Below are 44199 nucleotides of genomic sequence, written 5' to 3'. Positions count from 1 at the left end.
CCGGCGTTTCCGACACCCTCCTGCCCGAGCGACTGACCCGTCACACGCTGGTGTTCTTCGGGCCGTTGATCGCGTTGGCGTTCGCCTTGCTGGCGGCAAGGCTGTTCTGGTTCGGATGGCGTTGAGGCGCATTCAGTACAGCAGGTAATCGCGTCGCTCTTCGACCCAGGCCTGTTCGTCCGGGCGGGTCAGGGCGTCCAGGTCGCCGGGTGTGGCGGCCGGGTCGTCGACCCATTCACGCAAGGCGGGGCCGCCGTTGATCACGTCGATGGCCAGCTTGCCGACCTCGTACTCGTAGGCGAAGTCGCGCCACAGCGGATAATCGGGGTGCAGGCGGCGGATCGCTTTGAACGCAAGCGTCTGCAGCCGCCAAGGCCGGAACGCCTGGTGGTCGTAGGCGGGCCCTTCCGTGTGGATCTGCACGCCGCTGCACAGCTTGCCGATATGCTTGTGGAAGGTGGGTTCGAACCAGCAGTCCCGCAGAATGCAGCCCTTCAGCCATTCGGGCGCCAACGCCTGCATCTCGGCGATCACCGCGCGCGCGTCGATGTCGGGGGCGCCGAACAGCTCCAGCGGCCGGGTCGTGCCGCGGCCTTCCGAAAGCGTCACGCCCTCGACCATCACTGTGCCGGCGTAGGCGCGCGCCATCCACAGGTTCGGGGCGTTGGGGCTGGGATTGACCCAGGCGCGCTCGCCCAGCGGCCAACCGAAGCCCGGGCCTTCGTCGGGTTTCCAGCCCTGCATCTCGATCACCCGGTACTCGACGTCGAGCTTCAGGGTCTTGATGAACCAGTGGCCGAGTTCGCCGAGCGTCAGGCCGTGGCGCATCGGCATGGGGCCGGCTCCGACGAAGCTCTCCCAGCCCGGGCGGAGCGTCAGACCCTCGACTGGCCGGCCGGCGGGGTTCGGACGGTCCAGCACCCACACCGCCTTGCCGGACGCCGCGGCGGCCTCGAGCACGTCACGCAGCGTAGTGAGGAAGGTGTAGATGCGGCAACCCAGATCCTGGAGGTCGACCAGCAGGACGTCGAAGCTCTGCATCATCGCTTCGGTCGGCTTGCGGACCTCGCCGTACAGGCTGAACACCGGCACGCCGTGCACCGGATCGTTGAAGTCGGGCGACTCCATCATGTTGTCCTGCTTGTCGCCGCGCAGGCCGTGCTGGGGCCCGAAGGCGGCGGAGAGTTTCAGGTCGCCGCAGGCGGCGAGCGCATCCAGCGAATGCTGCAAGCCCTGGCTCACCGAGGCCGGATGGGCCAGCAAGGCGACGCGGCGGCCTGCGAGCGGCGCGCGCAGTTCGGGTTCGGCGAGAAGCCGGTCCAGGCCGAATTTCATGACTACTCCGTTGGCGTGAGGTCGAGGGCGAAGCCGTCGGCGTGGTGGAAGTCGGGCCGCCCGGGAGGATGGGTCGCCGCCCAGTAGGAGATGCGCCCGCCGACCTCTTCGATCACCGCCGACAGCCCGATCCGCCAGATAGCGGTCGGCGGCAGGTCGCGGACACCGCCAAGATCCACAGCGACACTGAGCGTGAAACCGTCGGCGGCGGGGAGCATGATAACGCTCGGCGGCTCGATATCGGCCGGGGCCATGCCCTGGCGATAGCCGTCGAACCGATAGGCCGCCCATTGCGTCGACGGCGCGAAGTTGAACTCGTGGTAGGCTTCACCCGTCGGCGAATGCACGAACGCCTCCAAGCAGGTATGCCGCCAGAGTTCGTCGGTTCGCCGGGGCTCGGTCGGGCGTGGCAGCAGCAACGCGGCAGGCTCCGCGCGCACGCAGTATTCGAGCGTCAGCACGCCCCCGTCGGATCGCGCAGTGTGCGCTTCGATCTGCGTGACCGCCGTGCACGGCGAATCGGGATGACGCTTCAGATCCACTTTCATCAGGCCATCGTAGCCGCGTCGGCGGCTGGCGCCACGTTGCGGCGCGCGCTCTGCTTTCAGGCCAACAAGGTCTCGTGCATGTGGAGGCATGGCCAGAGCATTAGCCAGGGAAGCAACACGCGCAAACGATGATATATCAGGCTATGCCTGAGGTAATCTAGGTCATTGCACATGGATCACGCCCAATTGCCTCTCAACGCACTGCGGGCGTTCGAGGCCTCGGCGCGGCTGCTCAGCTTCACCGAGGCCGCGCGGGAGCTGTTCGTCACCCAGGCGGCGGTCAGTCATCAGGTGAAGGGGCTGGAGGCGCGCCTGGGCGTGTCGCTATTCACCCGGCTGCCGCGCGGGCTGGTGCTGACCGATGAGGGCCAGGCGCTGCTGCCGACGTTGAGCGACGCGTTCGAACGGATCGGCCGCGCCCTGCAGCGTTTCGAGGGTGGCGCCATGCGCGAAGTCCTGACCATCGGCGTGGTCGGCACCTTCGCCGTGCGCTGGCTGATGCCCAGGCTGCCGGCGTTCCGCGAGGCGCACCCGCTGATCGACCTGCGCCTGCAGACCCACAACAACAAGGTCGATCTGGCCGCCGAAGGGCTCGACCTGGCGATCCGGTTCGGCGACGGCGTCTGGCCAGGGCTGGTCGCGCAGGAGATTCTCACGGCCCCGCTCACGCCGCTCTGCGCGCCGTCGATCGCCTCGCGCCTGCAGGCGCCGCGTGACCTGATCAGCGTGCCGCTGCTGCGCTCCTACCGCCGCGAGGAGTGGCCGTCCTGGTTCAAGGCCGCGGGCGTGGAGCCCCCGACGCTCTCAGGTCCGGTGTTCGATTCCCTCAGCCTGATGGTGCAGGCCGCGCTGCTGGGCGCGGGCGTGGCGCTGGCGCCCGTGGCGATGTTCAGCCGCGAGCTCTACGCGCGCCAGCTCGTGCAGCCGTTCGCCATCAGCGTCGACACCGGCGGCTACTGGCTGACCCGCTTGCGGGTGCGTGCGCCCTCAGCGGCGATGCAGGCGTTCGCCGACTGGTGCGCCGAGCCGGCCTTCGCCGAGGCGGACTAAGACCAGCTAAAGGTCCAGGTGCAGGAACTGGTTGAAGTCGCCGGGTCCGTAGTCGGGATAGTCGGCGAAGGATTCGCCCGGCGTGAAGCCTCGCTTGGCGTACAGCGTGAGCGCCGCTTCGAAGGCGGCGCCACGCCCGGTCTCCAGGCTGAGGCGGCGATAGCCGCGCCGCCGCGCCTCGGCGATGATGTGGTCGAGGAGGGCGGCCGCCGCGCCCTGGCGCAGGTGCGCCGGGTCGGTGCGCATGGATTTGATCTCGCCGCCGCCGTCCGCCAACGCCTTCAGCGCAGCTATCCCCATCAGCGCCCCACCACGCCAGGCGCTCCAGACGGTGATGTCCGGCGACTCGAGGCCGGATCGGTCGAGGGCGAACGAATCGCCCGGCGTCGAATCGGCCTGCATGCCTGCCAGATGCAGCGCGATCAGAGCGCGGACGGCCTCGCCCGACAGGTTGTCCTCGCGGATGTCGATCATCGCGCTAGGCGATGATGTCGGGGGTGAGCTGGTCCTGGATGCGGGCGATCTCGTCCTTGAGAGAGAGCTTCTTGCGCTTCAGCCGCCCGATCACCAGCAGGTCGGGAAGCGGTATGGCCGACAGCGACTGGGCGGCCGCGTCGAGATCGGCGTGTTCCTGCATCAGCAGCACCAGGCGGGCGCGGGCCACGCGCTCGACTTCGTCCAGCGCCGCGTCGTCTTCAACGAGCTCGGGCCGGCGGTGGGCGCGTTCGACCGGCGCGCGTGACGACTCGATGGACAGCAGCGCACCGTCCAGCGCCGCGGCCAGGCGCGCCAGCTCCGGCTCAGGCGGCACCGCGCCCCAGGCCAGCGAAGCGGCTTTCAGCGCCGTCAGCGTATGTCCCTCGGCGCCGGCGGCCTCGGTCAGCAGTTCGAGGCTTTCAAGCAGGGCCTGCTCGGCGCGCAGTTCGGCGGCGGCGATCGCCTCGCGCGCCGCCAGCTGAGCGCCTGCGTCGATGCCCGGCGAAGGATCCCTGGCGGCCCGGCGCGCCGTGCGCAGCGGCGCGACCACGGTGTGCTCCCACGCCCGGACGGCTTCGGCGGCGTGCGTCAGGACCGGCGCGTCGACGGGCCCCGCCCATGCCGCCCACAACAGCAGCGACACGTTCTGGCCGTGCGAATCCTGCAGACGCAGGCAGTGTTCTGACACCCCCGGCCGCGCATAGGCGCCCTGCGCCCAGACCCACAGGCCGCTCATCGCATCACGCTCACTGGAACACCCTTCACAGGTCTCCTGCCGCCAGACCGTGACCGTCCCAGCGTTTGACGCGGTTCCAGTCGAGCCCGAAATGGTCCAACGCCCGCCCGACGGATTGGTCGATCACCTCGTCGAGCGATTGCGGGCGAGTATAGAACGCCGGCATGGGCGGGGCGATCACCGCGCCCATCTCGGCGAGCTGGGTCATGGTGCGCAGATGGCCCACATGCAGAGGCGTCTCGCGGATCATCAGCACCAGCGGACGGCGCTCCTTCAGGGTCACGTCGGCCGCCCGCGTCAGCAGCGAAGAGGTCACGCCGGTGGCGATCTCGCTCATGGTGCGCACCGAACACGGTGCGACCACCATGCCGAGCGTCTTGAACGATCCCGAGGCGACGGCGGCGCCCACATCGCCTGGTCGATAGGCGACGTCGGCGAGGCCCTGGATCTGCGAAAGCGTCACCTGGGTTTCCTGGGCCAGCGTCATCGCGGCCGCCCGACTCACAATCAAGTGAGATTCCAGACCTAGCTCGCTGCAGGCGTCGAGAACACGCAGTCCATAGACCGCGCCGCTGGCCCCGGAGATGCCCAAAACCAGTCTAGGGCGCTCGTTCTGTGTCATCCGCTGGCGCCCCTGCGCACGATTTCAAGGCGCCGTCGTAGCTTCGCCGGCTGCAACCATATGTGATCTGACACCAATGCCCAGCGGGTGTTCACTTCCCGACGTTCCGTAACTCAAGGAGACCTGCATCATGGCCGTTGAGGCTCGTATCCGTGAACTTGGCTCTCGACACGAAACTCTCGAGCGAGCCATCCAGGACGAGATTAGGCGACCCGCCGCCGACGACCTCAGACTCGCGGAAATGAAGCGCAAGAAGCTCAAGCTGAAGGAAGAGATGGAGTCTCTTCGCAGCAGCCTGAACTAGAGCGCATCACCGCACGCGAGGCCGATCAGGCCTCCGTCGAATCCTCGTCTTCGAAGACGTTCGCGTCTTCGGAGACGCCGGTTTCGGAGGCCGGCCGCAGGGTCGGGCCTTCCGGTTCCGTAACGCCGCGCTTGGCGTCTTCCTTGGCGCGCTTGTCAGCCGCCTTGCGGACCACCGCATCCAGCTCCATCTGCGTCGCCAGACCCAGGGTCACAGGATCCACCGGCTTGATCGCGCCCGAGTTCCAGTGACTGCGATTCCGCACCTGGTCGATGGTGGCCTTGGTGGTGCCGAGGATGCGCGCGACCTGGCTGTCGGGCACTTCCGGGTGGTTGCGCAGGAACCAGGCGATGGCGTCCGGGCGATCCTGGCGGCGCGACACGGGCGTGTAGCGCGGCGCCTTCTTCACCGGCTTCAACAACTCGGCGTGACGGCTCTTCTGAGCCTTCATGCGGTACTTCGAATCGTTCTGCGCGGCGTCCAGCTCTTCGCGGTTCAACTGGCCATTGGCGATCGGGTCGGCGCCGCGGATGTCGCGCGCCACTTCGCCGTCGGCGATGCCGCGCACTTCGAGCGGATGCAGGCCGCAGAAGTCGGCGATCTGGTCGAACGTCAGCGAGGTGTTGTCCACCAGCCAGACGGCGGTCGCCTTGGGCATGAGGATGTCGGTCATGCGTTTATGCTCGCTGCCAAAATGAAGGCGCCCGGCCTTTCGGCCGGGCGATGGGGTGTTCAGAGCGTCATATAGGCCCGTTCAGGCCCCAAGAAAACGACAATCGGCGATCCCGCCGATCCTCCTTGCGAAGCGGGGGAGGTGGATTTCGCCGCAGGGCGAGGAGCGGGCGCTCAGCCCAGCGCGCGGTGGTCGACGATCTTCAGGCCGTAACCGGTGAAGCCCGGCATCTGCGGCGCGGTGTTGGTCAGCAGGATCATGTCGCGCACGCCCAGATCCAGCAGGATTTGCGAGCCGATGCCATAGTCGCGCACGATGTTGGCGGTGACGTTGGGCTCGATGGTGGACTGGCCGTACCGCTCGGATAGCGACGCCGGATTGGGGTCGCGGATGAAGATCGCCACGCCCGCGCCGTCGTAGTCGGCGATCGCCTGCAGCGCCTTGGGCACGTAATCGTGACGGGCGTCGACGTGGCCCAGCATGTCGGCGGCGAAGTCGACCATGTGTACGCGCACCAGGGTCGCGCGGTTGGGTTCGATGCGCCCGCGGCTCAGCACCACGTGCTCGGTGCGGTCCAGTACGTTGCGGTAGATCAGCATCCGGAAACGGCCGGCGTAGGTCGACTCGAAGGGCGTCTCCAGCACCCGCTCCACCTGGCGTTCGGTGCGGCGGCGATAGGCGATCAAGTCGGCGATGGTGCCGATCTTCAGGCCATGGAGTTGGGCGAAGGCGACCAGATCCGGCAGCCGCGCCATCGAGCCGTCGTCCTTCATGATCTCGCAGATCACGCCGGCGGGGTTCAGGCCGGCCATGCGGGAGATGTCGACCGCGGCCTCGGTATGTCCGGCGCGCACGAGCACGCCCCCGTCTCGGGCGACCAGCGGGAAGACGTGGCCAGGCGAGACGATTTCGTCGGGCCCTTTGGTCGGGTCGATGGCGACGGCGACGGTGTGCGCGCGGTCATGGGCGGAGATGCCGGTGGTGACCCCGTCGCGGGCCTCGATCGAGACCGTGAAGGCGGTGCCGTGGCCCGACTGATTGTCATGCGCCATCGGCGGCAGGCGTAGCTGGCGGGCGCGCTCGGCGGGGATCGACAGGCAGATCAGGCCGCGCGCGTGACGGGCCATGAAGTTAATCTGCTCCGGCGTCGCGAACTGCGCGGGGATGATCACATCGCCTTCGTTCTCGCGGTCCTCGGCGTCCACCAGGATGTAGGGGCGGCCGTTGCGGGCGTCTTCGATGATGTCCTCGATCGGCGAGATCGCGGAACTGAGCGAGTCCTCCGCTCGGACGGGTGAGGCGGAGTCGGTGACGAGTTGGGGGCGCTTCATGAGCCGGCTCTCGGGATGGACAGGTCGCCCATCAATAGCACGAGGGGGCAGGAGACAAGCGACCAGTCTGGGAGCGCGGTCCTATTCAGCCCGCTGCGGCGCGGTCGCTCTCAGCACGGGCGCCATCCTTGCAAAGCGCATCCTGCAGCGCCGCCACCAGCGCGCGGGGCGAGAGGGGCTTGCCGACATGGCCGTTCATCCCGGCGGCGCGGTAGGACTCGACCTGGGCCGGCAGGGAGTTGGCGGTCATCGCCACGATTGGCGTGTGCGCGGCTGGTCCGTCCAGGCGGCGGATCGCGCGCGCCGCATCGACGCCGTCCATCACGGGCATCTGGATGTCCATGAAGATCAGATCGAAATTCTGTCGGCGGGCGGCCTCGACACCCTCGCGGCCGTCGTCGGCGGTCTCCACGGAGGCCCCCAGGTTTTCGAGCATCTTGGTGGCGATCAGTCGGTTGGTCGGATTGTCCTCGATCACCAGTACGCGCGCGCCGTCCAGCCAGAGGCCGCTCGGGGCGACGGTCTCGTCCGGAGCAGCCGCGCGTGGCGCCGGCACGCGCAGACGGAACGTGGAGCCGCGCCCGACCTGGCTCTCGAAGGTGATCTCGCCGCCCATCAGAAGCAGCAGCCGCTGGGTGATCGCCAGACCCAGGCCGGACCCGCCGTGGCGTCGCGTGGGCGAGCTGTCGGCCTGGCTAAAGCCTCCGAACAGCGCGTCCTGCGCGGCCGGGGTGATGCCAACGCCAGTGTCCTCGATCTCGATCTTCAATTCCTGAGAGTCGTCGACGCCGCTGACCATGACCCGGACCTCGATCCAGCCCGCGTCGGTGAACTTCACTGCATTGCCGACAGTGTTGAACAGGATCTGGCGCAGGCGCACCGGGTCGCCGACGAACCAGACCTCGCTGTCGGATTTGACGAGGCGCAGGCTCAACCCCTTGGCGCGGGCTTGCGGCGCCAGAAGGTGCGTGACGCTGTCCAGCACCGCGTTCAATTCGACCGGTTCGCGCACGATGTGCATTTCGCCGGCTTCCATGCGGGCGAAGTCGATCAGGTCGTTGAGCACCTCCGTCAACATGCCGCCGCACGCCAGCGCGTCGCCCAGCAATCTGCGGCCGTCGCTCGACAGGGTCTCAGCCTTGAGCAGGTGCAGGATGCCCAGCACGCCGTTCATCGGGGTGCGGATCTCGTGGCTGATGTTGGCGATGAAGTGCGCCTTGGCCTGATGCGCGGCCTGGGCGGCCTGCTCGGCCAGCACCGCCGCGGTGATGTCGCGCATGGCGACGACCACCGTTTGGTCGGCGAGGCGTTTGAGGTGCGCGCGCACCCAAAGCCATTGGTCGCCGCGCGCTCTCAGGCGGAATTCGAAGCTGCCTTCGCCGTGTTCGCGGACCACGCGGCGGCGCTCCTGGGCCAGCTCACGTTCGTCAGGGTGATGAAAGTCGGTGGCAGGCTGGCCCACCGTCTCGTCCTGCGACCAACCTGTAGCGGCGACCCACGCGGGGTTGACCCCGGCAATGCGTCCGTCACGAATGATCAGGAACAGGTCGAGTCCGTTCGCGAAGAACCAGTTCGCGGCCTCGATGTCCTGGATCGGACGCGCCGTCATGGCTAAGCGACTTTCGTGATGCTTCCCGGTGATGGAGGCAACCTCACCTGGGAATGTGAATTTTCGATTGAATTACGTCATCGCACAATCGCGGGTGGCGCCGCATTTAACGGTGAAGCTTGGAGAAATCGGCGATGAACGACGTCACGGCGCTTGGCTTTTCGAAGGACCGGCTGCGCCGACTCGATGAGTTCATGCAGTCGCGCTACGTGGCCTCTGGTCGCTTTCCCGGCGTCCAGGTGCTGATCGCACGCGGCGGCGAGATCGCCCATTCCAGCGTCCTTGGCCTTCGCGACGTCGAACGCGGCCTACCGGTCGAGGACGACACGATCTTCCGCATCTACTCGATGACCAAGCCGGTCACGAGCCTGGCCTTCATGATGCTGGTCGAGGAGGGGCTGGTCGCGCTGGATGATCCGGTGGCCAAGTTCATCCCGCAGTGGCGCGATCTGCAGGTCTTCGCGGCGGGCGGGCCCGTGGCCTTCCGCACCCGCCCGACAGCACGCCCGATGCAGATCGTCGACCTGCTGCGCCATACCTCCGGCCTCACCTACGGCATCCAGAACCGCACCAACCTGGACGCCGCCTACCGGGGCCTGCACCTGGCCGAGCTGGGCTATGACGACACCCTGGACGACATGATCGAGGCGCTGGCGGCGCTGCCGCTGGAATTCTCGCCGGGCGAGGCCTGGAACTACTCCGTGGCCACCGATGTGCTCGGCTATCTGGTGGGCAAGATATCCGGCGTGCCCTTTGACCAGTTCCTGCAGCGCAGGATCTTCGATCCGCTGGGGATGGTGGACACCGGCTTCCACGTGCCCGCCGACAAGGCCTCGCGGTTCGCCGCCTGCTACAGCGCCACGCCTGAGGGCGGACTGGCTTTGCAGGACGATCCCGTGACCAGCCCGTACCTCAAGCCTGCGACGCTGTTGTCCGGCGGCGGCGGCCTGGTGTCGACCAGCGCCGACTATCTGCGGTTCTGCCGGATGCTGGCGCGGGGCGGGGAACTGGACGGCGCGCGGCTGGTCGCGCCGATGACCCTGGCGCTGATGCGTGCGAACCACTTGCCCGGCGGGCGCGACCTGGCGGAGATGTCGCAGTCGCTGTTCTCCGAGGCGACCAACGCCGGCATGGGGTTCGGCCTGGGTTTCGCCGTGGTGGAGCATCCGGCGCGCACGCTGATCCCCTGCAGCGTCGGCGAATACTTCTGGGGCGGCGCGGCCAGCACCGCCTTCTGGATCGATCCCGTCGAGGACCTCATCGTCATCCAGATGACCCAGGTGCTGCCGTCCAGCGCCTATCCCATCCGGCGCGAACTCAGGACCCTGGTCTATTCGGCGATGATGGAGCGTCGCGGCTGACCAACGCCTCAGCGGCTTCTTCAGCGGCCTCAGTCTCCTCGAAGCCGATCGGCGGGCTTAGTCCTGTGTCGGGGAGCGAGCCGCGCGGGCGGGTGTCCATCATCCGCGCCTTGCGCCAGCCGCCCCAGCGATAATAGGCGAGCGCGAAGACGCAGGTGGCGATGCCGCCCAGCGGAAACGCCATCCACACCGCGTCCGCGCCCAGGCGAGACTGCAGCAGGACCGCGAAGGGGATGCGCACGCCCCATAGGGCCAGCGCCATGGCCACGAGCGGCGGCCACACAGCGCCTGTGGCGCGCGCCGTTCCGGCCAGCACGAAGGCGATCCCGAACGGGATGAAGCCCCACAGCGCATAGCTGTTGATATGCATGGCGATCGGCAGCGACGGGCTGGCGCCCGGCAGGAACAGCCGCAGCACGTAGGGCTCGACCGCATAGATCAGCAGCACCGGCGTGGCGGTGAGCAGGATGGCGTAGGCCGAGCCGATCAGCGCCGCGCGCTCCACCCGGTCCATGCGGTTCGCGCCGACGTTCTGGGCGGCCATCGAGGAGACCGCGCCGCTCATCGCCAGCGCCGGCATCTGCACATAGGTCCAAAGCTGCGCGGCCGCGCCGTAGGCCGCCGCGGTGTGGGACCCATAGCGGTTGACGAAGCTCATCATGCTGACCGCGGCCAGGGAGGTGACCATCATCTGCAGCGCCATCGGCATGCCCTTCAGCACCAGCGCCTTGACGATGATGAAGTCGGGCTTCAGCAGCCCCCACTCCGACGGGCGCAGCACCAGGATGCTGTTGGTGCGGTAGAGGTGGATCAGGATCATCGCCAGGGTTGTGGTCTGGGCGATCAGGGTGGAGGTCGCGGACCCCGCTATCCCCATGCGCGGAAACGGCCCGATCCCCATGATCAGCAGCGGGTTCAGGACGATGTCGAGGCCGACGCTGAGCAGGGAGAAATAGAACGGCGTGCGCGAATCTCCCGTCGCCCGCTGGGCCATCATCAGGAACGAGAAGAAGTACATGAACGGCATCGCCGAGAAGATCACCCGCAGGTAGATGATCGCGTTCTCGCGGGCGTCGGCGGGCGTGCCCATCAGGGTCAGGATGGCCGGCGTCAGCAGCGCGCCGGACGCCCCGATCACCAGCGACAGCAGGATGAAGAACGCGGTGGCGGTGCCGACGACCCGCTTGGCGGCGACGGGATCGCCAGCCCCGATCGCCTGGCCGATCAGTATGTTCGCGGCCATGGTCGCGCCGAACGCCGCGCCCAGCATCAGGAAGAAGATCTGGTTGGCGTTGGACGTCGCGGTCAGCGCCGCCTCGCCCAGCGAGTGGCTGACCCAGATGGCGTTGGCGGACCCGTTCAGCGACTGCAGCACGTTGGAGCCCAGCAACGGGAGGGCGAACAGGATCAGGGTCTTGCCGATCGGCCCGCTGGTCAGGTCGCGGCCAGGACGTCGGCCCGGCGGGGCCGGACGCGCTTGGGCCGGCGCGGCGGGTTCTGTCATCGGCGGTTTGCGGATCTTGGCTGAAGGCGCTTGGCGCGGCCGGAACCGCGCAAGGATAGGGTGTGGCCGAGGCCCGCTCAAGCTGCGTGGCGGTGATGGCGCACGGGTGCAGCGCCTTGAGCGCGCCTCGTTTCGCTGTATGAGGCTAGATTCATGCGCAGAACCTCGCGGCGCCTTCGCCGCCCATGCTTCCGGATCACCGAATGAAACTCCTGGTCACCGGAGGCGCGGGCTTCATCGGCTCGGCTGTGGTGCGTCGCGCAGTCGCCCAGGGGATCGAGGTGGTGAACCTCGACGCCCTGACCTATTCGGCCAACCTCGCGAACGTCGCCAGCGTCGCCGACAGCCCGCTCTACGCCTTCGAGCACGTGAACATCTGCGACGCGCAGGCGGTGCGTGAGGTGTTCGCTCGCCATCGTCCCGACGCGGTGATGCACCTGGCCGCAGAATCGCACAACGACCGGGCCATCGAAGACCCGCTGAGCTTCGTGCAGACCAACGTCATCGGCACCGGCGTTCTGCTGGAAGCCGCCCGGGAACACTGGCGCGCCCTGCCGAAGGCCGGGCAGGCGGCGTTCCGCTTCCACCACGTCTCCACCGATGAAGTGTTCGGCGCGCTGGGCGAGGACGGGGCGTTCAGCGAGACGACGCCCTACGATCCCAACTCGCCCTATTCGGCCAGCAAGGCCTCCGCCGACCACCTGGTGCGCGCCTGGTCGCGGACCTTCGGCCTGCCGGTGGTGATCACCAACTGCTCGAACAACTACGGCCCGTACCAATTCCCCGAAAAGCTGATCCCGACGGTGATCTCCCGCGCGCTCGAGGGGAAGACCATCCCCGTCTATGGCAAGGGGCTGCAGGTGCGCGACTGGCTGCATGTCGACGACCACGCCGAAGCGCTGCTGCTGGTGCTGGAAAAGGGTCGCCTGGGCGAGACCTATGCGATCGGCGGCGACGCCACCAAGCCGAACATCGAGCTGGTCAACATCCTCTGCGCGCACCTCGACGCTCTTGCGCCGGCCAACGGCCCGCACGCCGACAAGATCGCCTTTGTCACCGACCGGCCCGGTCATGACTTCCGCTACGCCATCGACGCGTCCAAGCTGCGCAACGAACTGGGATGGCGGCCCCGAATCGCCCTCGGCGACGGGTTGGAGGACACGGTGCGCTGGTACGTCGAGAACCGTGACTGGTGGCAGGCGATCCGCGACCGCGGCTTCGAGAGCGAGCGCCAGGGCCTGGTGAAGGCATGACCTTGCGCGCCCTGCAGTTCGGCGCGTCCGGCCAACTGGCGCGTGAGCTGTGCGACCGCGCCGGCGAGAGGGTGGAGATCAAGGCGCTGTCGCGCGCCGACGTCGACCTGATGGACACTGCCGCCGTCGCACGCGCCATCGGCGCGGAGCCCGTGCTCGACCTGGTGATCAACGCCGCCGCCTACACCGCTGTCGACAAGGCCGAAGACGAGCCGGACCTGGCCTACGCGATCAACGCCTGGGCGCCGGCGGCGATGGCGAAGGCCTGCGCTGAGCGCGGCGCGGCGCTGGTGCATATCTCCACCGACATGGTGTTCTCGGGCGCGAAGGCCGCTGCCTACGTCGAAACCGACGCTCCGGCGCCGCTGCACGTTTACGGGGCCTCGAAGCTGGCCGGCGAGCAGGCGGTGCTGGCGGCCTGCGACCGCGCAGTCGTGTTGCGGGTGTCGTGGCTGTTCTCGGCCTACGGGCAGAACTTCCTGCAGGCGATGCTGAGGCTCGCCCAGTCGCAACCGCGCCTGCGGGTGGTCGCCGACCAGCGGGCCCGGCCAACCGCCAGCGGCGACCTCGCCGCCTTCATCCTGGATCAGGCCCCCAGGCTGGCCGCCGCGCCGGCCGGCGCCAAGGAATGGGGCTTGCTGCATTTCACCAACGCCGGCGTGACGACCCGTCACGAGATGGCCCAGGCGATCTTCGCGCTCGCCTGGCCTGACCGGCCCCCGCCCGAGATCGAGCCGATCGCCACCCGTGACTTCCCGACGCCCGCCCGCCGTGCGCTCAACGCCGAGTTGGACTGCTCGCGGCTGGCGCAGGTGTTCGGCGTCACCCCCAGGCCCTGGCGCGACGCGCTGGGCGAAGCCATCGCCGCGCTCGCCGCCGCGCAGGATCGGAAAGTCGCATGAGGCGAGGCATCGTCCTGGCCGGGGGCTCCGGCACCCGGCTACATCCGCTGACGCTGGCGGTCTCCAAGCAACTGCTGCCGATCTACGACAAACCGATGATCTACTATCCACTGTCGGTGCTGCTGCTGGCTGGCGTGCGCGAGATCCTGATCATCACCACGCCGGAGGACCAGGCTGGCTTCAAGCGCCTGTTGGGCGACGGCTCGCAGCTTGGCGTGCGTTTCGAATACATCGTCCAGGCCAAGCCCGACGGCCTGGCCCAGGCGTACATCCTGGGCGAGGAGTTCGTCGGCGGCGAACCCAGCGTGATGATCCTGGGCGACAACATCTTCTTCGGTCAGAACTTCGGCCAACTCCTGCGCAAGGCCGACGAAAGGGCGGCCGGCGCCACGGTCTTCGGCTATCCGGTCACCGATCCGGAGCGCTACGGGGTGATCGAGCTCGCGCCCGACGGCCGAGTGCTGGGCATCGAGGAGAAGCCGGTCCAGCCGAAATCCAACTACGCGGTAACCGGCCTGTATTTCTACGACGGCCGCGCCAGCGAACTGGCGAAGACGCTCAAGCCCTCCGAGCGGGGCGAACTGGAGATCACCGCGCTCAACGCCCGCTATCTCGAGGACGACGCCCTGCATGTGGAACTGCTCGGGCGCGGCTTCGCCTGGCTGGATACCGGCACCCACGACAGCCTGATCCAGGCGGGGGAGCTGATCCGCACGCTGGAGCAGCGCCAGGGCCTGCGCATCGGTTGTCTTGAAGAGGTGGCGTTTCGCATGGGGTGGATAAACCGCGAGCAGCTTGCCGACCTGGGCCGCGCTCAAGCCAAGAGCGAATACGGGCAGTATCTGCGAGATCTGGCCGCCAGGCCTATCGGCCAAGACGAGCCGGCGGAGTAGTTCAGCCGGCCTCTGCGCCCGGGGGCAGGGTGCCCAGCACCGCAACCAGCGCCAGCACCGCCCCTCCCAGCGCCTGTTCAGTCCAGATGTGGGTGCGCAGGCGCGTGAACATCTTCTCGTCGCTCGCGCCGTCCGGGCGCAACAGGCGAGGGCTGATCCAGAAGCGGTTGGCCGCGGCCAGGGCCAGCATCGCCAGGAAGGCGCCGATCTTCACGGTCAGCACCTGCCCGTATTGCGTCGTCAACATCGCCTCGACCGATCCCACCAGCAGCCAGCTGTTGAACACCCCCGACACCAGCAGGGCCGCCACCGCCGCGTAGCCCATGCCGGAGAAGCGGTGGACCATGCGGGCGAGCGCCGCGGCCTGGCCCGTATCGGCGGCGCGGGTCATGGCCAGCGCCGCCAGCGGGATCAGCCCGCCCAGCCAGGCGCCCGCGCCCAGCAGGTGGGCCGCATCGCTGGCCATGTGCAACAGCCCCAACGCGCCCTGCTTGGCCTGGGTATGGCCGGTCAGCGCGATACTGGCCAGAAGGACCGCCGAAAGGATCGCCGGCAGCCGCTCGCCCCGTCGCAGCAGGATCTCGCCGAGGACGCCGCCGGTCAGGATCAGCCGCGCGGCCCAGGCGTGACCGAAGTCGGTGTCGACGATTACCGTCCACAGGGTCTCAGGGTCCCAAACGCCGGCGATGTCCCCGCTCATCTGGGCGGCGACCGCGGCCAGCCACAGCAGGCCGGTGACCAGGGCTATCGCTGCCGCCGGAGCCAGCATCGCGCGGATGCGCGCCTCGGCGGCCGGCGGCCGCCAGGCCTCGCGCCGGAAGGCATAGATCGGGAAAACCGCCGCGCCGAACAGCGCGATCACCGCCAGATAATGCAGCAGACGCGCGACGACGACGAGGGTCTCGACCATCTAGCGGACCGTGAAGCGGTAGTGGCCCTTCATGCGGTGCGTGTCGGCGGACACGCAGAACCATTCCACGTCGTAAGGACCAGGCGCGAGCTTGGCCTTCACCGGCACGATCAGCACGGATTTGTCGGCGCCGGCTTTCGGCTTGCCGACCGCGACCTTCTTGCCCGCGCCGTTCTTCAGCGTCAGGCCGGAGAACTTGGTCACCACCTCCTCCGAGAAAGTGATGCGGATCTCGGCTGGCGGAGCGGACATGCCGTCCACGGCAGGGGCGGCCGATTCCAGATAGGCGTGAGCCTCTGCGGCGCCCGCAAGCGACGATGCGGCGAGGGTAAGCAGAACGGCGGCGAGCTTGGGCGACATGACGCACTCCTTGTGGGGAACGAGGTTTGCGAGACCCCTCGTGCACACAACCTACTCGCGCCAGGAAAGGTTGAGAACCGCCACGCTGACGGTTGCGGCGCCTTTGTTGCTCGTTGTTCGTCGGGCGCGGGTTTCGCGTCCCGCGACGGGACAGGTCCGGGGGCTTTGGGCCGGATCGGCCCCGCCGCGAACAGTCAAGGAGCATGGCCATGGCCAAGTTCGATATGTACGCGGAGAACTACACTTCGCCGGTTCGGCGCCCGCCGACGCGCGACCTCGTCCGTGGCAAGCGCCCGATCGCGCCGTTCGTCCTGGGCGTGGCGCTGTGGACGCTGCTAGCGACATTCGTCGGCTACGTGGTGCTGGCCCTCTAGGGTCCGCTAACGCTTTCGCGGCCAGACCAGATTTCGACTGCGCTGCGCGGCGCCCAACCGCGAATAAGTCGATGGCGGCGTGCGCTGGAAGATGATGTTCAGCATCTGATCCCCGTCCAGGTCCTCAGACGGGGGTTCGCCGAAGACCTCGATCCACAGGCTCCTGGCCTCTTGCTGAATTCGTTCAGTCCTGGACACGATCGCTACCCATGACGTGCCAACCCTGGCAGACGTCCTACGTTCCCACGTTCCTGTTAATTAACCCTGATGTCGGCGCGATCGCGTTCGACGGCGCTAGCGCAAACGAAAGCCCCGGCCTCTGAGGAGGCCGGGGCGATCTTTTGGGGGCGGCCCACAAGTCGGGGGGGCGTCTGAGCCGCCACACTTCATCAACGAGCGTGATTCAGCCGGGTTCCAGACGTTCGCGCAGTTTTCGGCGATTATTTACGCACCCACGCGCCGTCGGGTGTGCGGTAGTATTCGCCCGGTTGGAGCTTCAGCGTCACCACCTGTTGGAAGGTGGCGGCGCCCGCGGCCTGCGGGGTCACGCCGTTGCGCGCCGCGGCCTCACGATAGAGCTGGGCGCGGCCGGCGTTGATCTCGTCGACCGCGGCTTTCACGGCGGCGTCGGAGGAGCCGCGAACGAAGCCAAGATAGCCGTCGGACTGTTCGCCAACCGCGCCTTGAGCCTTCGCCTGGTCGACCACGGCCTTGGCCTGGCCGGTCTGTCCGGCCGCCGCGGTGACCAGCAGCATCGCGCCGGCCGCCCCGGCGATCGCCGCCATAAGATTACGCCGCCTCATGATGATGTCCTTCAGAACAGGTTCGGATTCTTCTGGATCAGCGCCTTGACGTCCTCGTCGAGGCGCAGCCGTACGTCGGCGTCCAGCTTGGCGTAGATGGTGATCGGTTTAACATCCACATGAACGGTGGGCGCGCAGGCCCCCGCCAACAGGGTCAGGCCCAGGGCGGCGCAGGCGGAAACGCCCTTCGTGCGACTGATCATGGGGTCGTGGTCTCCGATGGCCCTGGCGCCGTATTGGCGGGTGCAGGCTGAACGGCGGCTGAACCGCGTAGCTGCTGATAGCCCGCATAGTCGCCCAGCAACTGGTCCAGGTTCAAGGACGTGTCCAGAGTCAGGTCCACTTTGGTGCCGGACGGCAGCGGCAGCTCGCGTTCAAGGAACTTGTTGCGGATCAGGTCGGCGGCGGAGATCCGGATCTCCTGATGGGTCGGCGGCTGGTGCTCGCCCTTGACCCGCAGCACCACGCCTATGCGGCCCTGCGGCAGGCTGTCGATGCGCGCACTGAGCTCGGTGAAAGTCAGGTGTTCCATGGCCTGGTAGGCGAAGTCGGTGAAGGCGTTGGGGGCGGGTGCGTCCGGTGCGTCCGGTGCGGCCTGGGTCGTCGCCGCGACGCCGGTCAGCGCCTCGCGCTTCAGCGACAGCTTGCCGGGCTCGATGGCGTGCAGCTCGCCCTGCGAGATGCGGAAGCCTTCCTGGATCACCGTGAACGGGATGCGCCCGTCCACCTTGGCCTGCAGGTCCATGCGGTCGGCGAAGGGCGACGCCTCGACCAGGTCGGACAACTGCACGTCCTTGAGGCTCAGCGTCCCGCCCCAGGGCGCGCCGGGCTTGAGCGGCAGCGTGAAGGCTTCGGCGCTGATGACGCCGCCGGCCAGGTTCGCCGTCGCGCCGTCGACCCGCAGCGCTTCCGGCGTCAGGGCGAAGCCCACGCGCAGGTCCGTCAAGCCGCTGGCGGCCGCGATGCGCTGGACGCTGAGCGCCTGGCCAGGCGGTGTCTCCAACGGCGCGAGGCTGGAGAAGGTGATGTCGCCGGACAGCCCGGTGACCGGGCCGGCTGGGCTCTGGAAGTCCAGTTCGTCGATCTCCAGGAAGCCCTGACTGGCCGTACCCGCGGTCGTCCAGTCGAAGCCGCCAGAGAAGTGCGCCCGCCCGCGAGCGGGTGAGCCGATCGCCGACGCCAGGGGCGACAACTCGGCCGGTTGCAGCCCGCCCTCGGCGAACACCAGGTCGGCGGCGTCGAGCACCACGCGGCCCACGCCCTGCGACACGTCATGGCGGAGCTCCGCGACGCCCAGGTCGCGGTTCGCCCCGTCGGCGAGGGTCAGCTTGGCGCTCCAGATGTCGCCTGCGACCCCGGCCACACCCGCGGCGCGCAGGGGGCTGAAGCGACGCACCGAGGCCAGGTCCGTGATCCGGGCGCCGCGCACATCGAAACGGCCGCGCATGACGCCTTTGGCGATCCCAAAGCCGAGCGGTCCGGCGGCGTCTTCAAAGCTCGCTTCCAGGAACGGTGCGCGGGCGCGCAGGGCGCGCACCGTCGCGTTCGTACGCCAGTCGCCGCCGCGCGCGGTCACCAGCGGTCCGCCGGATGGGCAGAGGCTGAGGCTCAGATCCTCAAGATCGTTCTCGCCCAGTTCCAGATGCTTCGCCCGGATCGGCAGGCAGCCGCCAGTGGCGAGCGTCGTGGTCGGGCCAATGACCCGCAGCGTGACGGCGCTTTGCGTTGAGAAGCCGTGCAGCGGACCGAAATCGCCCTGGGCCGCCAGTCCGCCGTCGAACGCGACGCCGCCGTTCACCGTCCGCCACCGGCCGCCTGTCAGAGCGACACGTGGAAAACCGCCGCCGCTCGCCAGCGCCTCGAACGCGCCGCCGCCCGGCCCGATCAGCGGCTGGCTGCGCGAGGGGGAGACGATCACTGTCAGGCCGCCGGCGCCGGCGAGCCGCGCGGGCTGGCTCAGGGCGAGCCGCAGGCCGTCGTCCAGGGTGATCCGAACCCCCGGCGCCGTGGCGCGGAAGTCGGCCAGTCCGCGCTTCAGGGCCGCGATCTGCGGCATGTCCTTGGCCTCGACACGCCCAAGTGAAGTGAGCGCGCCGGCCGAGGCGGCCGATCCGGCGAGGTTGAGTCGCGCGGGACCCTGGGCGCGCCATTCGCCGGCTCCCGCCAGGTCGACGGTGAGGCTGCGCAGGCGCGCGTCGCCGCTGCGCAGGGAATCGACCACGGCTTTCACCGTCATCCGTGCATTGAGCTGGTCGCCGCCGTTGCGGCTCCAGGTCGCCGTCTCGGCGCGCAGGTCGACCTTCGCCGGGCCGATCTGCAAGTCACCGTGGGCCGCGGAGACCGCGTGGGCCATCAGCGCCGCCTGGCCGCTCAGTGTCAGGGTTTCGATCCAGCCTGCGGCCACGCCGTCAAATCGGCCCTCAAGCATTGCGCCCTTCAGGCTCGCGCCGCTGCTGGTCAGTGTGGCCGCCTCGCCGTTCAGGGTCAGCGTCACCCGACCATCGCCGCGCCGCCGCTTGAAGTCCGGGTAGGGCAGATCGCCGGCGATCCGCAGGCGCGCGTCGTCCAGGCGCGTCTGCGCGACCTCCAGACGGGTGAGCGGCAGGTCGAGCGCCAGCGCCACCCGGTCGCCCCGGGTGTTCAAGGTCAGCCGGCCAGGTCCAGCAGCGGCCGATCCGGCAGGCCCGCGCAGGGCCGCCTGGGCCAATCTCGCGTCGAGGGCCAGCAGCTTGCCGTCCTCCAGCCTGGCGTCGGCGTTCAGCCGTACGATCCCGTAGTCGGTGTCGAGACGCAGCGTGCCGTTCTCGATAGTGACCTTGGGCTGGCGGGCGTCGGGTCTGGGAGGTTTGCGGGTGAATTCCGCGATCAGCGGGTCGAGGGCGCCGGCGCTGAGCTTCCCGTTTCGCCACCGCGCCTTCAGCACCGGACGCACCAAGCGCACGGAGCTCACGTCCAGACCCAGAGGCCTGCCAGACCACGGACCGGCGAGACCGTACGAAATCTCCGCCCGTTCGGCGGCGAAATCCGGATCGCCTGTTGGGCCGGCGGTCACCGCGCCGGTGAAGCCGGTAAGGCCGAAGGCCTCGACCCGGGCGTCGGCTTCGACCCCGTGACTATGTAGCCAGCCGATCAGCGCCTCACGCGCGATCGCTCGCCTGGCCGCCCAGACGGCGATGAGCGCCAGGGCCACCAGCAGACAGACGGCGAGCACGACCCGCGCCCCTCGGGACCGGGACTTGGGCGTGCGCGCAGATGGGGGATCGGTGTGGGTCACTCGGCGGCGTTTTCGAACGTCAGCCTATGTGATCTCCGGCCCGCCGCAAGGCGGCGGCGCCATTGGGTCAGACCGCCGCGCTGGTCATCGCCGGCGCATGGCTCTCGGATTTGACGCGGCGCGGGACCAGACGCTCGCTCTTCAGGGCCTCTTCGGCGCCCGACAGGCCGGCTTCGCCGTATTCGGCGTCCTCGTTCACCTGCCACACGTCGTAGATGCGCTCGCCAGCCAGGATGTTCTCGACCGTCAGCATGGCGGTCATCATCGCGTGGTCCTGGTTGTTGTACTTGTGCATGCCGTTGCGGCCGACCAGGTGCAGGGTCGGGAAGTTCCGCTCCAGATCGACGCGTACCGCCTCGACGTTGGCCTGATAGGCGTCGTCGTAGACCGGATAGGCCTTTTGCTGGCGCACAACGCAAGCGTCGACCACGTCTTCAGGGCGGACCAGACCTATGTGGCCGATCTCGCGCTTGGCCAGCTCAATCAGGTCTTCGTCCTTGGACGCCCACAGGCCGTCGCCCTCGAAGCAGAAGTATTCCATGCCCAGGCAGGCGTAGCCGTCCTGGGGCACCATTTCCGGCGACCAGGACGCAAAGTTCTGCACCCGCCCGACCTTCACCGACGGGTCGTGGATGTAGATCCAGTTATCCGGGAATTCGGCCGGGCTCTTGGCGATCAGCGCCACGGTGAGGAAGTCGCGATAGCGCAGTTGCTTGGCGGACGGCCGGCTGGAGGGCGCGGGGCTGAGCGCGCTGGTCAGTTCGACGATCGGAGCCGAGGAGATCACGTGGCGCGCCGTGACCACATGCTCGCCGCCGGCGGCGTCGGTCGAAGTCACGGTCCAGACCTTGTTCCTGGCGTCCCAAGCCGCACCCTGCATCGTGCGGTCCATGAGCACCTTGCCGCCGAAGCCCTGCATCTTGGCGGCCGCGGCGTCCCACATCATGCCGGGGCCGCGCCGGGGGTATTGGAAGGTCTCAAGCAGGGTCTTGGCGGTGGAGCCGTCAGTCTTGCGCTTGATGCCGAGGGAACGGGTCAGGCCGTCGCGCACCGCGATCGCCAGGTCCAGCCCCTTGATGCGCTGCGCGGCCCAGTCGGCCGAGATCTCGTCGCAGGACATGCCCCACACCTTCTCGGTGTAGGTCTTGAAGAAGATCGAGAACAGGCGCTCGCCGAACTGGTTGCGCACCCACTGGTGGAAGGTCTTCGGCTGCTTCACCGGTGCGACCCGGGCGTAGGCGTAGGACAGCACGCACGCCGCGCTGTTCAGCAGGCCCAGCTTGAACAGCGCCTCGAAGGCCTTCAGCGGGTAGGCGAAGAATTTGCCGTTGTAGAAGATGCGCGACAGGCGCGGCCGCTCGATGAAATCGTCGGGCAGGATCTCGCGCCACAGGTCGACCACTTCGCGCGACTTGGAGAAGAAGCGGTGGCCGCCAATGTCGAACAGGAAGTCCTTGTAGTTCACGGTGCGGCTGATGCCGCCCAGGTAGATTGGGTCGCGTTCGATCACCGTCACCGCACGGCCCTTCTTGGCCAGCAGATAGCCCGCGGTCAGGCCGGCCGGCCCCCCGCCGATGATCAGAACCTCGGTGTCAGTCTGCACGCGCACGACTTCCTGTCAGTTAGCGGACAATCGCGCCGCCGGAGCCCTCGCGCCTCACCTGTTGGCGGCTCCGCTACATTACCAGCGCGAAGGCCTCAAGGTTCGGTCGCGCGAGCGAGATTTTCGCCATCGATCACTTTCTGTGCGCCTGGCGTCGGCGCAGACGGCAACGTCGGCTAATAAACTTTAGGTCGCGTAAACCCGGATGCGGGAAGGCTGCCGCATCGATCCCGTGCGGGAGATATCATGACCTCCCGGCCCGCGCCTTCGCCTCATCTGAACGCGCCGACCTGGGCCTGCGCACTCGGTGTTTCCCTCGTCGTGGCAGGGATTCTGCTGCTGATCGCGGGCGCCGACGTGCATCGCACCCTGGGCGACACGGACGACGCCATGCGGCTGGTCAACGTGCGCGCGCTGATGGACGGGCAGGGCTGGTGGGACCAACGCGTCGCTCGCCTGCAGCCGCCGATCGGCATGGACATGCACTGGTCGCGACTGATCGACGGCGCGCTAGTTGGCATGACGACGTTCTTTGAATTGCTGATGGAGCGACCGCGCGCCGAAGACGCGACGCGGATGATCTGGCCGTTGCTGTGGGTGTTCCCGGCGGCATGGGCGGCGATGTCGATCGCGCGCCGCTTCGGCGGCGGACAGGCGATGGCCCTGTGCGCGCTGCTGCTGATCATCAACCCGCTGCTGTTTGGCCAGTGGCGCCCAGGCCGTATCGACCATCACGATGTCCAGATCGCCCTGACCCTGGCGGCCTTGGCCGGAGCGGTGAGAGGGGACCGCGCCGGGGCGCTGCTGGCCGCGCTGACCAGCGCGCTGGCGCTCGCCGTGGGTCTGGAATGCCTGCCGTTCGTGGGACTGATCGGTGCGGGCCTGGCGCTGCGTTTCGTCCTCGCCCCGGCGGATGGCGCGCGTCCGGCGGCCGCCTACGCGGTCGCGCTGCCCGCCGCGCTGACCCTGCTCTACGCCGTGCAGACCGCGCCGTCGCGATGGGCCACGCCGTTCTGCGACGCCCTGGGCGCCAACCTCTGGGGGGCGGTGATGATCGCCGGCGTCGGCCTTTGCGGCGTCATCGCCTGGTCGCAGAACAAGAGCCTCACCGCGCGTCTGGCGGCGCTGGGGGCGGTGGGTGTCGCGGCCGCATTCGCTTATCTGGCGCCGGAGCCGCGCTGCCTGGGCGGCCCGCTGGGCGCGGTTGATCCGGCCTTGCGGGCGATCTGGCTGTTGCAGGTCGACGAGATGCAGCCGCTGCTGACGACGCTGATCTCGCAACACTCCGACCAGGCCGCCGCAGCTTTGGTGATGATCGTCCTGGGCGTCGCGGGCTGGATCTGGCTGGGCGTCCGGGGCTGGTCACGCGACTTCGGATGGATGATGGCCGGGGCCTGCCTGATCGCCGGACTGGTCGCCGCGCTGCAGGCCGGCCGCATCGCCAATTACCCGTTCTGGATCGCCGCCCCGCTGGTCGCCGCGGGCCTCGCAGTCGTCTCGGCGTGGTGGTTCCGTGGCGCGCTCCTGCCCGGCGTCGCGTTGCTTTGCCTGACCTCTCAGGCGGTCCTGCTGCCGGCGCTCGACGCGGCGCCGGGCTGGAAGCAACCAGTCTCCGCCGCCGCCGCCGACCCGGAGCGCTGCGACCTTGACGTGGCCTATGCGCACCTCGCGTCCCAGCCGAAGGGCCTGGTACTGGCCGAGATCGATCTGGGCCCGTTCATCCTGGCCGACACCGTCCACTCGGTGGTCAGCGCCCCCTATCACCGGGCCGAGCGGGGCATTCTGGGCGCCAATACCGCGCTGGCTTCGACACCGCAGAACGACGAGGCGGCGGTGCGCTCGCTGGGGGTGGACTACGTCGTCGCCTGTCCGGCCCGGCGCAAGAACCGCAACCATGAAGGCCTGGGCGCGGCCAGCTTGCAGATGCGCCTCGACCGCGGCGAGGTTCCGGCCTGGCTGGAGCCGCGCTCAACCGCGACCGAAGCCTTGCAGATCTATGCGGTGAGCGCAGCCCCGACGGCTCAATCCATCAATTTGCGCGTCAGGTAGGTGTATTCCAGCGCCACCCGCTTGGCCGTCTCGTTGAGGTTGGCCGCCGCCGCGTGCCCGCCGTCGATGTTTTCGTAATAGAGATAGGAATAGCCCAGCGCCTTCAGTCGGGCCGCGGCCTTGCGTGCATGCGCCGGATGCACGCGGTCGTCCTTGGTGGAGGTCTCGATATAGACCTCGGGGTAGGGCTTGCCGGCGCGCAGGTTCTGATAGGGCGAATAGGTGTCGATCACCGCCCGCTCGGCCGGAATCGCCGGGTCGCCGTATTCGCCGACCCAGGAGGCGCCCGCCCCGATGTGGGTGTAGCCGATCATGTCGAACAGCGGCACCTGGATGACGATGGCGTTGTAGAGTTCCGGACGCTGGGTCAGGGCCACGCCCATCAGCAGGCCGCCGTTCGATCCGCCCATGATCCCCAGGCGTCGCGGGCTGGTGATCTTGCGGGCGATCAGGTCCTCCGACACCGCGAAGAAGTCGTCGTAGACCCGCTGGCGGTTCAGCTTCAGCCCGGCGTTGTGCCAGCGTGGCCCGAACTCGCCGCCGCCGCGGATGTTGGCGACCACATAGACGCCGCCGCGCTCCAGCCACAGCTTGCCGGTGACGCCTGAGTAGGACGGCGTGATCGAGACCTGGAAGCCGCCATAGGCGTACAGTAGCGTCGGCGCGGTCCCGTCCAGTTTCAGGTCCTTGCGATGGACCACGAAGTAGGGGACCCGCGTCCCGTCCTTGGAGGTCGCCCAATGCTGGTCGACCTGCAGGTTCGAGGCGTCGAAACGCGCGGGCATGGTCTTCAGCACCTCGCCCGCGCCGCTGGCCGCGTCCGCCAGCCGTTGGGTGTTGGGGGTCAGGAACCCCGCGACATTGACCAGCATCCGGTCGTCGCGCTCCGACGTCGAGGCGATCGACACCGAGACGTCCCCGGGCATTTCCAGCGCCTTCGACGTCCAGCCGTCGGAGCCGTGGGCGAAGCTGACGATCCCGCCTTTCACGTTCTCATAGAGCGCCACCACAAGCCGGCCCCGCGTGGTCGCCACCTGTTCGATCGCCTGGCTCTCGCTGGGTCGCAGCACCAGCACGCCGCGCGCCGTGGCGGGCGTAGCCTTCAGGGCCGCCAGGTCGTAGGCGACCAGGTCGCCTTCGCGGAACCCCTGCTCGGGCCATTCTTGTTCCAGGGTCAGGATCAGCTGGCCGTCCACCAGGCCCTGGAGCGTCGACCGTAGCGGGAACGGCAACTTCTTCGCACCACCGGCGGTCAGCAGGTGATACTCGGCCTCGAAGAAGCTGACCTGGCGCTGGGCGATCACCGCCTGAACGTGGCCGTCGGCGTCGCGCAGCACAGCTGGCTGCACGGCCACGTCGGTCTTCGCGCCGCGGAACAGCTCGCGCGCTGCGCTGAGCGGGGTTCCGCGTTTCCACGCCTTGAGCACGAAGGGATAACCGGACTCGGTGAGCGTATCGGCGCCCCAGTCGCGGCCGATCAGCAGCGTGTCGGTGTCGATCCAGGCGACGTCCTGCTTGCTTTGCGGCGAGACGAAGCCGCCGGAAACGAAAGCGCCCGTGCGGGTGTCGAATTCGCGAACCTCGACCGCGTCCTTGCCGCCGTCGGAGAGTTGCACCAGGCAGAGGCGCTCCTCGGGCGCTAGGCAGTTCGCGCCCTTCCACACCCAGTTGGCCTTCTCGGCCGCCGAGACCGCGTCGAGGTCGAGGATCGTGCGCCACTGCGGAGCGGGTTTGCGGTAGCTGTCGAGGCTGGTGGTGCGCCAGACGCCGCGCACGTGGGCGGCGTCCTGCCAGAAGTTGCGGAGTTCACCCTCGCCGGCGAAGTCGACCGCCGGGATGCGGTCCTTGGCGGTGACGATCGACAGAGCGTCGGCGTGCAGGCCGGCATAGCGTGGATCGTTCTGCAGGATCGGGAGCGACCTGGCGTTCTCGGCGCGCGCGAAGGCCAAAGCCGGCGCACCCTCGATCTCCTCGAGATAGGCGTCGGGGTCTGGCGCGGGCGCGGCGGCGAGCGTGGTCATGGCGGCCAGTACGATCAGGGCTGTGCGGAGGAGCATGGCCCGACCTTCGCGCGACCCGCGCCGGCTGGCAACGGCGCTCGGAACCGCGCCGACCGTCTTGGGTTGCTCTGTCGAGATCCCATTCAGCGAGAGGTCAGGACCATGAGCGGCGCGGGCGCGGACGAGACTTTCGAGAAGGGCGCCAAGCGCGCGGAACGACAGGAGCGCGCCGTCCAGAGCAAGGTCGACGCAGCGGAAGGGCGTTCGTTCGAGGGTAAAGGGGGGAAGGAAGAGGACGAGGCGCCGATGCAGGCAGGCGCGCGCGCCTATCCCGTTCCACCATTCCCCAAGCAACACCAGGTCAAGCCAGGCGACGAGGCGGCGCTCGACCCCGCGCCGATGTACGACGCGCCGTTCTACAGGGGTTCGGGCAAGCTCGAAGGCAAGGCGGCGCTGATCACCGGCGGGGATTCCGGCATCGGCCGCGCGGTGGCCGTGCTGTTCGCCCGCGAAGGCTGCGACGTGGCGATCGCCTACCTCACCGAGGACCGGGACGCACAGGACACCAAGGCCGCCGTGGAGGCTGAGGGTCGGCGATGCCTGCTGGTCTGCGGCGACGTGGCCGATGCGGACTTCGCCCGCGCCGCGGTGGACCGCACGTTGCGCGAGCTCGGTCGACTCGACGTGCTGGTCAATAACGCCGCCTTCCAGGAGCACGTCGAGCACTTCGAGCAACTCACCGAGGCGCACTTTGACCGCACCCTGAAGACCAACCTCTACGGCTATTTCCACATGGCCAAGGCGGCCGTGCCGCACATGCCGCCGGGCGGGGCGATCGTTATGACCGGCTCCGTCACCGGCATCTCGGGGTCGAAGGAGCTGCTGGACTATTCAATGACCAAGGGCGGCATCCACGCCTTCACCCGCGCGCTGGCCGGCCACCTGATCCCCAAAGGCATCCGGGTGAACGCGGTGGCGCCGGGGCCGGTCTGGACGCCGCTGAACCCGGCCGACAAATCCGACATCAGCCAGTTCGGCGCCAAGACCCCGATGAAACGTCCAGCGCAGCCGGAGGAGATTGCGCCGGCCTACGTGTTCCTGGCCTCTCCCCAGTGCTCCAGCTACATCACTGGCGAGATCCTGCCGATCATCGGCGGCTACTGAGGCTAAGGCTTCACGCAGAGCCAGCGGATGCGGTGGAAGTTCGAGGCGTTGTCCACCCAGCCAGTGACCTTCGGGCTGACCAGCGCTCGGTTGACCACGAAGTAGATCGGCGCGATCGCCTGGTCGTCCAACATGATCTGCTCGGCGCGGGACAGCAGCTTCGCCCGCGCCATGCCGTCGGGCTCATGGTCGGCCGCATCCAGCAGCGCGTCGTAGGCAGGGTTGCGGTAGTCGCCGTAGTTCTGCGCCCCGGTGTCGGCGCGCATCAGCGCGAGAAAGGTCACGGGGTCGTTGTAGTCGGCATACCAGCCCATCGAGCCCACTTGGAAGTCGCGGTTGCGATAGGCCTCGAAAACGATCTGCCCTTCGTTCTGCTGCAGACTGGTCTCGACGCCGACCGCCTTCCAATCGGCCTGTATCGCCTGCATCAACAGCAGGGTTTCGTTGCTGCTGGCGCTCTTGATCTGGAATTTCAGCGGATGGTCCGGGCCGAAACCCGCTTGCGCCAGCAACCGTCGCGCCTCGGCCTGGCGCGCCGGATAGGCTTGGCCATAGCCGGCCATGTGGGCGTCGAACACATAGTTGGCGGTCCCCGGCGGCACGAAGGCGTAGGCCGGGATCTGACCTGCGCGCGTCAACTTGCTGGTGATGAACTCGCGGTCGACGGCCAGCGACAGAGCCTTGCGCACCCGCGCGTCCTTGAACGGCGCGAAATCGCGGGTGTTGAACGAGAGGTACGATGTCGCCAGCGAGGGATGGGTGCGGACGTACGTCGGCATTTCCTTGCGCAGACGATCGATGCGGTTGGACTGGAAGCTGGTGTTGAGGTCGAGCTCGCCACGTTGCACCCGCCGCTCCGCCAGCGCGCTGTCGGTGGTCGGATAGAAGTTGACCCGGTCGACGCAGACGTTCTTCGCGTCATAGAACAGCGGGTTCTTGACCAGTTGCACATAGTCGCCGAGCCGCCAGGCCGCGAGCTTGTAGGGACCGTTGCTGACATAGCGGCCGGGCCGCACCCACTGGTCGCCATAGCGCTCCACCACGTGCTTGGGCACCGGGAAGAAGCTGGTGTGCTTGAGCAGCTGAGGCAGGTAGGGCGCCGGGTGCGACAGCGTCAGCTCCAGCGTGCGGGGGTCCAGCGCACGGGCGCCCAGCGTCTGCGGGTCCGCTTTGCCCTCGCTCACCGCCTGGCCGTTTTTCAGCAGGAAGACCAGGTAGGCGTAGACCGAGGCGGTCTTGGGTTCGAGGATCCGCCGGTAGGCGTAGACGAAGTCGTCTGCGGTGACGGGCGCGCCGTCCGACCATTTGGCCGCGCGCAGATGGAAGGTCCACACAAGCCCGTCGGCGCTGGTCTCCCATCGCTCGGCCATGCCGGGGACGGGTGTGGCCTGCGGCGAGTCGGTGGTCAGTCCCATCATCAGGTCGCCGATGATGGCGAATTCGTCGATCAGGCTGCTGGACTGCGGGTCCAGCGTCGCAGGCTCCGAGCCGTTTCCGTATTCCAGGCAGACCTGGCCGGCCGGGCAGTCGGGCCGCTGGACCTTGCCGCCGCAGCCGGCGAGCAGCAGGGCGGCCGCGGTCAAGGCCAGGCCAAGTGACATGAAAACGCGCGGAATAGACAAAAACGGGCGCTTCCTTCGGGGCGTAGCGGTCAGCCCATCGTGTTCCACCCGAGCCCGCGGTTGTCGAGGGCTGGCGTCAGCTCAGTGCAACAGGAATTCGCCGCCTAGCGCCTTGAATTCGGCCGGCTTGATCAGCCGCGAATGCGCCACCCGCACCGAGTAGAGCGCCCCGTCGAGGGTGCGCGCCCAGAAGTCGAGGAAGGCGCGCAATTCGGGGAATTTCGGGAACAGGTCATACTCCTGCCAGAGGTAACTCTGCAGAAGCGCCGGATGGTCGGGCATCCGGTACACGATCTCCGCAGTGGTCAGTCCATAACCCTGGATCTGCTTCTTGAACTCGGGCGACGCCTTCATGTCGAACCTCGATGCTGCCTCACTGGGTTGGGCGACCAAAGCCGCCGAATCGAAGTCTACGGCGCTTAAGCATAAAAGCTTCGTGAATACAGAAAGGTTCGGCCCAGGCCGCTCTTGAGCGCTGAAAACCTGGGCGCCGTGCGGGTGACGTAGGTCGTGGCGACGCTAGCGTAGGCGAAAGTGCCGATCACGCTGAAATGAGGCGGCATGGACCCAACCCATGCGACCACTGCGGACCAGCGGACGCGACGCCCGTCCTCAGTAGATCTCGAACAGACCTGCCGCGCCCATGCCGCCGCCGACGCACATGGTGACAACGCCATACTTGGCGCCGCGACGCTTGCCCTCGATCAGCAGGTGGCCTGCGGTTCGTGCGCCGGTCATGCCAGAGGGGTGGCCGATGGAGATCGCGCCGCCCGAGACGTTCAGCTTGTCGTTCGGGATGCCCAGCCGGTCGCGGCAATAGATGACCTGGCAGGCGAAGGCCTCGTTCAGCTCCCAAAGGTCGATGTCGTCCATGGTCAGGCCGGCGCGTTCCAGCAGCTTGGGAACCGCGAACACCGGACCGATGCCCATCTCCTCCGGCGCGCAGCCTGCCACCGCGACGCTGCGGAACGCGCCCAGCGGCGTCAGCCCGCGGCGTTCGGCCTCGGCGCGCTCCATCAGCACCAGCGCGGCCGCGCCATCCGACAACTGCGAGGCGTTGCCGGCGGTGACGAACTTGCCCTCCTTGGCGAAGCGGCCGGTGCGCCACACCGGCTGCAGCTTGCGCAGGTCCTCGATGGTGGTCTGTGGGCGATTGCCCTCGTCCTGCGACAGGGTCACCTCGCGCTCGCTGGTCTCGCCCGTCTCGCGGTTGGTGACGCTCATCACCGTCGTGATCGGCGCGAGCTCGGCGTCGAAGCGCCCCTCGGCCTGGGCCTGGGCGGTGCGTTGCTGGGACTGCAGCGCATATTCGTCCTGCGCCTCGCGGCTGATGCCATAGCGGTCGGCGACCACCTCGGCGGTCTCGATCATGGTCGTCTGCAGGCCAGGGACATGCTCGACCAGCCAGGGATCGAACGCCTTGTAGTAGTTCATCTTGTCGTTCTGCACGAGCGAGACGGACTCGAGCCCGCCGCCGATGGCGATGGGGGTGTTGTCGAGGATGATCGACTTGGCCGCCGAGGCGATGGCCATCAACCCCGACGAGCACTGCCGGTCGACGCTCATGCCGGAGACCGTGTCCGGTAGGCCGGCGCGAAGCGCCGACTGGCGCGCGATGTTCTGCCCCGTCGAGCCCTGCTGGAGCGCGCAGCCCAGGATGACGTCGTCGATCTCGGCCGGATCGACGCCGGCCCGCTCCACCGCCGCGCGCACTGCGTGACCGCCCAGCGTCGCCCCAAAGGTGTTGTTCAGCGCCCCACGGTAGGCCTTGCCAATGGGGGTGCGGGCGACGGAGACGACGACGGCTTCACGCATGGATCAGTTCCCTGGTTTGTCAGCTCAGCTCTTCAGGTCGGCGAAGCGCTTGCCCTCGGCGGCCAACCTCTCGAGCAGGGGTGACGGCGCGAAACGCTTGCCCAACGACTTCTCGTAGGTTCGCATGCGATCGGCCACAGCCGCCAGCCCGAGCTGGTCAGCGTAATACATGGGGCCGCCGCGGTAGACCGGCCAGCCGTAGCCCATCACCCAGATCACATCGATGTCGGACGAGCGGATAGCCTTGCCCTCGTCGAGGATCTTCGCCCCTTCGTCGATCATCGGCAGGATCAGGCGGTCGAGGATCTCTTCGTCGCTGATCTTGCGCGGCGTCACGCCGGAGCGGGCGACGAACTCGCGGATCGCCTTCTCGGCCACCGGTGAGGGCGTGGCGTTGCGGTTGGCGTCGTAGTCGTAAAAGCCGCCGCCGGTTTTCTGGCCGAAACGGCCGAGCTCGCACATCACCTCGCGCAGGGTGGAGCCCTTCGAGGTCTCCTTGTTCCAGCCGATGTCCAGGCCGGCCAGGTCGGCCATGGCGAATTCGCCCATCGGGAAGCCGAAGTCGAACAACACGCGATCGACCTCCCAGGGCATAACGCCTTCCAGCACCAGGGCTTCCGCCTCGGCGCGCCTGCGGGCCAGCATGCGGTTGCCGACGAAGCCCGGCGAGACGCCGACAACCACGCCGACCTTGCCGATCTGCTTGGCGAGCGCGAGCGCGGTGGCGACCACCGACTTGGACGTTTTGTCGGCGCGGATGATCTCCACCAGCCGCATGACGTTGGCCGGCGAGAAGAAGTGCAGGCCGATCACCTGTTCCGGCCGCTTGGTCGCCTGGGCGATCTCGTCGATGTTCAGGTACGAGGTGTTGGTCGCCAGGATCGCGCCCGGTTTGCAAACCGCGTCCAGCTTGGCGAACACTTCCTTCTTGATGTCCATCCGTTCGAACACCGCCTCGATCACCAGGTCGGCGTCGGCGAGTGCGGCGATGTCCAGCGAACCGGTGATCAGGCCGGTGCGGGTCGCAAGCTGCTCGGCGCTCAAACCACCGCGCGACGCCGTGCGCTCATAGTTGCCGCGGATCACGCCCAGGCCGCGGTCCAGCGCCTCCTGCTTGACCTCGACGATGGTCACCGGGATGCCGGCGTTGGCGAAGTTCATGGCGATGCCGCCGCCCATGGTGCCGGCGCCCAGGATGCCGACCTTCTTGATCGCCACGGTGGGCGTTTCGCGCGGGATGTCGGGGATCTTGGCGACTTCGCGTTCGGCGAAGAAGCTGAAGCGCTGGGCCGCTGACTGCGGTCCGGCCATCAGTTCGGCGAACAGCCGGCCTTCTTCCTTGATGCCTTCCGCGAAGGGCAGGGCGACGGCCGCCTCGATGCAGCGGATGTTGTATTCCGGCGCCAGGAAGCCGCGGAACTTGCGCGCGTTGGCTTTGCGGAAGTCGGCGAAGATCTCCGGCTTGCCGCGGTCGGCGATCACCTTGGCGTCGTCTTCGCGGACCTTGCGCAGCGGGCGATTCTCGGCGACCGCGCGGCGGGCGAAAGCCAGCGCGCCCTCGCGCAGCTTGCCCTCTTCGGTCAGTTCGTCGACCAGGCCCATGGCCAGGGCGTCCTTGGCCGGCGCCGGCTCGCCGAAACCCGTCATCTCCAGCGCCTTGGCGGCCCCGACGATGCGCGGCAGCCGCTGGGTGCCGCCGGCGCCCGGCAGCAGGCCCAGCTTCACTTCCGGCAGGCCCAGCCTGGCTGAGGGCACGGCGACGCGGAAGTGCGCGCACAGCGCCAGCTCCAGCCCGCCGCCGAGCGCGGTGCCGTGGATCGCGGCGACCACCGGCTTGGGCGAAGCCTCCATCAGCGCCTGGACCTCCTGCAGCGTCGCGCCTGTGCGTACGCCGCCGAACTCGGTGATGTCCGCGCCGGCGACGAACGTGCGGCCGTCACAGATCAGCACGATCGCCTTGGCGGCGGGGTCGGCCTCAGCCTGGGTGAAAGCCTCGAACAGCCCCGTACGAACCGCCGTCGACAGGGCGTTCACCGGCGGCGAGTTGAGGGTGATCACCGCCACGTCGCCGTCGAGCGTCAGGTCGGTGACGGGGTTGATCGCGGCCATGGGTGTTTCCTGTCCCGGAGTTTCTGTACGTCGGGCGCGATGCGCCTTCGGCTGCGGGCTATTCGCGCGCCTGACTTTGCGCAAGTCAATTGCACCCGGGCTTGCCACGCCTGGCGCCGTGGGTAGGGTCCGCGTCCTCACATTCAGGGCCGGCGCCCATGGGATCTGATCTGTTTTCGTTGGCTGGTCGAACGGCGCTGGTCACCGACGGCTCGCGCGGGCTCGGCAAGACGATCGCGCGCGCCTATCTGGCCCAGGGGGCCAGGGTCTATATCTCGTCGCGCAAACCGAGCGCCCGGCCAAGGTGATCAACATCGTCTCGATCGACGGCCAGAACCCGACCCCGCAGGAGACCTATTCCTACCAGGCGTCAAAGTCGGGCCTGATGTTCCTGACGCGGCGCATGGCCGGCCATCTGGCGCCGGAGCACATCATCGTCACCGCCATCGCGCCCGGCCACTTCCCGTCGGACATGAACGCCGCGGCGCGCGAGCGCTCTGACGAGTACGCCGCGCTGATCCCCGCGCGCCGCGTCGGTACGGACGAGGACATGGCCGGCGCCGCCATCTACCTGGCCTCGCGCGCCGGCGACTATGTGGTGGGTTCGACACTCACCGTCGACGGCGGCCTGGCGATCGCGGGGGTTCGGCCGATCTGAGCGCGGCTCCTAGAGCGCGCGGTATGCCGGCAGGGTCAGGAACTCCTCGAAGCTTTCCGACAGGCTCATGTCGGCGAACAGCCGACCGGCGCGGGCGAAGCGGCCCTGGCCACAGGCGTTCAGCGCCACGCCCTCGTGCAGCGCGTTCAGCTCCTCGTCCAACAGGACGCCGAACAGATCGGCGGTGACCGTGCGGCCGTCGGCGAGCTTGGCGGCGTGGCGGATCCATTGCCAGATCTGCGCGCGGCTGATCTCGGCGGTCGCTGCGTCCTCCATGAGGTTGTAGAGCGGCACCGCGCCGCGCCCGGCCAGCCACGCCTCGATGTACTGGACGCCGATGCGGATGTTGTCGCGCAGGCCGGCCTCAGTACGTTCGCCTTCGTGCACCTTGAGCATCGCCGCGCGGTCGACGTCGACGTCCTCGCGCAGTTTGTCGAGCTGATTGGCCTGCGGCATCAGCCGGTCGAACACCTCCATGGCCACGGCGACCAAGTCAGGGTGGGCGACCCAGGTGCCGTCGTGGCCGTCGCCCGCCTCGCGCTCCTTGTCGGCGCGCACCTTATCGAAGGCGCGCGCGTTAGCCTCGGCGTCGCCCTTGATCGGGATCTGCGCGGCCATGCCGCCCATGGCGAACGCGCCGCGCCGGTGGCAGGTCTGGATCAGCTTCAGCGAATAGGCGCGCAGGAACGCCTGGCCCATGGTCATCTGCGAACGGTCGGGAGTGATCGCCTCGGCGTGGGCTTTCATCCGCTTGATGTAGGAGAAGATGTAGTCCCAGCGGCCACAATTCAGGCCGACGATATGGTCTCGCAGCTCGTAGAGGATCTCGTCCATCTCGAATGCGGCGGGCAGGGTCTCGATCAGCACGGTGGCCTTGAACGTGCCGGCCGAGAGGCCCAGCGCCGACTGGGCGTAGACGAACACCTCGTTCCACAGCCGCGCCTCCAGATGGCTCTCCATCTTCGGCAGGTAGAAGTAGGGCCCGCTGCCCGCGGCGATGGCGTTGCGGGCGTTGTGGAAGGCGTAGAGGCCAAAGTCGAACAGCGCGCCGGAGGTCTCCGCGCCGTCGACCAGCACATGGGCTTCCGGCAGGTGCCAGCCGCGCGGGCGCACGATCAGTGTCGCCGGGCGCGCCGCCAAGGCGTAGCGCTTGCCCGACACCGGATCGGCGTGGACCAGGGTCCCGTCCCAGCGGTCCTTGAGGTTCACCTGGCCCTCAATGAGGTTGTCCCAGGTCGGGCTGGTGGCGTCCTCGAAGTCGGCCATGAACACCTTCGCTCCTGAGTTCAGGGCGTTGATGATCATCTTGCGGTCGACCGGGCCGGTGATCTCCACACGGCGGTCCAGCAGGTCGGCGGGGATGCGCGCGACCTTCCAGTCGCCGGCGCGCACCGTCGCGGTCTCGGCCAGGAAGTCAGGCGTCTCGCCCGCGTCGAACGCCGCCTGTCGGCGGACGCGGGCGGCCAGCAGCTCCAGTCGGCGCGCGTCGAAGCGTCGATGCAGTTCGCCGACGAAGGCCAGTGCCTCTGGCGTCAGCACTTCCGCCCCGCGACCGGTAATCGGGGCGGCGAGCATCACCTGAGGTCGGGCGTCGAGGGCGACGGACATGAGCGTGGTTCCTTGGAACTGTTGCGGGCGGACTCTAGCGGACGCGACCGTGGGATTCTTCAGCGGCGAAAGCGTCTCAGGCGGGCATCACCAGTCGCTCGCTGGCGATCGAGAAGCGGGCCGTGGCGCAGGCCCGCGTCTCGTCCGACACACGGCGCCAGGCGCGGGTTGCGGCGTCGCGGTTTTCGAACGGCCCCATGACCTGTGGCGCTCCGGCCTTTAGAGCCTTGAACTCCATGCAGCTGTATTCGCCGCCGACGACCCAGAAGCGTTCCATGATGCTTACTCCCTGACGGCCGCGGCCATAGCCGCGACCGTCTCTTGATGGACTGGCGACGGGCGCAGCCTAAGCCGCGACCGCCTCCTTGTTGAACTGCGCGGTCTCGGTGGACTGCGACATGGCCGTGGTGGACGACAGCCCGCCGCTGATCGCCATGGCGACCTCGTCGAAGTAGCCGGTGCCCACTTCACGCTGGTGGCGGGTGGCGGTGTAGCCGTCGGCTTCCGAAGCGAACTCGGCGTCCTGCAGCTCGGAATAGGCGGCCATGCCGCGATCCTTGTAACCGCGCGCCAGCTCGAACATGCCGTGGTTGATGGCGTGGAAACCGGCCAGCGTCACGAACTGGTACTTGTAACCCATGGCGCCCAGTTCGCGCTGGAACTTGGCGATCGTCGCGTCGTCCAGGTTGGCGCGCCAGTTGAACGACGGCGAGCAATTGTAGGCCAGCAGCTTGCCCGGATACTTGGCGTGGACGGCTTCGGCGAACTGGCGCGCTTCGTCCAGGTTCGGATGCGAGGTCTCCCACCACAGCAGGTCGGCGTGCGAGGCGTAGGACAGGCCGCGGGCGATGCAGTGTTCCAGGCCCATGCCGGTCTTCAGGCGGAAGAAGCCTTCGGGCGTGCGGTCCTCGCGATCGATGAACGGATGGTCGCGCTCGTCGATGTCAGAGGTGATCAGCTGCGCCGATTCCGCGTCGGTGCGGGCGACCACGAGGGTCGGCGTCCCCATCACATCGGCGGCCAGGCGCGCGGCGTCCAGGTTGCGGATGTGCGCCTGGGTGGGGATCAGCACCTTGCCGCCCAGGTGGCCGCACTTCTTCTCCGACGCGAGCTGGTCCTCGAAGTGGACGCCCGCGGCGCCAGCTTCGATGAACGCCTTCATGATTTCGAACGAGTTGAGCGGGCCGCCGAAGCCGGCCTCGGCGTCGGCGATGATCGGCACGAACCAATCACGTTGGGCGCCGCCCTCCGAGTGTTCGATCTGGTCGGCGCGCTGCAGGGTCCGGTTGATCCGGCGGCAAAGTTCGGGCGCGGCGTTCGCGGGATAGAGCGACTGGTCCGGATACATCGCTGACGCGGTGTTTGCGTCGGCGGCGACCTGCCAGCCCGAAAGGTAGATAGCCTGCAGGCCGGCCCGGACCATCTGCATGGCCTGGTTGCCGGTGACCGCGCCCAGGCTGTTGATGAACGGCTGCTCGTGCAGCGACTTCCACAGGCGGTTGGCGCCGCGTTCCGCCAGGGTATGGCTGATCGGGAACGAGCCGCGCAGACGCTTCACATCGTCGGCGGAGTAGGGCCGCTCGATGCCGTCGAAGCGCCCCTCAGGCGCGCTGGGAACAAGATCCGAGAAGTCGTTCATAACAAGCTGGCTCCAATTGGGTGGCTGGCTGTGACAGCCTCTGGAGCCCATCTAACGCGCTATTCCCCTCGTGCGAACCCAAGCAGGCGGCGCCAAAAGGCATTCATGTCACAGACATACGTTGTCTAGTTTGTAAATATGTGACAAACCATAGGGATGGCTGTCTCGACTGAGCGGAAACTGTTCCTCGGCGCCCGTTTGAAGCGCATGCGGCGCGACCTCGGCGTCACCCAGACCCGCATGGCCGAGGATCTCGGCGTGTCGCCCAGCTACCTGAACCTGCTGGAGCGCAACCAGCGCCCGGTGACCGCCCAGGTCCTGCTGCGTCTGGCCGAGGCCTACGACTTCGATCTGAAGACCCTGTCGCAGGACCCGGAGTCGTCAAGCGCCAACGGCCTGGGCGAGGTGTTCTCAGACCAGATGTTCCGCGATCTGGGCATCGCGCGTCACGAACTGACGGAAGTGGCCGATTCCGCGCCAGCCGTGTCGGAAGCGATTATGCGTCTCTACCGCGCCTACCTGGACCAGCGGAGCATGACCGACCTGGGCGCCATCGGCCGACCGGAAGAGGGCGGATTGGTCCAGTCGGTGACCACGCCGTCCGATTGGGTGCGGGACTTCATCCAGGCGCAGAAGAACTACTTCGCCGAGTTGGAGGCGGTGGCCGAGACCCTGACCAGTGAACTGGGGTGCGAGCCGCAGGATTTCGCGGTCGCCGCCCGCGAGCGGTTGTCCAGCCGTCATGGGATCCAGGTGCGCGTGGTCCCGGTGGAGGTGTTGCCAGAATCGGTACGCCGCTTCGACCACCATCGCCGCCGTCTGTTCTTGTCCGAGGTGCTGACCGGGGCGGGGCGTTCGTTCGCGCTGGCCTATCAGTTGTCGATGATCGAGCACGGCGCGTTGCTGGATGCGATCATCGAGCGCGCCGGGCCGCCGGACCGCCCGACCAGCAACCTGCTGAAGGTGTCGCTAGGCAACTACCTGGCCGCCGCGATGTTGATGCCCTACGCCGCGTTCCACGAGGCGGCGGAACTCACCGGTTACGACATCGAACTGATGCGCGCGCGTTTCGGCGTCAGCTTCGAACAGGCCTGCCACCGGCTGACCACCTTGGCGCGGCCGGCCATGCGGGGCGTGCCGTTCTTCATGCTCCGGGTGGATTCGGCGGGCAATATCTCCAAGAGGTTCGCCGGCGCGACCTTCCCGTTCTCCCGGTTCGGCGGCACCTGCCCGCGCTGGAACATCCACTCCAGCTTCCGCACGCCGGGGCGTATCGTCACCCAGGTGGTCGAGACGCCTGACGGCCAGCGCTATTTCACTCTGTCGCGCACGGTCAGCCGCATCGCCACGCCCTATGCCGGCGAGGACTCAGAGCTCGCGGTCGGCATGGGTTGCGAGCTCAAGTACGCCGAGCGGCTGGTGTACTCGCGGGCGATCAACCTGCGCGAGCCGGTGGTCACCGGCATCGGCCCCGCCTGCCGGATCTGCGAGCGGCCGGCCTGCCCGCAGCGCGCTGCGGAGCCGATCAACCGCACCCTGATGGTCGACGACTTCACCAAGTCGATCTCGCCGTACCCGTTCGCGCCGAGCTGAGCCGCCGCGCGCCGGCTCACATCTTCAGCAGCACTTTGCCGACGTGGGTATTGGCCTCCAGGTGCAGGTGGGCTTGGGCCGCCTGGTCCAGGGGGAACACGCGATCGATCGGCGGGCGCAGGGCGCCGGATTCCACCGCCGGCCAGAAGCGGCGCTCGGCCTCGCCGATCAGCCGAGCCTTCTCGTCCGCCGCACGTGGGCGCAGGGTCGAGCCAGTGATGGTGATCCGTTTCTGCATCATCTTGCCGATGTTGAGGGTCACCTCGTTCCCGGCCTGTGCGGCGATGTATACGAGCCGGCCCAAGGGTTTCAGGGCCTCGATATTGCGGGGGAAGTAGTCGCCGCCGACCATGTCGAGGATCACGTCGCAGCCGCCATGCTCGCGGGCGACCTGGACGAAGTCCTGGGTCGTCGCGTCGACCACCACCTCGGCGCCCAGCCTGTGCGCCTCGGCGGCCTTGTCGGCGCCGCGCGCCGTAGCGATCACCTTGGCGCCATAGATCTTGCACATCTGTATGGCGGTGACGCCGATGCCGGAGGTTGCGCCGTGCAGCATCAGCGTCTGGCCAGGCTGCAGCGCGCCGCTCTCGAACACGTTGGCGAACACGGTGAGGATGGTCTCCGGCAGTGACGCGGCCTCGACCAGGTCCATGTCCGCGGGCACGGGCAGGGCGTGGCGCGCGTCGACCGCGACATATTCCGCATAGCCGCCGCCGCCCAGCAGAGCGCAGACCCGGTCGCCGACTTTCCACCGTCCCGCGCCATGCACGACGACGCCGGAAACCTCCAGGCCCATGGTCTGCGGCGCGCCAGGCGGCGAGGGGTAGAAGCCCAGGCGCTGGATAACATCGCCCCGGTTCAGGCCGGCGGCGGCCACCTTGATCAGGATCTGCCCATCGGCAGGAACCGGCCGGGGGACTTCCGCCACCTGCAGGGCCTCGGCCGGACCCTTGCCGCCCTCGATCACGATGGTCCGCATGGTCTGGTCTGCGTCTGATCCGCTCATTTGATCCCCTGGGCTTGCTTCGGCGCCTTGTGCGCGTTTGGATACATCCGCGGATCGGGACACGCAAAGGAGGCTTGCGCAGGTCATGGACGAACCGGCGGAGGCCCGCGTGGGCCGCGGCCAGCGGCCGGCCGAGGCGATGCGGGAGGATCTGGAGCTCTTCGGGGTCGTCGAGCTTGAGGAACGCATCGACGCGCTGCAGGCCGAGATCGATCGCACGCGCGCTCAGATCAAGAAGAAGCAATCGGGGCGAGCGGCGGCCGAGGCGCTGTTCGGACGTTCCGCGGACTGACGAAGCGCGCCGCGCGGCGGCGTGGCATGGGGGTTGCACAGGCTGGCGCGGCGGAGGCCTCCTCCGACAGCGAAGGATGTGCTACGTTGGTGAGTGATGATTGACGCAAACGTGACAGCCGGGCCGCAAAACGCCGCGGTGATCCAGGACTTCGCCCGTTCGGAGCTGTTCGACCGCACCTTCCAGGAGGGAATGGAGCTGGTCGAGGAGACCGCGGCCTATCTGGATGGCGCGGGGCGTCAGGAATCCAAGCAACTGTCCCGCAACGCCGCACTCGCCTATGCCGCCGAGAGCATGCGTCTGACCACGCGCCTGATGCAGGTCGCTTCCTGGCTGCTGGTCCAGCGGGCCGTGCGTGAAGGCGACATGCCGCCGGAATCCGCCTGCGAGGAACGCTATCGCCTGGGCGCCGAACAGGTGTCGGATGGTGGCGACCTCGATGACGTCGACCAGCTTCCGGCCGGTCTCATGACCCTGCTTGACCGCTCCGAGCGTCTTTATGATCGCGTGCGCCGTCTGGACCGGCGGATGTATGTCGAGATCCCGGTGCACGACGAGAGCCACACCGTGCTGGCCCAGTTCGACCGCCTGCGGACCGCTTTCGGCGGGCTCTAAGCCCCAGTCCACCCGTCTCGCTGGGTCATCGCGAGAGCTCGCATCCATTCAACGCCGTCGATGAAGTTGGCGACGCCAGCCCTCGATCCGACTCCCTCTGGCGAGAACCGGAGCTTGAGCTGATCTGGGGCGTGGTCCACGACAAACAACGCCGCGGCTTTCGGCCGCGGCGTGGCGAATGTCGGGACTTTCGTCCGGGTCTACTTGCGGGTGAAGCCGCCGAACTTGGCGTTGAAGCGCGAAACACGGCCGCCACGGTCGAGCAGATGCTGGCTGCCGCCGGTCCACGCCGGGTGCGTCTTCGGGTCGATGTCGAGGTTCAGCGTCGCATCGGCCTTCTGATAGGTCGAGCGGGTGCGGTAGCTGGTCCCGTCGGTCATCACCACGGTGATGAAGTGATAGTCCGGGTGGGTGTCTTGTTTCATCGCGCGGACGCCTGACGTAAAGGAGCAGCCATTGAAGCGTCGCAACGGGCGGCGGCGCTGAAAGAAGCCGCGCGTATACAAGAAGCACCGCGCAAAAAGCAAGGGCGTGAGAGCGTATGGACGAGTCGAGCGCGCAGGGCGCCGCCCGCGAGCGGCCGGGCGCAGGCGCAGCCTTGGCCTCCAATCTGACCGAATCCGCCCAGCGCCGCGACCGCAGCCGCAATGTCGGCGCTCTTCGCCGGCTGATCCCGTTCGTCCGCCGCCACTGGCCCGATGCGGCCGGCGCCGGCGTCTTCCTGCTTACCGCCACCGCGTCCACGCTGGGCATGTCCGCAGCCTTGCGTTTCCTGGTCGACCATCTGACCGGCGCACACGCCACCCACGGCTCCATCGACCGCTGGTTCCTGCTGATCGGCTTGGTGGCCCTGGCGCTCGCCGCGTCCTCGGCGCTGCGCTATTTCTTCGTCACCAAGCTGGGCGAGCGGATCGTCGCCGACCTCCGCCAAAGCGTCTACGCCCACGTCCTGACCCTCGATCTCGCCTTCTTCGCCCGCGCGAAGACCGGCGAGGTGCTGTCGAGGCTGACCACCGACCTGCAGATCGTCGAGACGCTGATGGCGACATCGGTGTCGGTCGCCCTGCGCAACCTGCTGACCTTGGTCGGCGCTTTGGCGCTGCTGGTGGTGGTGAGCCCCCGGCTCACCGGCCTGGTGCTGCTGCTGTTCCCGCTGGTGCTGGCGCCGTTGTTCCTGATGGGACGGCGCGTGCGCCGGCTGACGGCTCACGCCCAGGACCGTTTCGCCGAAGCGATCGGCCACGCCGGCGAGACACTTGACGCGCTGGAGACCGTGCAGGCCTTCGGGCGCCAGGCCTCGGCCGCCGGGCGCTTCGACGCCGCGGTGGAGGCGGCGTTCGCCACGTCGCTGCGGCGCATGACCGCGCGCGCCCTGATGACCAGCCTGGTCATCGCCCTGGTGTTCGGCGGCGTCGTGGTGATCTTCTGGCTGGGCGTCCACGCTGGCCTGCGAGGCGAGATGAGCTGGGGCTCGCTGTTCCAGTTCGCCTTCCTGTCGGTGATGGCCGCCGGCGCGGTCGGCGCCCTGGGCGAGACCTGGGGCGATGTGCAGAAGGCGGCCGGGGCCATGGAGCGCGTCTCCGAGCTGCTGGACGCTCAACCGGCGATCGGCGCGCCCGCCGATCCCCTGCCGCTGCCCGTTCCCGCGCAGGGCCACATTGTGTTCGAGGACGTCACCTTCGCCTATCCGGGCCGCCGCGACGCGCCCGCCCTGCGCGGCTTCTCGCTGGAGGTGAAGCCCGGCGAGCGGGTGGCGCTGGTCGGTCCTTCGGGCGCCGGCAAGAGCACCGTGCTGCGCCTTCTGCTGCGCTTCTACGACCCGCAACTGGGCGCGGTGCGTCTGGATGGCGTAGACCTGCGCAGGGTCGATCCTGCGGACGTGCGGGGGCGGATGGCGCTGGTCGCACAGGATTCGCCACTGTTCTCTGGCTCGGCGGCGGACAACATCTTATTCGGACGCGAGGACGCCAATCCGCAGGCCGTGCGTGAAGCCGCCCGCGCTGCTCAGGCCGAAAGCTTCCTCGACGCCCTGCCGCAAGGCTTCGACACCGTCGTGGGCGAGCGCGCGCGCAGTCTCTCCGGCGGCCAGCGTCAGCGGCTCGCGATCGCCCGCGCCCTGGTCCGTGAAGCTCCGGTGCTGCTGCTGGACGAGGCCACCAGCGCCCTCGACGCGGAGAACGAGCGCCTCGTGCAGCGGGCTCTGGATGAGGCGATGAGCGGGCGCACGACCCTGGTCATCGCCCACCGCTTGGCCACAGTGCTGAAAGCCGACCGCATCGTGGTGATCGACGAGGGCAGGGTGGTCGAACAGGGCTCGCACGCCGAACTTGTCGCTCGAGGCGGCCTCTATGCACGCCTGGCGGCGCTGCAGTTCGGCGAGGCGGCCTAACGCCGCTTCAGCGCGGCGCCGCCAGGTCGAACCATGCTGCGAGGCTCTCGGCGACATAGTCGGCCAAGCGCCCGCGACGCTGGACGCCCCACTGCTGCAGCGCGCCGCACCACTGCGCCTCGACCAGACGCGCGGCGATGTCGGGGTCGATCGCCAACGGCGGCAGCCTTTGCGCGACCGCCATCCGCAACAGGTCGGCGCGTTCACAAGCCAGCTTGTTCAGGTCCGGATCGCGGACGTCCTGGTGCAGCCACAAAAGCTGCTCGGCCAGAGTCGCCTCGTCGTCGTCGCCGGGCGTCAGGCTCCAGAACAGATCCACCACCGCTTCGACGCCGACTTCGCGCGGCGCGGACTCGAGCAAGGTTGCGAACTTCCGGTTGCTCAACGCCACGGCGCGGATGGTCAGGCGGCGCTTGTCGCCGAACCGCTGCAACAAGGTGGCGGGTGCGATGCCGGCTACCGCGCCGACGTCTGCCAGCGTGAAATCGATCGGCCCCTTGGCGAACATCACGCCGATGGTCGCCTCCAGCACCTGTTCGTCGCTGCGCAGCTTCACGCGGGGCACGATCGATCCTCAATAAATGATCGATCACTTATACAGTGTGTCGCTACGGCGCGCTATGGCAGACCGCTTCGACGTTGTGTCCATCCGGGTCCCGCACAAAGGCGCCGTAATAGTTCGGATGGTAGTGAGGCCGCAGGCCCGGCGCGCCGTTGTCGCGGCCGCCCGCAGCGAGCGCGGCGGCATGGAAGGCGTCGACCGTGGCCCGGTCCGGAGCGGCGAAAGCCACATGGGCCCCGAGCGTCGATTCTCCGCCCTGATGAAGCCAGAAGAACGGCTTCATCCCTTCTCCGTAGCCGCGCAGGGAGACGTCCGGCGTCGTCACCGTGCGCAGCACCGACAGGCCTAGCGGCGCCAGGGCGGCGTCGTAGAACGCCTGCGCACGCTCAAGGTCCGTCACGTTCAGGCCAACATGATCCAGCATAAGGTCCCTCGTGGCGTCGCTCTCGTGAGCGCTCTCTTCGTGTCTGGCGCGATGTGTTTTGCGGCCGTCCAGCTTGACTCTCTGGCGCCGCCTGACTACCTCCAAGCCGCGTTAGCACTCGCGCCGCTCAACTGCTAACAGTCGCGCGCCGTTGGCTAAGGCTACCACAATCAACCGTCTCGAACGGAGAATGAAAAAATGGCGTTCCGTCCTCTGGGTGACCGCGTGCTCGTGAAGCGCGTCGAGGAAGAAGCAAAGTCCAAAGGCGGGATCATCATCCCCGACACCGCCAAGGAAAAGCCGCAGGAAGGCGAAGTCGTCGCCGTTGGTCCTGGCGCGCGTGACGACTCCGGCAAGATCCAGCCGCTCGACGTCAAGCCCGGCGACCGCATCCTGTTCGGCAAATGGTCCGGCACCGAGGTGAAGCTCGATGGCGACGACCTGCTGATCATGAAGGAAAGCGACATCCTGGGCGTCCTCGACGCGATCACTGCGGCCCGCGCCGCGGCCTGATCTCGCCGACCACGACATTCCTCTTCTGAAAGGCCACCAACATGGCAGCTAAAGACGTTTATTTCTCATCCGACGCGCGCGACCGCATGCTGCGCGGCGTCAACACCCTGGCCAACGCCGTAAAAGTGACCCTGGGCCCCAAGGGCCGCAACGTGGTCATCGAAAAGTCCTTCGGCGCTCCGCGCTCGACCAAGGACGGCGTGTCGGTCGCCAAGGAAA

General features: G+C 68.0%; 43 protein-coding genes and 1 pseudogene. 17 read left to right on the top strand and 27 right to left on the bottom strand.

Going from position 1 to position 44199, the window contains the following annotated elements:
- Window positions 1-132 precede the first annotated feature (132 nt).
- Entirely contained in the window at window positions 133-1335 is a 1203-nt protein-coding gene (locus Q8R27_RS10795) for a DUF1343 domain-containing protein (RefSeq protein WP_305699025.1), read from the bottom strand.
- Window positions 1336-1337: 2 nt separating this feature from the next.
- Entirely contained in the window at window positions 1338-1883 is a 546-nt protein-coding gene (locus Q8R27_RS10790) for a DOMON-like domain-containing protein (RefSeq protein WP_305699024.1), read from the bottom strand.
- Between the two features lie 186 nt (window positions 1884-2069).
- On the opposite strand from Q8R27_RS10790, the gene Q8R27_RS10785 reads away from it, so the two are divergent.
- The gene (locus Q8R27_RS10785; protein ID WP_371134683.1) at window positions 2070-2933 is read left to right on the top strand and encodes a LysR family transcriptional regulator; all 864 of its coding nucleotides are present in this window, start codon (window positions 2070-2072) and stop codon (window positions 2931-2933) included.
- Between the two features lie 6 nt (window positions 2934-2939).
- Here Q8R27_RS10785 and Q8R27_RS10780 read toward each other — a convergent pair whose 3' ends face one another.
- Genes Q8R27_RS10780 through Q8R27_RS10765 form a run of 3 tightly spaced genes read right to left on the bottom strand, consistent with a single transcriptional unit; the run spans window position 2940 to window position 4768 of the window.
- Window positions 2940-3407, bottom strand: a complete 468-nt coding sequence (locus tag Q8R27_RS10780) for a GNAT family N-acetyltransferase (protein ID WP_305699022.1) — start codon at window positions 3405-3407, stop codon at window positions 2940-2942.
- A gap of 4 nt (window positions 3408-3411) precedes the next feature.
- A complete protein-coding gene (locus Q8R27_RS14495; RefSeq protein WP_371134682.1) occupies window positions 3412-4146 on the bottom strand; it encodes a TIGR02444 family protein in 735 nt (244 codons plus the stop codon).
- A gap of 25 nt (window positions 4147-4171) precedes the next feature.
- Window positions 4172-4768 (bottom strand): UbiX family flavin prenyltransferase, encoded by a 597-nt coding sequence (locus Q8R27_RS10765; protein WP_305594346.1) that lies wholly within the window; start codon window positions 4766-4768, stop codon window positions 4172-4174.
- A 130-nt stretch (window positions 4769-4898) separates the two neighbouring features.
- On the opposite strand from Q8R27_RS10765, the gene Q8R27_RS10760 reads away from it, so the two are divergent.
- Complete coding sequence (locus tag Q8R27_RS10760; protein WP_305699021.1) at window positions 4899-5072, top strand: DUF465 domain-containing protein; 174 nt, start codon at window positions 4899-4901, stop codon at window positions 5070-5072.
- 25 nt (window positions 5073-5097) lie between these two features.
- On the opposite strand, the gene Q8R27_RS10755 is transcribed toward Q8R27_RS10760, so the two are convergent.
- The 3 genes from Q8R27_RS10755 to Q8R27_RS10745 form a co-directional block, all read right to left on the bottom strand.
- Window positions 5098-5745 (bottom strand): DUF1013 domain-containing protein, encoded by a 648-nt coding sequence (locus tag Q8R27_RS10755; RefSeq protein WP_305594350.1) that lies wholly within the window; start codon window positions 5743-5745, stop codon window positions 5098-5100.
- A gap of 173 nt (window positions 5746-5918) precedes the next feature.
- The gene (gene ribB / locus Q8R27_RS10750) at window positions 5919-7076 is read right to left on the bottom strand and encodes a 3,4-dihydroxy-2-butanone-4-phosphate synthase (RefSeq protein ID WP_305699020.1); all 1158 of its coding nucleotides are present in this window, start codon (window positions 7074-7076) and stop codon (window positions 5919-5921) included.
- An 85-nt stretch (window positions 7077-7161) separates the two neighbouring features.
- Window positions 7162-8685, bottom strand: coding sequence for an ATP-binding protein (locus tag Q8R27_RS10745; RefSeq protein WP_305699019.1), 1524 nt, complete (start codon window positions 8683-8685; stop codon window positions 7162-7164).
- A gap of 134 nt (window positions 8686-8819) precedes the next feature.
- On the opposite strand from Q8R27_RS10745, the gene Q8R27_RS10740 reads away from it, so the two are divergent.
- The gene (locus tag Q8R27_RS10740; RefSeq protein ID WP_305699018.1) at window positions 8820-10046 is read left to right on the top strand and encodes a serine hydrolase; all 1227 of its coding nucleotides are present in this window, start codon (window positions 8820-8822) and stop codon (window positions 10044-10046) included.
- Here Q8R27_RS10740 and Q8R27_RS10735 read toward each other — a convergent pair.
- On the bottom strand, window positions 10003-11550 hold the full coding sequence (locus tag Q8R27_RS10735; RefSeq protein WP_305699017.1) for an MATE family efflux transporter: 1548 nt from the start codon (window positions 11548-11550) through the stop codon (window positions 10003-10005). The genes Q8R27_RS10740 and Q8R27_RS10735 overlap by 44 nt on opposite strands.
- A 203-nt stretch (window positions 11551-11753) precedes the next feature.
- On the opposite strand from Q8R27_RS10735, the gene rfbB reads away from it, so the two are divergent.
- The 3 genes from rfbB to rfbA are packed head-to-tail and all read left to right on the top strand — an operon-like array spanning window position 11754 to window position 14598.
- Window positions 11754-12803, top strand: coding sequence for a dTDP-glucose 4,6-dehydratase (gene rfbB / locus Q8R27_RS10730; RefSeq protein WP_305699016.1), 1050 nt, complete (start codon window positions 11754-11756; stop codon window positions 12801-12803).
- Complete coding sequence (rfbD, locus tag Q8R27_RS10725) at window positions 12800-13705, top strand: dTDP-4-dehydrorhamnose reductase (RefSeq protein WP_305699015.1); 906 nt, start codon at window positions 12800-12802, stop codon at window positions 13703-13705. The genes rfbB and rfbD overlap by 4 nt, the downstream gene beginning before the upstream one ends.
- A complete protein-coding gene (rfbA, locus tag Q8R27_RS10720) occupies window positions 13702-14598 on the top strand; it encodes a glucose-1-phosphate thymidylyltransferase RfbA (RefSeq protein ID WP_305699014.1) in 897 nt (298 codons plus the stop codon). Before rfbD ends, rfbA begins: the two co-directional genes overlap by 4 nt.
- Window position 14599: 1 nt before the next feature.
- Here rfbA and copD read toward each other — a convergent pair whose 3' ends face one another.
- Both copD and copC read right to left on the bottom strand, forming a co-directional pair.
- Window positions 14600-15508: a copper homeostasis membrane protein CopD gene (gene copD, locus Q8R27_RS10715; protein WP_305699013.1), complete on the bottom strand. Its 909-nt coding sequence runs from the start codon at window positions 15506-15508 to the stop codon at window positions 14600-14602.
- A complete protein-coding gene (copC, locus tag Q8R27_RS10710; protein ID WP_305699012.1) occupies window positions 15509-15868 on the bottom strand; it encodes a copper homeostasis periplasmic binding protein CopC in 360 nt (119 codons plus the stop codon). It lies immediately after the preceding gene.
- Window positions 15869-16077: 209 nt separating this feature from the next.
- Between copC and Q8R27_RS10705 the strand changes: the two genes are divergently transcribed.
- Window positions 16078-16242, top strand: coding sequence for a hypothetical protein (locus Q8R27_RS10705; RefSeq protein WP_305699011.1), 165 nt, complete (start codon window positions 16078-16080; stop codon window positions 16240-16242).
- A gap of 440 nt (window positions 16243-16682) precedes the next feature.
- Here Q8R27_RS10705 and Q8R27_RS10700 read toward each other — a convergent pair whose 3' ends face one another.
- From Q8R27_RS10700 to Q8R27_RS10685, 4 genes are all read right to left on the bottom strand, one after another.
- Window positions 16683-17045 (bottom strand): YdbL family protein, encoded by a 363-nt coding sequence (locus Q8R27_RS10700; RefSeq protein ID WP_305699010.1) that lies wholly within the window; start codon window positions 17043-17045, stop codon window positions 16683-16685.
- A gap of 11 nt (window positions 17046-17056) precedes the next feature.
- Window positions 17057-17248: a YnbE family lipoprotein gene (locus Q8R27_RS10695; RefSeq protein ID WP_305699009.1), complete on the bottom strand. Its 192-nt coding sequence runs from the start codon at window positions 17246-17248 to the stop codon at window positions 17057-17059.
- Window positions 17245-20256, bottom strand: a complete 3012-nt coding sequence (locus Q8R27_RS10690; RefSeq protein WP_305699008.1) for a YdbH domain-containing protein — start codon at window positions 20254-20256, stop codon at window positions 17245-17247. The genes Q8R27_RS10695 and Q8R27_RS10690 overlap by 4 nt, the downstream gene beginning before the upstream one ends.
- A 130-nt stretch (window positions 20257-20386) precedes the next feature.
- Complete coding sequence (locus tag Q8R27_RS10685) at window positions 20387-21928, bottom strand: NAD(P)/FAD-dependent oxidoreductase (RefSeq protein ID WP_371134681.1); 1542 nt, start codon at window positions 21926-21928, stop codon at window positions 20387-20389.
- 240 nt (window positions 21929-22168) lie between these two features.
- Between Q8R27_RS10685 and Q8R27_RS10680 the strand changes: the two genes are divergently transcribed.
- Window positions 22169-23971, top strand: a complete 1803-nt coding sequence (locus Q8R27_RS10680) for a hypothetical protein (RefSeq protein WP_305699006.1) — start codon at window positions 22169-22171, stop codon at window positions 23969-23971.
- Here the strand turns inward: Q8R27_RS10680 and Q8R27_RS10675 are convergent.
- Window positions 23944-26028 (bottom strand): prolyl oligopeptidase family protein, encoded by a 2085-nt coding sequence (locus Q8R27_RS10675; RefSeq protein ID WP_305699005.1) that lies wholly within the window; start codon window positions 26026-26028, stop codon window positions 23944-23946. The two genes, Q8R27_RS10680 and Q8R27_RS10675, sit on opposite strands and share 28 nt — an antisense overlap.
- A 105-nt stretch (window positions 26029-26133) precedes the next feature.
- On the opposite strand from Q8R27_RS10675, the gene Q8R27_RS10670 reads away from it, so the two are divergent.
- Window positions 26134-27135: an SDR family oxidoreductase gene (locus tag Q8R27_RS10670; RefSeq protein ID WP_305699004.1), complete on the top strand. Its 1002-nt coding sequence runs from the start codon at window positions 26134-26136 to the stop codon at window positions 27133-27135.
- A 2-nt stretch (window positions 27136-27137) separates the two neighbouring features.
- On the opposite strand, the gene Q8R27_RS10665 is transcribed toward Q8R27_RS10670, so the two are convergent.
- The 4 genes from Q8R27_RS10665 to Q8R27_RS10650 all read right to left on the bottom strand — a co-directional run bounded on the left by Q8R27_RS10665 (window position 27138) and on the right by Q8R27_RS10650 (window position 32681).
- Window positions 27138-28736 carry a peptide ABC transporter substrate-binding protein gene (locus Q8R27_RS10665; protein ID WP_305699003.1) on the bottom strand — a complete coding sequence of 533 codons (1599 nt, stop codon included), beginning with the start codon at window positions 28734-28736 and terminating at the stop codon, window positions 27138-27140.
- A 102-nt stretch (window positions 28737-28838) separates the two neighbouring features.
- Window positions 28839-29111 (bottom strand): usg protein, encoded by a 273-nt coding sequence (locus Q8R27_RS10660; RefSeq protein WP_305594388.1) that lies wholly within the window; start codon window positions 29109-29111, stop codon window positions 28839-28841.
- A 258-nt stretch (window positions 29112-29369) separates the two neighbouring features.
- A complete protein-coding gene (locus tag Q8R27_RS10655) occupies window positions 29370-30572 on the bottom strand; it encodes an acetyl-CoA C-acyltransferase (RefSeq protein ID WP_305699002.1) in 1203 nt (400 codons plus the stop codon).
- Window positions 30573-30596: 24 nt separating this feature from the next.
- The gene (locus Q8R27_RS10650; RefSeq protein WP_305699001.1) at window positions 30597-32681 is read right to left on the bottom strand and encodes a 3-hydroxyacyl-CoA dehydrogenase NAD-binding domain-containing protein; all 2085 of its coding nucleotides are present in this window, start codon (window positions 32679-32681) and stop codon (window positions 30597-30599) included.
- A 158-nt stretch (window positions 32682-32839) separates the two neighbouring features.
- Here Q8R27_RS10650 and Q8R27_RS10645 point away from each other — a divergent pair, with 158 nt between their 5' ends.
- Together Q8R27_RS10645 and Q8R27_RS10640 are read left to right on the top strand one after the other, a co-directional pair.
- A complete protein-coding gene (locus tag Q8R27_RS10645) occupies window positions 32840-32989 on the top strand; it encodes a hypothetical protein (RefSeq protein WP_305699000.1) in 150 nt (49 codons plus the stop codon).
- On the top strand, window positions 32986-33339 hold the full coding sequence (locus Q8R27_RS10640) for an SDR family oxidoreductase (protein WP_305698999.1): 354 nt from the start codon (window positions 32986-32988) through the stop codon (window positions 33337-33339). Before Q8R27_RS10645 ends, Q8R27_RS10640 begins: the two co-directional genes overlap by 4 nt.
- A 9-nt stretch (window positions 33340-33348) precedes the next feature.
- Here the strand turns inward: Q8R27_RS10640 and aceB are convergent, their stop codons facing one another.
- The 3 genes from aceB to aceA all read right to left on the bottom strand — a co-directional run bounded on the left by aceB (window position 33349) and on the right by aceA (window position 36586).
- Window positions 33349-34947, bottom strand: a complete 1599-nt coding sequence (gene aceB / locus Q8R27_RS10635; protein WP_305698998.1) for a malate synthase A — start codon at window positions 34945-34947, stop codon at window positions 33349-33351.
- 76 nt (window positions 34948-35023) lie between these two features.
- Window positions 35024-35224, bottom strand: a complete 201-nt coding sequence (locus tag Q8R27_RS10630; protein WP_305698997.1) for a hypothetical protein — start codon at window positions 35222-35224, stop codon at window positions 35024-35026.
- A gap of 69 nt (window positions 35225-35293) precedes the next feature.
- Window positions 35294-36586, bottom strand: coding sequence for an isocitrate lyase (gene aceA, locus Q8R27_RS10625; protein ID WP_305698996.1), 1293 nt, complete (start codon window positions 36584-36586; stop codon window positions 35294-35296).
- Between the two features lie 156 nt (window positions 36587-36742).
- Between aceA and Q8R27_RS10620 the strand changes: the two genes are divergently transcribed.
- Window positions 36743-38179, top strand: a complete 1437-nt coding sequence (locus Q8R27_RS10620; protein ID WP_305698995.1) for a short-chain fatty acyl-CoA regulator family protein — start codon at window positions 36743-36745, stop codon at window positions 38177-38179.
- A 16-nt stretch (window positions 38180-38195) separates the two neighbouring features.
- On the opposite strand, the gene Q8R27_RS10615 is transcribed toward Q8R27_RS10620, so the two are convergent.
- Entirely contained in the window at window positions 38196-39185 is a 990-nt protein-coding gene (locus Q8R27_RS10615; protein ID WP_305698994.1) for an NAD(P)H-quinone oxidoreductase, read from the bottom strand.
- An 85-nt stretch (window positions 39186-39270) separates the two neighbouring features.
- Between Q8R27_RS10615 and Q8R27_RS10610 the strand changes: the two genes are divergently transcribed.
- Window positions 39271-39477, top strand: coding sequence for a DUF1192 domain-containing protein (locus tag Q8R27_RS10610; RefSeq protein WP_305698993.1), 207 nt, complete (start codon window positions 39271-39273; stop codon window positions 39475-39477).
- Between the two features lie 96 nt (window positions 39478-39573).
- On the top strand, window positions 39574-40092 hold the full coding sequence (locus Q8R27_RS10605) for a DUF1465 family protein (protein WP_305698992.1): 519 nt from the start codon (window positions 39574-39576) through the stop codon (window positions 40090-40092).
- A 200-nt stretch (window positions 40093-40292) separates the two neighbouring features.
- Here Q8R27_RS10605 and rpmE read toward each other — a convergent pair whose 3' ends face one another.
- Window positions 40293-40517, bottom strand: coding sequence for a 50S ribosomal protein L31 (gene rpmE / locus Q8R27_RS10600; protein ID WP_305595639.1), 225 nt, complete (start codon window positions 40515-40517; stop codon window positions 40293-40295).
- Window positions 40518-40633: 116 nt separating this feature from the next.
- On the opposite strand from rpmE, the gene Q8R27_RS10595 reads away from it, so the two are divergent.
- Entirely contained in the window at window positions 40634-42481 is a 1848-nt protein-coding gene (locus tag Q8R27_RS10595; RefSeq protein WP_305698991.1) for an ABC transporter transmembrane domain-containing protein, read from the top strand.
- A gap of 7 nt (window positions 42482-42488) precedes the next feature.
- On the opposite strand, the gene Q8R27_RS10590 is transcribed toward Q8R27_RS10595, so the two are convergent.
- A complete protein-coding gene (locus Q8R27_RS10590) occupies window positions 42489-43046 on the bottom strand; it encodes a TetR/AcrR family transcriptional regulator (RefSeq protein WP_305698990.1) in 558 nt (185 codons plus the stop codon).
- A 43-nt stretch (window positions 43047-43089) separates the two neighbouring features.
- Window positions 43090-43467: a VOC family protein gene (locus Q8R27_RS10585; protein WP_305698989.1), complete on the bottom strand. Its 378-nt coding sequence runs from the start codon at window positions 43465-43467 to the stop codon at window positions 43090-43092.
- A gap of 198 nt (window positions 43468-43665) precedes the next feature.
- Here Q8R27_RS10585 and groES point away from each other — a divergent pair, with 198 nt between their 5' ends.
- Entirely contained in the window at window positions 43666-43980 is a 315-nt protein-coding gene (gene groES / locus Q8R27_RS10580; protein WP_305698988.1) for a co-chaperone GroES, read from the top strand.
- Between the two features lie 41 nt (window positions 43981-44021).
- Window positions 44022-44199: pseudogene (gene groEL / locus Q8R27_RS10575) on the top strand (chaperonin GroEL); the annotation flags it as partial.

The sequence above is a fragment of the Phenylobacterium sp. genome, assembly GCF_030697305.1.
In the GTDB taxonomy this organism is placed as follows: domain Bacteria; phylum Pseudomonadota; class Alphaproteobacteria; order Caulobacterales; family Caulobacteraceae; genus Phenylobacterium.
This window is presented reverse-complemented; position numbering and strand designations above follow the sequence as displayed.

What these genes read in the sequence shown, in the direction of transcription:
- Q8R27_RS10795 (WP_305699025.1), bottom strand. Translation starts at nt 1,335, where the DNA reads ATGAAATTCGGCCTGGACCGGCTTCTCGCCGAACCCGAACTGCGCGCG.
- Q8R27_RS10790 (WP_305699024.1), bottom strand. Translation starts at nt 1,883, where the DNA reads ATGAAAGTGGATCTGAAGCGTCATCCCGATTCGCCGTGCACGGCGGTC.
- Q8R27_RS10780 (WP_305699022.1), bottom strand. Translation starts at nt 3,407, where the DNA reads ATGATCGACATCCGCGAGGACAACCTGTCGGGCGAGGCCGTCCGCGCT.
- Q8R27_RS14495 (WP_371134682.1), bottom strand. Translation starts at nt 4,146, where the DNA reads ATGAGCGGCCTGTGGGTCTGGGCGCAGGGCGCCTATGCGCGGCCGGGG.
- Q8R27_RS10765 (WP_305594346.1), bottom strand. Translation starts at nt 4,768, where the DNA reads ATGACACAGAACGAGCGCCCTAGACTGGTTTTGGGCATCTCCGGGGCC.
- Q8R27_RS10760 (WP_305699021.1), top strand. Translation starts at nt 4,899, where the DNA reads ATGGCCGTTGAGGCTCGTATCCGTGAACTTGGCTCTCGACACGAAACT.
- Q8R27_RS10755 (WP_305594350.1), bottom strand. Translation starts at nt 5,745, where the DNA reads ATGACCGACATCCTCATGCCCAAGGCGACCGCCGTCTGGCTGGTGGAC.
- ribB (WP_305699020.1), bottom strand. Translation starts at nt 7,076, where the DNA reads ATGAAGCGCCCCCAACTCGTCACCGACTCCGCCTCACCCGTCCGAGCG.
- Q8R27_RS10745 (WP_305699019.1), bottom strand. Translation starts at nt 8,685, where the DNA reads ATGACGGCGCGTCCGATCCAGGACATCGAGGCCGCGAACTGGTTCTTC.
- Q8R27_RS10740 (WP_305699018.1), top strand. Translation starts at nt 8,820, where the DNA reads ATGAACGACGTCACGGCGCTTGGCTTTTCGAAGGACCGGCTGCGCCGA.
- Q8R27_RS10735 (WP_305699017.1), bottom strand. Translation starts at nt 11,550, where the DNA reads ATGACAGAACCCGCCGCGCCGGCCCAAGCGCGTCCGGCCCCGCCGGGC.
- rfbB (WP_305699016.1), top strand. Translation starts at nt 11,754, where the DNA reads ATGAAACTCCTGGTCACCGGAGGCGCGGGCTTCATCGGCTCGGCTGTG.
- rfbD (WP_305699015.1), top strand. Translation starts at nt 12,800, where the DNA reads ATGACCTTGCGCGCCCTGCAGTTCGGCGCGTCCGGCCAACTGGCGCGT.
- rfbA (WP_305699014.1), top strand. Translation starts at nt 13,702, where the DNA reads ATGAGGCGAGGCATCGTCCTGGCCGGGGGCTCCGGCACCCGGCTACAT.
- copD (WP_305699013.1), bottom strand. Translation starts at nt 15,508, where the DNA reads ATGGTCGAGACCCTCGTCGTCGTCGCGCGTCTGCTGCATTATCTGGCG.
- copC (WP_305699012.1), bottom strand. Translation starts at nt 15,868, where the DNA reads ATGTCGCCCAAGCTCGCCGCCGTTCTGCTTACCCTCGCCGCATCGTCG.
- Q8R27_RS10705 (WP_305699011.1), top strand. Translation starts at nt 16,078, where the DNA reads ATGGCCAAGTTCGATATGTACGCGGAGAACTACACTTCGCCGGTTCGG.
- Q8R27_RS10700 (WP_305699010.1), bottom strand. Translation starts at nt 17,045, where the DNA reads ATGAGGCGGCGTAATCTTATGGCGGCGATCGCCGGGGCGGCCGGCGCG.
- Q8R27_RS10695 (WP_305699009.1), bottom strand. Translation starts at nt 17,248, where the DNA reads ATGATCAGTCGCACGAAGGGCGTTTCCGCCTGCGCCGCCCTGGGCCTG.
- Q8R27_RS10680 (WP_305699006.1), top strand. Translation starts at nt 22,169, where the DNA reads ATGACCTCCCGGCCCGCGCCTTCGCCTCATCTGAACGCGCCGACCTGG.
- Q8R27_RS10675 (WP_305699005.1), bottom strand. Translation starts at nt 26,028, where the DNA reads ATGCTCCTCCGCACAGCCCTGATCGTACTGGCCGCCATGACCACGCTC.
- Q8R27_RS10670 (WP_305699004.1), top strand. Translation starts at nt 26,134, where the DNA reads ATGAGCGGCGCGGGCGCGGACGAGACTTTCGAGAAGGGCGCCAAGCGC.
- Q8R27_RS10665 (WP_305699003.1), bottom strand. Translation starts at nt 28,736, where the DNA reads ATGTCACTTGGCCTGGCCTTGACCGCGGCCGCCCTGCTGCTCGCCGGC.
- Q8R27_RS10660 (WP_305594388.1), bottom strand. Translation starts at nt 29,111, where the DNA reads ATGAAGGCGTCGCCCGAGTTCAAGAAGCAGATCCAGGGTTATGGACTG.
- Q8R27_RS10655 (WP_305699002.1), bottom strand. Translation starts at nt 30,572, where the DNA reads ATGCGTGAAGCCGTCGTCGTCTCCGTCGCCCGCACCCCCATTGGCAAG.
- Q8R27_RS10650 (WP_305699001.1), bottom strand. Translation starts at nt 32,681, where the DNA reads ATGGCCGCGATCAACCCCGTCACCGACCTGACGCTCGACGGCGACGTG.
- Q8R27_RS10645 (WP_305699000.1), top strand. Translation starts at nt 32,840, where the DNA reads ATGGGATCTGATCTGTTTTCGTTGGCTGGTCGAACGGCGCTGGTCACC.
- aceB (WP_305698998.1), bottom strand. Translation starts at nt 34,947, where the DNA reads ATGTCCGTCGCCCTCGACGCCCGACCTCAGGTGATGCTCGCCGCCCCG.
- Q8R27_RS10630 (WP_305698997.1), bottom strand. Translation starts at nt 35,224, where the DNA reads ATGGAACGCTTCTGGGTCGTCGGCGGCGAATACAGCTGCATGGAGTTC.
- aceA (WP_305698996.1), bottom strand. Translation starts at nt 36,586, where the DNA reads ATGAACGACTTCTCGGATCTTGTTCCCAGCGCGCCTGAGGGGCGCTTC.
- Q8R27_RS10620 (WP_305698995.1), top strand. Translation starts at nt 36,743, where the DNA reads ATGGCTGTCTCGACTGAGCGGAAACTGTTCCTCGGCGCCCGTTTGAAG.
- Q8R27_RS10615 (WP_305698994.1), bottom strand. Translation starts at nt 39,185, where the DNA reads ATGAGCGGATCAGACGCAGACCAGACCATGCGGACCATCGTGATCGAG.
- Q8R27_RS10610 (WP_305698993.1), top strand. Translation starts at nt 39,271, where the DNA reads ATGGACGAACCGGCGGAGGCCCGCGTGGGCCGCGGCCAGCGGCCGGCC.
- Q8R27_RS10605 (WP_305698992.1), top strand. Translation starts at nt 39,574, where the DNA reads ATGATTGACGCAAACGTGACAGCCGGGCCGCAAAACGCCGCGGTGATC.
- rpmE (WP_305595639.1), bottom strand. Translation starts at nt 40,517, where the DNA reads ATGAAACAAGACACCCACCCGGACTATCACTTCATCACCGTGGTGATG.
- Q8R27_RS10595 (WP_305698991.1), top strand. Translation starts at nt 40,634, where the DNA reads ATGGACGAGTCGAGCGCGCAGGGCGCCGCCCGCGAGCGGCCGGGCGCA.
- Q8R27_RS10585 (WP_305698989.1), bottom strand. Translation starts at nt 43,467, where the DNA reads ATGCTGGATCATGTTGGCCTGAACGTGACGGACCTTGAGCGTGCGCAG.
- groES (WP_305698988.1), top strand. Translation starts at nt 43,666, where the DNA reads ATGGCGTTCCGTCCTCTGGGTGACCGCGTGCTCGTGAAGCGCGTCGAG.